This window comes from Ralstonia pickettii, assembly GCF_001699815.1.
Classification (GTDB): Bacteria; Pseudomonadota; Gammaproteobacteria; order Burkholderiales; family Burkholderiaceae; genus Ralstonia; species Ralstonia thomasii.
This window is the reverse complement of sequence record NZ_MCGB01000096.1, coordinates 1-56,431: the sequence shown is the minus strand read 5'-3', so window position 1 is coordinate 56,431 and position 56,431 is coordinate 1. Positions and strand designations below refer to the sequence as shown.

Genomic DNA, 56,431 nt, shown 5'->3' with positions numbered 1-56,431 from the left:
CGATGGAGCTATCCACCTGTGCAAACTCGCGCACGGTATCCAACGTCTCGGCCCAACTGGCCCCGTGCCCGCCATAGCGCTTGGGAATCGCCAAGGAGAGCAGGCCGCTGCGCCGCAACGCGTCGCGTTCGGCCAAGGGCGTGCCGCCCGCGGCATCGCGCTCCACTGCCGTCCGGGCAAACTCGGCAGCCAGTGCCTTGGCGGATTGCGGGGCCGGCACATCAAGGGTTTCGGTTTCAGGAAAGATTGCCGTTTCTGTTGTCATGAACAATCGGGAAAGACGAATGGATGCCGCTCACACCAAGGCTGGCACTTGGTGCGCAACATCGCGGCCGAAATAGAAATGCTGGATGTCCTCGCGCTGGCGCAACGCCTCGGCCGTGTCATTGAGCACGGTGACGCCTGCCTCCAGCACCGTGGCGCGATCGGCGTATTGCAGGGCCACCGTGGAGTTCTGTTCGGCCACAAGGATCGACAGCCCTTCTTCACGATTGAGCTGCCGCAGCTTCGCAAAGATGTCCTGCACGACCAGGGGCGCGAGGCCCATCGACGGCTCGTCCAGCACCAGCAGGCGCGGGCGTGACATCAGCGCGCGCCCAATCGCGGCCATCTGCTGCTCACCGCCCGACGTGAGGCCGGCGGCCACCCGGCGCCGTGCTTTCAGGCGCGGGAAGATCGCGTACACGCGTTCCAGGTCGGCGGCAGTCTCCGCGCGCGAGGCGCTGCGCCCGAGCGCACCGGTAACGAGGTTCGCCTCGATGGGCAGGTTCGGAAAGCAGCGCCGGCCCTCCAGCACCTGAACGAGCCCCAGGCGCACCAGCTGCGCAGGCGTGGTGCGGGCGACGTCATGCCCGTCAAAGCGGATCGTGCCGGCAGTGACCTGTCCGCGTTCGGGCACCAGCAGGTTCGAGATCGCCTTGAGCGTGCTGGACTTGCCCGCACCGTTCGCGCCGAGCAGTGCGTGCACCTCACCCCGTTGTACGGTGAGGTTCACGTTGTGCAAGGCGACGATGGCATTCTGGTACGTCGCTTCGACACCGTTGACGTGCAGCAGCACAGCAGAATCGTGCATCGCCATCGCCCTCAGGCCGCTTTGGCGATGGGCGGTGTCGCCGTGGTACCCGGCCCCGCACCGATCTGCCAGACATACGGAGGTTCAGTGCCGTTGATGTGCCATTCGCCGATGATACGCGCCTTGTAGATCAGCGGATTGTGCGAGGCCACCGTGCGCGCGTTGCGCCAGTGGCGGTCCAGCGCCTTGCCCGAGGCCGTGGCGGATGCGCTGAGCGCATTGAAGAACTGCGTGGACGCGCGCAACACGAGATCGGAAATCGCCACCTGCCCTTGCGCGGATTCGAGTTCAGCGTCGATGTTGGCCTGGCGCTCCTGCGCAGCGTCGCCGGCCCAGCGGGCGTCATAGGCACGCTGCGCGGCGAAGGTGGCGCGAATGGCCGTGGCCTCCGCCGCGTACGCCAGTGCCGACACCTCGCCAACCACCTGCTGCACCTGCACGTCTTGCGCCACCGCCGAAGCATTGCCGGTGCTGAAGATGCGTTTTCGCTCGCGCACCTGCTGCGCAACTTCGCGTGTGATGGCGCGCGCAATGCCGGCCAGCGTGGCGAGGTGGAACAACTGGTAGAACGCCGTCTGGTACTTGAAGCGGCTGCTGAACGGGAAGATGTTCTCGTTTTCCACGGCGGCGTTCTCATACACCGAGGTGCCGCTGCCGGTGGTGCGCTGGCCGAAGCCGTTCCAGTCGTCGTGGTGCGTCACGCCCGGCTGATGCGAGCTGACGGCGGCGATCACGTCGGTGCCGTCTTCCAGGCGCGCATACAGGTCGACCCAATCGGCAAAGATGCTTCCGGTGCTGTAGTACTTGCGCCCGTTGGCAACCCAGCGGCCGTCCCTTTTTGAGATGCGCGTGATGACATCGCCAATGGCCACGTCGCCGATTTCCGTCCAGGCGTTGCCGACCAGATCGCCGGCCACGAAGCGCCGCAGCCAGACTTCGTTGCCCGCGTCGCGCGGTGCGTTCAGGCGATCTTCCACGAAGGCGAAATGCCCGCGCAGCGCCTGCACGATGTTGGAGTCGGCGTCGGCCAGCTCAATCAGCAACTGGAACAGTTGGGGCAGCGTGGCGCCGTCGCCGCCATATTCCACCGGCACGCGCACCGCGCCGAAGCCCGCCTGCTTGAGCCATTGGATGGCGTCGACGCCGAGTTGGCGGTTGTGCTCGCGCTGCAGGGCGGTATCGCGGATGCGCTGGAAGACGGGGCGGTACTTCTGGGCAAGGGTTTCGTAGGGGGCGCCGAACAGGGTCTCGGCGTGCGGCTGCGTCATGGCGAACCTCCAGGTGGTCGAGCAGCGTGGAGAGACAGCGGAATTCAATCGTTGATGCTCGTGCGCACCTTGATGTTTTTCTCTTTGGCATACGCCAGCGACGATTTCTCGATAATCGGCCGCAGCAGTTTCCAGTCCGGCGCGATCCAGTCGGAGATCACGTTCCACTTCGTGCCATCCCACTGCTGGAAGGCGACGCGGCCGTCTCCTTCATGGTTGTCCCACGTGACGTTGATGGAGTGGAACAGGCCCTTGGCGCCCAGCGCAGCGGCGCGGGCTTCGTCAATCTTCAGGTTCTCCAGGCCCCAGCGGACCTCGTCGCCAGTCAGCGTGCGCTTGCCGAACTTGGCCTGCGCGATGCGGATGGCTTCCACGTTCAGGATGCCGTTGAGCACGCCCAGGTTGTGGTACACGCTGCCGATGCGCTTCTTGTCTTGCAGGTTGCCCTTGCCGTGGTCGTACAGCGTCTTGGTGATCTGCTGAACCACCGGGTATTGCGCACCCGCGGCCACCGTCGTGATGGCGACGTAGCCCTTGGCGGCATCGCCGGCCGGGATCACGTCTTCTTCGGAGTTGGACCACACGTTGCCGATGATGTGGTCGGCCGGGAAGCCCGTCTTCTGTGCCGTCTTGAGCGCCACCGGGTTCATCACGCCCCAGCCGCGCAGCACCACGTAATCGGGTTTGGCGCGGCGGATGGCCAGCCACTGCGACTGCTGCTCATTGCCCGGGTGCGGCACTTCGATCTGCTGCACCGTGAAGCCGTATTTCTTCGCCAGCAGTTCATAGATGGGGATCGTCTCTTTGCCGTACGGCGAGCCGTGATACAGCACGACGATCTTCTTGCCCTTGAGCTTGTCGACGCCGCCTTCCTTGGTGCCGATGTAGTTGACGATGCCCGAGGTCTCGCTGTACGGGTTGAGCAGCAGCGGGAAGATGTACTTGAACACGCGGCCGTCCGTCGTGTCGGTGCGGCCGTGGTTGATGGTGAGCAGCGGCACCTTGTCGGCCGTCACCCGGTCGAGCAGCGCATACGCAATGCCGACCGACAGTGGATTCCATGTGGCGATGCCGGGGTGCGTCTTCAGGCGTTCGTACACCTCCACGCCGCGTTCCACTTCGTACTGCGTTTCGCCTTCTTCCCAGGTCAGCTTGACGCCGCCCACGCCGCCGTCTCGCGTGTTGACGAGGTTCAGGTAGTCGATGAAACCGCCGAAGAACCCCGTGCCGCCGGCCGCATATGGGCCGACGCGGTAGCTTTGCAGCGGGAAGAACTGCTCATCCGCATGGGCGGCTTGTATGCCCAGACCGGTCAGGCTAGAGAGGGCCAGCGTGCCGGTCAGCAGCGCCATCTTGATGGTGCGGGGGAGGGACATGGTGCAGATGCTCCTGATATCGATACGACGTAGGTTGCGTGGAGAAAGGAAAGAGGACGGAATCAGCGCCGGGAAGCTGGACGCGCGACGTTGCTTATCCGGCGCAGCACCCGCTGCCACAGGGCGGCAAGGCCCTGCGGCTCGGCAATCAGAAAGGCCACGATGAGCGCACCGATCACGATGCGCTGGCTGAGGTCCAGCACGCCGGAGTCGAACCGGCCGCCGAACACGAACGCGCCAAAGCGGGACAGCAGCAGCGGAAACACCACCACCAGCGCCGCGCCCAGGAACGCGCCCCGGATGGTCGCCAGGCCGCCGATGATGACGATGAACAGGATCTGGAACGATCGATCGAGATTGAAGCCCGCAGGCTCCACCGTGCGCAGATAGACGAAGCCCCACAGCACCCCTGCCACGCCAATGACGAACGATGAGATGGCGAACGCAAGCAGCTTGGTCCGCAGTACCGGTACGCCTGTGACGCGTGCCGCCATTTCGTTGTCGCGCACAGCAATGAAATGGTGGCCAGTGGGCGTTTGCACGAGTCGCCAGACCAGTGCCGTGAGGATCGTCACCACCGTGAGTGCAAACACGTAGCGCAGCGCCGGCGTATCGAACGCGACGCCTGCCACCACGATGGGCGGCGCGTCGATCACGCCCGATGCGTTGTTGTTGCTGAACCAGCCGTACTTGGTCAGTGCCCACTGCACGAAAAACTGTGCAGCGAGGGTCGATACGGCCAGGTAGAAGCCTCGCAGGCGCAAGCTCGGCAACCCGAACGCCACGCCGATGGCGGTGGCGGCCAGCCCGGCGAGCACGATGCTCACCGGCAGCGGCAGGCTCTCAACGCGCAGGTTGAAGTTGTACGCGGCGAACGCGCCCACTGCCATGAAGGCGGCGGAGCCCACCGACAATTGCCCTGCGTAGCCGGTCAACAGGTTCAGGCCCACCGCCGCAAGCGACAGCGCGAGGAACGGAATGAGGATGGCATCGAGCCAATAGTCCGATGCCACCAGCGGCACGACGAAGTAGGCCAGCAGCAGCGTCACCGCGGGCGTTGCCCACGCTGGCCAGGACAGGTGCCTCCGCGCAGCGGAAGGGTGCGCGGTGTGCCCGGATGGGGATTCCAATGCAGTCGACATGGCTCAGGCTCTCTCGACAGGGCGCAGGCCGAACAGCCCGCCCGGTTTGACCAGCAGGAAGGCCAGCGCGGCCACATAGGCGATCCAGCTCTCGATGCCGCCACCGACGAATGGCCCCAGGTACACCTCCGCCAGCTTCTCCAGCGCGCCGATGATCAAGCCACCGACCACCGCGCCCAGGATCGAATCGAAGCCGCCCAGCACCAGTACTGGTAGTGCCTTGAGCACCACCAGTGACAGCGAGAACTGCACGCCCAGGCGTGCGCCCCAGAGCAGCCCCGCCACAAGGGCGATGACGCCGGCCGCGGCCCAGACCGTCGCCCAGATCCGCGGTAGCCGTAAGCCCACGGCAATCGCTGCGTACGTGTCGTCCGCCACGGCGCGAAACGCCAGACCAACGCGCGTGTAGCGGAAGAAGATCGACAGCGCCGTCACCATGACGGCCGCGGTGGCGGCGGCAAACAGATCAAAGCTGGAGACGAGGATGCCGCCGATCTGTAGCGGCGCATCGGAGATGCCCAGGTTCAGCTCGTGCACCTGCGTGCCCCACACCAGTTGCGCCACGCCCTCAATCACGTACGACAGGCCGAGCGTCGCCATGAACAGCGTGATGGGCGGCTGGTTGACCAGCGGCCGCAGCACCACGCGCTCGATCCCGAGCCCGAGCAGCACCATCAACATGAACGTGAGCAGCAATGCGAGCGGGAACGGCACACCGCGCTCAAGCAGACTGACAAACGTGAGCGCGGCAAACAGCAACTGCGCGCCCTGCGCGAAATTGAGCACGCCAGAAGTCTTGTAGATCAGCACAAAACCAATCGCCACCAGCGAATACATCACGCCGGACAGCAGGCCGCCCACCAGCACCTCGGCAAAGAACGCCACGTCGAAGTCGCCCATCATTGCGTCTCCGCCACGCTTGCCGCGTCGTGTGCGACGCCGAGGTAAGCATCGATGACGGCCGGATCGTCGCGTACATCGTGCGGCGTGCCGTCGGCGATCTTGCGGCCGTAGTCGAGGACCGCCACGCGATCTGACAGGCCCAGCACGATGCCGATGTCGTGTTCGATCAGCACGATGGTGGTGCCCCACTGGTCGCGCGCGGCGCGGATTAGTTCGGCCATCTGAACCTTCTCCGTCACCGTCATGCCGGCGAGCGGCTCATCGAGCAGCAATAGGCGTGGCCGCGCGACCAGCGCACGCGCCAGTTCAACGCGCTTTTGCAGCCCATAGGAAAGTGTGCCCGCGAGTTGGTCCTGCACGTCGTCCAGGCCGACAAAGTGGATCACCTGTTCCGCACGGTCGCGCGCATCGACCAGCTCGCGTCGCGCGCGGCCCAGCCCGATCAACTGCTCGACGAAGACAGAACGGGTGTGCTGTACGCGGCCGAGCGCAATGTTGTCGCGCACGCTCAGGCCCTTGAACAACGCCAGGTTCTGGAATGTGCGTGCAATGCCAAGACCGGCCAATCGCGCCGGCGACACCTTGCGCATGGCGCGCCCATTGAGCCAGATGCTGCCGCGGTCCGGCCGGTACAGGCCGCTGATGATGTTGACCAGCGAGCTTTTACCTGCGCCGTTGGGGCCGATGATGGCGCGGATCTCCCCCGGCGCCACCGTGAGGTCGATGCCGCTGAGCGCCTGAATGCCGCCGAACGACAGGTCGATGTCGGTCAACCACAGCACGGGTGCCGCAGCTTCTACGGCCTCGGCGCCAACGCTGCGCGCAAGCGTTGGTGCATCGGCGCTGCGCGAGTCGGCGTAGCGTGCAAGTGGTGGCGGCGGGGCAGCAAGTTCAGCGGACGTGTGAGACATGGCGGTCTTCGCAAAGCAACAGGCAACAGAACTCCCCCGCGCCCGTTCGATTGAGCGGGCGCGTATGGGAAACGCGGGTATCAGATCAGGCGGTCAGGCGACGGATGTAGCGGCCTCGGCCTCGCGCGTGTCGGCGTTGGCCGCTGCGCGTTGCGCTTCCAGCTCGCGCACCAGCGGCAGCACCTTGCGACCGAAGTATTCGACTTCCTCGATGAAATGCAGGAAGCCCGCCAGAACCAGGTCCACGCCGATCGACTTCAGATGCACGATGCGCTCCGCAATCTGCTGCGGCGTGCCGATCAGGTTGGTCCGGAAACCGTCGTTGTATTGCACGAGATCTTCAAATGTGGATTTCGCCCAGTTGCCTTCGCCCTCGGGCGACGCCTTGCCGGCTTGCTTCACCGCATCGCCAAAGGCGTGCACGGCTTCCACGTGCGCATGCTTGATGATGTCGTCCAACACCGCCTTGGCTTCCTCTTCGGTATCGCGCGCGATGATGAAGGCGTTCACGCCGATGCGGACCGTGTGGCCGTTTTCGCGGGCCTTCGCCTGGATATCGTCGATCTGCGCCTTGATCCCTTCGGGCGTGTTGCCGTTGGTGAAGTACCAGTCCGACACGCTGGCCGCGTTGTCGCGTGCGGCACGCGAGCTGCCGCCCTGGAAGATCTCCGGGTGCGGCTTCTGCAGCGGCTTGGGGCTCAGCGTGTAGTCGTTGATGCGGTAGAAGTCGCCCTTGAACGTGAACTTGTCCTGCGTCCAGATGCCTTTGAGCACGCGGATGAATTCGTTGGAGCGGCGATAGCGCTCGTCGTGCTCAAGCCAAGGTTCCCCCAGTGCCTGGAACTCGCCCTTGAACCAGCCGCTGACGACGTTGATGGCGATCCGGCCGTTGGAGATGTGGTCGATGGTTGCCAGCTGTTTGGCCACCACCGCCGGATGCCAGGGGCCGGGCAGGATGGCTGCGAGCACTTTCAGCTTGGTGGTGGCGTGCAGGATCGCCTGGCTGAACGATACCGATTCATGCTGGTGCTCGGCGCCGTAGCCGGCGGTAAAACGGATCTGGCTGAGCGCGTAGTCAAAGCCGGCCTTCTCAGCCGTCTGCGCCAGCTTCTGGTTGTATTCGAGGCTCCAGTCGGTGCGCTGCGGGATGGTGCTGACGACCAGGCCGCCGCTGACGTTCGGCACCCAGTAGGCAAACTTGATATTGGCGCTGGAAGAAGATTGGCTCATCGCGATGGTCCTTTGTCCTGTGCGGGATGGGAACGAACGAAGCGGGCGCTTCAGGCGGCTTGCGCCACAGGGGCGGCGCGAAGGTCTTCGGCCGACGCTGTGCCGAGCAGCGGTAACGCACGTGCGACGGCCAGGGCGATCCGGTCACGCAGTGCCTGACTGCTGATTTCATAGCCGCTGAAATCCTGCTCGGATGCATACACGCCCAGCGGCAATGTGCGCGCCTGGAAGAAGCTGAAAAGCGGCCGCAGCTGATGGTCAATCACCAGCGCGTGACGGTCGCTGCCGCCCGTGGCGGCCAGCAGCACAGGCACGTCGATGAGCGCTTCGTGGTGGACCAGATCAAAAAGATGCTTGAACAGACCGGTGTATGACCCGCGATACACGGGGCTCGCGACGACGAGCACATCCGCCGATTCAATGGCGGCAAGTTCAGCCTGCACCCGGCTCGGCAGCCGGTCTCGATACGATGCGCCGCCGATGGCCGGGGCCAGGTCCTCGAGTGTGATCAGGTGAACATCGATGGGAAGAACCTCGGCGAGGGCGGCCAGCAGTTGCTCGACCAATACGAGGGTCCGCGAGGGGCGCTGCACGCTGCCCGAGACGGCCACGACCTTGAACTTGCGACTCATTGTGAGTACCTCTGCGCTTGCGCGATCGACGGAACGATGTGAATGCATGAGCGCGGCCGGCCTTGAGCCATGTCCTGCGCTTGCAAATCATTCTGCGTCGCACCATGCGCAGCGGCATACGTAGAAATCGGAGCATCTATATTTCAATGCTCGCGTTTCACGCTAAGTCTCTGAGCTGTAAAGAGAATTGAATTCAGTCTTCGGCGTTGGCGCGGTGTTGCCAATCCGCAATCGCGCGATGTCATATCGAAAGACGAATTCCGGATGCTTTCGAGCGCGCAATTTGCTGGAGCGTTGCTTCCAAAGCATCACGATCGACGTGCAGGTCGAAGTGATGATCTGATGATCGACAGCGTCACCCGCGAGCAGTGCACCCGGCTGCGCGCTCGAGGAGCAGGGCGCTCGTATTCCACGCGAGCCGACTCCAAGCGGTTGAGGCGCGCAAGAAAATCGGCGCGCACGCTGGGCAACAAGTGGTAGCTGCGCAGTGCCGGTTCGGCCGGCAGCGTATCGACGATCTCCAGCCCCGCTTGCGGGCCATACGCCATGGCCACCGCCACGGCACGGTTCGGATCGACGACGGGCGAGGGCGTCGGGCTCCTTTTTGGAAGCCTTTGTGTGACTTCAAGTCGCCATTGCCTCGCCGCGCGCGCATTCCGGTGCTTCGGCCGGCTCGCGGGACATCTCGCTCGTGCGATACGACTCACCCCATTCGCGCAGGCTGATCAGCACCGGTGCGAGCGACTCGCCAAGCGGAGTGAGCGCATATTCGACCTTGGGCGGCACCTGAGGATACACGTGCCGCGCGATGACGCCGTCCGCCTCGAGTTCGCGCAATTGCAGCGTCAGCATGCGCTGCGTGGCATTCGGAATCAGGCGCGTCAGTTCCATGAAGCGCTTCTTTCCGGGCAACAGGTGGAACAGGATCACGGGCTTCCAGACGCCGCCGATCACGGAAAGCGTGACTTCGACGGCGCAACCGCTCTTGCCGTCCAGACGTTTCAGACGCATGGTTTTATACCTACAAAATTGATAGTGCCTGTAAAAATTGTACGTTTTTGCGAAACCGGAGGTACGCCGTGACAATGCCTGCAATGCGGTATCGCTGCAAGTTTTGCAGCGCTGCCCTTTCGCAACCTTCTCATTAAGGATGTCGTGCTCATGAAAGCCATTACCCTGCGCCAGCCTGCTGGCCTCGACAAACTTCATCTCGTCGACCTGCCCGACCCTGGCCAGCCGGGCGCCGGAGAAATCCGCGTGCGCGTGCATGCCAGCTCGCTGAACTTTCACGACCTGGGCGTTGTGACTGGCCGCATGCCGAGCGCCGACGGCCGTATCCCGATGTCCGACGGCGCCGGGGTGGTGGAGGCGATTGGCGAGGGCGTGGACGAGTTTTCCGTGGGGGATTCGGTTGTCTCGACGTTCTTCCCGACTTGGCTGGATGGCGGCCCGACACTCTCCGATTTTGCGACCGTACCCGGCGACGGCGTTGACGGCTATGCGCGCGAATACGTCGTTCGCCCGGCGCATTGGTTCACGCATGCGCCACGCGGCTACAGCCACGCCGAGGCGGCGACGCTGACAACGGCTGGGCTCACCGCATGGCGGGCGCTGGTGGTCGACGCGCGCCTGAAGGCGGGCGACACCGTGCTGGTGCTCGGGACGGGCGGCGTGTCGATCTTTGCGCTGCAGTTTGCCAAGAGCATGGGCGCAACCGTGATCGCAACCTCGTCCTCCGACGACAAACTCGCGCGGGCGCAAGCACTGGGCGCCGATTTCACGATCAACTACCGGCGTGATACCGACTGGGCGGCCAAGGTGCTCGAGTACACGAACGGCCGGGGCGTCGACAACGTGATCGAAGTGGGTGGGCCCGACACGCTGGGTCAATCCATCCAGGCATGCCGCACCGGCGGCCATATCGCCCTGATCGGTGTGCTCACCGGTATTGCCGGGCCGGTGCCGACCGTCGAACTGATGCGACGCCACCAGACCCTGCAGGGCTTGATCGTCGGCAGCCGGCGCCACCAGCGCGACATGGTCCGCGCGATCGATGCAACCGGCATCAAGCCGGTGATCGATCAGACGTTTGCGCTGGAGGACATTGCCGATGCGTTTGCGCATCAGGCGGCGGGCAAGCATTTCGGCAAGCTCTGCCTGTCGATTTGAGTTGCCTGGGCGGCGGGAAACACCATCGGGTGGGGCGCCGCCGCCCCGTATCTGCCGGCCGATGCACCGGCGTGGGCGCCGCGCTTAAACCGTGAAGTATTCGGGCCGCAGTCGGCGCGTGATTTCCAGCACCGGCAGTACGTGGTCCAGATGCTCGCGCATGGCGCGCACGGCCCGTTTCGGGTTGTTGGACGCGAGGGCGTCGATCACGGCGCGGTGCTCGGCCAGCACCTCGGTCATGCGGCCCTCCAGCGGGAGGGTCAGCAGCCGGTAGCGGTCGATCTGCGTTTTGACTTCCAGGATGATCTGCCAGACGCCGGGGTAGCCCGACAGCTCGGCCAGCGTGGCGTGAAACGCTTCGTCGGTGCGGAAGAAACCGCGCCGGTTGCTCTCCCGCACGCATTGCGCCTGCCGCTCTAGCACAACATTGAGTTTGTGGATGCCTTCGGGCGTCATGCGCTCTGCGGCCTTCTCGATGATGGCGACTTCCAGCGCGCCGCGCACGAGCATGGCTTCTTCCAGCGTATTGAGCGGGATGCGCGACACGAATGTCCCGACGCGCGCCTGCACGTCGATCAAGCCTTCTTCTGCCAACCGCTGGACGGCCTCGTGCACAGGCGTGCGGCTGGTACCGAATTCTTCTGCGAGATCCTTCTCGACGATGCGCGTTCCGGGCAGTAGTTCCATCTCGACAATCCGCTCGCGCAGGCTCAGATACACGCGTCGAGAGGCGGTCATGGTGGCCGCGCCCTCAGGGGGCGAGGGGAAAGGGCGCGAAGTCATACAGCTCGCAACGAGTTCGGATGGGAGTGGATGGAATTGCAACGGCGCGGCCTGAGATTGTCGATGCGGCCGCAGACCAAGGGCGGAGCGGTCACGATGATAGCGGCAAACTCAGCGCGCCTGAATTGCGATTCAATCCAGTCTGGACAGCTCGCAATTCAACAACGCCCACCGGACGGGATCTTCGTACTTCACCACCGATATGTCGTCGCCGCTGGCAGTGCAAAGGTTTGCTAGCGGTTACACCATCGAGGCGTTCCAGAAAATCGACTCCCCTGGGCCGCGGAGAACAACGCCTGGAGGGCGCTCCCGCCGTTGCAATGCGGGGAGCGCAGCCGGAACGCGTCGGTGTGCTGGGCCTGCAGTTCGCCCGGGTTTCAATATAGCGACTCAATTCCGACTCATGCGTAGTCAAAAAGCGCGTTTTGCGCTTCATTTCATTGACGATATCGGCGGCACAGCGTTTCATGGCAGCAAAGCAGCTCTTGCATGGAGACGCACGTGCCACACGAAGACAACGCGGCGCCGATGTACCGCAGCGGAACCGCCGCCCGCATGGCCAAGATGCCTGTATCCACCCTGCGTGTGTGGGAGCAGCGCTATGGCGTGATTTCGCCGGCCAAATCGGAGTCCGGCCAACGGTTGTATTCCAGCGATGATGTCCGGCGCCTCGCGCTGCTGCGTGCACTTGTCAATCAGGGGCACGCAATTGGTGCAATTGCGCATGCGGACAGCACCGAACTCCAGCAGTTGCTGGAAGCTTCCGTGGCCGTGGAGGCGCCCGCGCCGGCTCCATCCACCGCGGCCATTTCGATGGCCGTCTGCGGCGCGCTGCTGGCCGAGCGCGTCCGGCGCAGAAAGAGCACGCTTGCGTCGCTGGGTATCGAGCCCGTCATCGAGTTGCCCGCGCTTGACGGCGAGGCACTCCTCGACCCACCGCCGCGCAGCGACGCGTTGGTCGTGGAAGCTGCCTCCCTGCATCCGGAAACGGCGGAAGCCGTGTTGGCTGCGGCACGCCGTTGCGGCGCCAGTGCCGTGGGCGTGATCTACAGCTTTGGCACGGTGCGTGCCACCGACATGCTGCGCGCGGCCGGCGTGCGGCTGTATCGAGAGCCCAACGCGCAGGGCGAACTCGACCAGGTTCTGCAGGAGTTGGCGCAGCTTGTGCGCGTCGATGCCGTGTACGGAAAGCTCGAGCCGTTGCGGCGCAATGCGCGCAGGTTCACGGACCGTCAGCTGGAGATCTTCGCCAACGCATCGCAGACGCTTGCCTGCGAATGCCCACGGCATCTTGTCGGGCTGATCCGTCAGCTCGATGCATTCGAGCGGTTCAGCGATGGCTGTGCGGTGCGGTCGTCGCTCGATGAACAACTTCACCGCTATCTCGGCGATGTCGCCAACCGCGCGCGGTTGATGCTCGAAGACGCGATGGAATTCGCCATTCGGGCCGAGACGCTGCATCCACCTGCGGGTTAGCTGCGTATAGGTGGGTATGCGTCCCACCCGCCTCGCGCGGCAGCTTGCCTGAGGCGGCATGGGCGGTGAAAGCACCGCCGACTTTTCGGAGGCAACTTCAATGAAACTGACTTTGGATCCGCCCGGGTTTGCCGGTGCGGTTGGCAGCGTGCCGCTTTCTGTCCGGATTCGGGAGCGGCTGATGAGCGCCGGCCACCGCTTTCACGCCAACGACAACATCGCCGCCTACCTGCGCGACGGCGAACTGGATCTGCTCCAGGCAGAGGTTGAGGAGCGCCTGCAGGCGGTGCTGCGCGCGCTCGTCATCGACGTGGAGCAAGACCACAACAGCCAGGAAACGGCGCGCCGCGTGGCCAAGATGTTCGTACGCGAGGTGTTTGCCGGGCGCTACGTCGAAGCCCCCGAAGTGACGGCGTTTCCGAACGCGGAGCGGCTCAACGAGCTGATGGTGGTCGGGCCGTTGCGGGTGCGCAGCGCCTGCTCGCACCACCTGTGTCCGGTGATGGGACGTGCGTGGGTCGGTGTCATGCCGCGCCAGGACTCGCAGCTCATCGGGCTGTCCAAGTACGCCCGGCTGATCGACTGGGTCATGAGCCGTCCGCAGATCCAGGAAGAAGCCATCAAGCAGATTGCCGATTTGCTGGAAGACCGGATGGAGCCCGACGGCCTGGCTGTCGTGCTGGAGGCGGAACACTACTGCATGCACTGGCGCGGCACGAAAGACGACGAGTCGCGCATGGTGAGCAGCGTGATGCGCGGCGTGTTTCTGACCGACGCTAGCCTGCGGCGCGAATTTCTTGCGCTGCTGCCCGGCCGCAACGGCGGATGAGCGCCCAGCCACCCCAAGAGGCATTGCCTTGAACATTCTTCAGTTTCCTGCAAAGCGTATCGCCGTGGTCGGCTCCGGTATCTCGGGGCTGGCGGCGGCGCATTTTCTTGCGAAGCGGCACGCCGTGACGCTGTTCGAGGCCGCCCCACGGCTTGGCGGACATACCAATACAGTCGACATCGAAGAGGGCGGACAGGTCTTCGGCGTCGATACCGGCTTTCTCGTGTTCAATTCGCGCACGTATCCGAACCTGATCGCGCTGTTTGACGAGCTTGGCGTGGCGCATTGCGAGAGCGACATGTCGTTCAGCGTATCGGTCGACGGCGGAACGCTGGAGTGGGCCGGCACCAGCCTCGGCACGGTCTTTGCTCAGCCGCGCAATCTGGTGTCGGCGCGGTTCCTGTCCATGCTGCGCGACATCCTGCGCTTCAACCGCCAGGCGCACGCCAACCTGGCGGTGGCCAGAAACGAGCGCCACAGCCTCGGTGCGCTGCTGGCTGCCGGCCGCTATGGCGAGCCGTTCTGCGCGCACTATCTGCTGCCGATGGCGGCCGCAATCTGGTCGACGCCGAGCCGCGAGATCCTGGCATTTCCAGCCGAAACGTTCCTTCGATTCTGTCTAAACCACGGCTTGCTGCAGGTCTTCAACCGGCCGCGTTGGCGTACCGTCAAAGGCGGCGCGCGCAGCTATGTGCAGGCGATTGCCAGCCGGCTGGCCGATGTGCGTGTCGGCACGCCGGTGCGAGGCATCCGCCGGGCAGAGACCCATGTCGATGTGCGCATGGATTCGGGAAGCGAGCGATACGACGCTGTGGTGCTCGCCACACACGCTCCGCAGACGCTGCAGCTGCTCGACGATGCCACCGACGACGAGCGCGCCGTGCTGGGCGCTTTCCGGTACCAGCCCAACACCGCATTCCTGCATCGGGATACCCGCCTGTTGCCGCGCCGACGGCGCGTGTGGTCGGCGTGGAACTATCTGGATGCGCCCCACGCCGGCGCCTCGGGGGGCGCACCGTGCGTCAGCTATCTGCTGAACCAGCTGCAACCATTGCCGGTGTCGACGCCCGTAGTGGTCACACTCAATCCATCCGCGCCGCCCGCGCCCGAGCTTGAGTATCGGCGCTTCGAATACGAGCATCCGGTGTTCGACCAACCGGCCATCGACGCGCAGGCCCGCCTGCCGGCATTGCAGGGCCGCAGTCGCACCTGGTTTGCAGGCGCCTGGACCGGCTACGGATTCCACGAAGATGGGCTGAAGTCCGCCCTGCGCGTCGTGGCGGATTTCGGCTGCGCTCCAGCCTGGGCGCAGGTGGCGCCATGAACGGCGACGCGCAGCTTCTTGTCGGCCAGGTCATGCACCGCCGCCTGCGGCCGGTGGCCAATCGCTTTGTCTATCCGGTGTTTGCCGTGCGCGTGAAGCTTTCCGCGCTGGGGCGCCTGACCGGGACGTGGTTTGGCGTCAACTGCCTACGGCCGCTGTCTTTGCGCACGCGAGACTACGGCCCGCGAGACGGCACGGACCTGCTCACCTGGATACGTGGCGTGCTGAGCAGCACAGGTTTGCCTGCCGATGGCGAGGTCTGGCTGCAGACGTTTCCGCGTATTGCCGGCTGGATGTTCAACCCCGTCTCGTTCTGGTATTGCCACGACGCGGCCGGCACGCTGCGCGCCGTATTGGCCGAGGTCAACAACACCTTTGGGCAGCACCATCAATACCTGCTGTGCGCGCAGGGCGGTGGGGCCATCGACGCGCACACCGTGCTGACGTGCCGCAAGCAGCTGCATGTATCGCCCTTCTGCAGGGTCGAGGGCGGCTATCGGTTCCGCTTTGCCGAGGGCGCTGCAACGGCGCTGGTGCGCATCGATTATCACGACCGAGACGGCGCCTTGCTGCATACCGCCATCGGCGGCCGGTTGCAGCCTTTCGATGCCGCTCACCTGCGGCGCGCGCTGCTGCGCCAGCCCTTGCTTGCACTGCAGGTCATCGGCCGCATCCATTGGCAAGCCCTGCGCTTGTGGTTCAAGGGCGTGCCGTTCTTTGGCCGCGCCCCGCACGACAGATCTTCTCCGGAGAACTCCCGATGACAGTCTCGCGCTCCCTTGCCTGGGTGCCGCCCCATGTTCCTGCTGCCGGCCGGCTGTTTCTGGCGCTGGCCGGTCGGCTGCGGCACGGCTCCCTTCACCTTGTCACGCCTGATGGCGATGTGCAGATCGGCGATGCCGCTTCGCCGCTCGCGGCGGATCTGCGCATCACCGACTGGCGCGCCTGCGGGCGCATCCTGCGCAGCGGCGACGTGGGCTTTGCCGAGGCGTATCGCGACGGATGGATCGACTCCGGCAACCTCACCAACCTGCTGCGGCTGGCCATCGTCAACGCGGCCACGCTGGACCAGGCGATCTTCGGGAATGCGCTGGCGCGCTCCGTCCTGCGCCTGCGCCACCTGCTGCGCCGGAACAGCCGCCGCGGCAGCCGTCGCAATATCCATTTGCATTACGACCTGGGTAACGATTTTTATCGCCTCTGGCTGGACGAAGGCATGGCGTATTCGTCTGCCTGGTTCAACGGCAATCTGCGGCATGGGCTTGCTGAGGCGCAAGCCGCCAAGTTCCGGCGCGTGTGCGACCTGCTGAGGGTGGAGCCCGGCATGGACGTGCTGGAAATCGGCTGCGGATGGGGCGGTCTAATGGAGATGGCCTGTGCGCGCGGTGCGCATGTGCACGGCATCACGCTCTCGGAAGAACAGCGCCGCTACACGGCCGAGCGCCTGGCCGGCGAGCCCCGGGCCCGGGTTGAGCTGCGTGACTATCGGGATCTGGATGGGGCGTACGACGCCATCGCGTCCATCGAGATGTTCGAGGCAGTGGGCGAGGCTTACTGGCCAAGCTACTTCCGGACGCTGGTGCGCTGCCTGCGGCATGGGGGGCGCGCGCTGGTGCAGAGCATCACCATCGACGAAGCGCATTTCGAGCGCTATCGCGCCGGCACCGATTTCATCCAGCAGTTCATTTTCCCGGGCGGCATGTTGCCCAGCCGTGAGCGCTTCATCAAGCTGGCGGAGCAGCACGGCTTGCGTGTGGTGGACCGCCTCGACTTCGGCCGCGATTACGCAGAGACACTGCGCCGCTGGAGCCAGCGTTTCGAAGCCCGGCTCGATGCCGTGCGCGCACTCGGATTCGATGATGCCTTCATCCGCATCTGGCGCCTGTACTTCGCCTACTGCGAGGCCGGGTTTGACGAGGGCCGGATCGGTGTGTCGCAGTTTCTGTTGCAGCGGGGATGACCATGCCTGCGATTGGGGTCGCGCTCGTCTCGCTGGTATTCCTGGTGGCGGTGTTCAGTGCCGTGTGGGCGTGGCAGTTGCGCACCGAGAATGCCGGCATGGTCGATCCGGTCTGGGCATTCTCCCTGGGCGCGGTGGCATTGCTGTACGCCGGGTTGGGCACGGGTTCGTTGCCGGCACGCTTGCTGGTCGGTGCGGGTGGCGCGGTGTGGGGCGCGCGCCTGGGCTGGCACTTGTGGCAGCGCAATGCCGGCAAGCCGGAAGACGCGCGCTACCGCAAGTTGCGCCAGGAGTGGGGCGCAGCCGCACCCCGAAACATGTTCGGCTTCTTCCAGGTGCAGGCGGCGGTATCGATGTTTCTGTCGATCGCGTTTGCCGTGCCGAGCTACCGCCCCGATTCACCAGGCGCGGTTGCCATGGCGATTGCGATTGCGCTGTGGCTGATTGCCGTGGCCGGCGAGGCACTGGCGGACCGGCAACTGCGCAGCTTTGCGGCGGACCCGGCCAACCGCGGCAAGACCTGCCGGGCGGGGCTGTGGCGCTATTCGCGGCATCCCAATTATTTCTTTGAATGCGTGCACTGGCTGGCCTACGTGCCCCTGGCGCTCGGCACGCCGTGGGCATGGCTGACGCTGTTGCCGCCGGTGGCCATGGCGTGGCTGCTCATCAAGGTTTCGGGCGTTCCCATGCTTGAAGCCCACATGCGCGCAACGCGAGACGACTACGCCGAATACGCCCGCACAACGAGCGTGCTGATCCCATGGCCGCCGCGCCACTGACGTACACACGTACAGATTCCAAGGAGCTTTTCATGACTGCACTGTCCACGCCGACCCTACCGCCGCAGGCTGCGGCCGACGCCAGTGACGGCTGGCTCATCCAGTGCTGCGAGCGCGGATGGCTGCCGGATGGGCTCGTTCGTGCGGGCATGCGCGCCCTCATGCGCCAACGCCTGCGAGACGAGGGTCTGAACGACGGCGAACTGCGTTCGCGGCGCTTCAATGCGTTGCTGGACGAGCTGCATGGCAGCCCCATTGCCATTGAGACAGACGCGGCCAATACGCAGCACTACGAATTGCCGCCTGCGTTCTTCGAGGCGCATCTGGGGCCGCAGCTGAAATACTCCTGCGCCCTGTACCCGAACGGCAACGAAACGCTGGCCGAAGCCGAAGAGGCGATGTTTGCGTGCTACGCCGAGCGTGCCAGCCTGGCCGACGGTCAGTGCATTCTGGACCTGGGCTGCGGTTGGGGTTCGCTGTCGCTATGGATGGCCAAGCGCTATCCCAACGCGCGCATTGTGGCGTTGTCGAATTCGCGGGGCCAGCGCAGCTGGATCGAGGCCCGGGCAGCCGAGCGCGGCCTGACGAACCTGACCGTGCACACGGGAAACATCGTCGATTTCGACTTTGCAGAGATGCCCAAGGGCGGTCTCTTCGACCGGGTCGTGTCGATCGAGATGTTCGAGCACATGAAGAACTACGGCCTGTTGCTGGGCAAGATCGCGCGGTGGATGCGACCGGATGCGGTGCTGTTCGTGCACATCTTTGCGCATCGCACGCTGGCGTATCACTTCCAGGTGCAGGACGGCACCGACTGGATGTCGAAGTATTTCTTCACTGGCGGCACGATGCCATCGGAGGCGTTGCTGCTGGAGTTCCAGGACGACCTGCGCATGGCGCGGCACTGGTGGGTCAGCGGCATGCACTACGCGCGCACCGCCAACCATTGGCTAGCCAACCTCGACGCGGCCCGTGATCGTTTGATGCCGGTGTTCGTCCAGACCTATGGCAAGCCCCAGGCGGCCGTGTGGTTTCAGCGGTGGCGCATGTTCTACCTGGCGGTGTCGACGTTGTTCGGCTATGCAGACGGCAACGAATGGGGCGTGGCGCATTACCGATTCGTCAAGCGTTAGGGAGCGGAGCGGCAGTCAGGGCGGGATGCCGGTTCCGTCGCTGTGCTCGCCCATCCGGACCAGTAGCGGCATCCATATCGCCCAACCGATTGCCAGGGTGCCCAGCGTGGCAGCCATCGCCGAAATATGTGCCGCCCCAAGCGCTGCACCCGCACGAAACGAGAGCGGGCCGGCAACGGCCCCCAGCGCCAACGCCAGCCACCATCTGCCGCGCAGCCAACGAAAGAGGACATTCACTTGGATTGCAAAGAGCACCCACAGCGCCAGCAGCCAGGGCGGTGCGAATCCGGCCCACAACGTGCCGTGCGGATAGGCGATGAGCCCGGCGCGTATCAGGAGGGTTTCCCACGGCGCCGCCAGCACCACGACCCACACCACCAGCCGCAATTCCCGCTGCGGCTGGCGGGCTTGCTGCAAGTGAAGCGCGAGCAGTACGGCGACGAAGACGATGCCGATCCACGCGGCGTCGCGCGCGGCACTCAGCACGCAGACAAACCAGCCGGCCTGTCCGGCCACCGCATAGAGGAGAGCACGATGAGAACGCATCAAAGAGGCCTTCGTGGGGTCATCCTGTCAGGTTGGGCACGTTACCTGGCAGTGGTCGCGCTGGCGCTTGCCAGCGCTGCCTGCTCCAGCCCTCCGCCAAATCCGAACCTGCGGGCGGCCGTGCCGCTGCAGACGGTTTCGGTCGACCTGCCGCGCTACATGGGGCGCTGGTATGTCATCGCCAACATTCCGTACTTTGGAGAGCGAGGCAACGTCGGCAGCTATGCCGAATGGTCGCTGCGGCCCGATGGCCGTATCGACGATGCGTACGTCTATCGGCCCGGCAGTTTCGACGCCCCACTCAAACGCATGCAGTTCGTCGATTCGGTGGTGGACGGCAGTGGCGGCGGCGAATGGCGCGTGCGGTTGTTCTGGCCCATCTACGTGTCGCAGCTGACGCTCTATGTCGACCCAGAATACCGCGTGACCCTGCTCGGCTATCCGGACAAAAGCCTCGGCTGGGTGTTTTCGCGCGAGCCCAACATGAGTGATGCGGACTATCGCGCGGCATTGGGCCGTTTCGAAGCGATGGGTTATGACATTTCGCGCTTCCGGCGTGTACCGCAGTTCCCAAGCCAAATCGGGCAACCGGGCTTCCAGTCGCCGGGAGATCCCAACTAGCTGCCTGCGCATCAACGTGACTTGCCCAGAAGGTGACGACGCAGGGACGGAGCGCGCGTGCCGGGTGCCAGCCAGATATCGAAAAAGGCGCGCGCGAAGACGGGATCGCTCACCTCGGTCGTCAGTTGTCCATTTGCGTAGAAGCGTGCTCCGCGGCCGGGCAGGTACACGCCGCACAAAGTGTCGCCGGGTTTGACATCGGGGAAGGCGGGCGTCATTGCGCGCTGCCATTGCACGAGGGTGTCGTCGGACGGGACGGGGGTCTGGAGCCGCCGGATTTCGTCGATGGCGGTGTCGATGAGGCGGCTTCGCTCGATCGCTCGCCGGTACGTCACCTCCAGTGCAAAGGGCGCGTCATAGCTGGGCGGGAGTTCAGCGCTCCACAACTGCGCATCGTATAGACAGAACCCCAGCAGGCACAGCGCTCCCTTGCCTGACAGCTGCGGCGCGGGCACGGTGTCGCGGCAGTCCGCCCAGGCGCCGACGCTCATGATGGAGGACAGAACAAGGACCAGGGCTCGGGCGGCGTGAACGCGTTTGGCAGGCATATTGCGAGGGCGTGCGTGTGGTCAAGCGTTGAACAAACTGCTTGACAAGTCTACTGACAGAGCCTCTGACGCGGAAACGCTGATACGAAATTTTCTCGATGCAAATCGTGCTCACGGCTCACACCGGTCGATAGCAGGATTGATCTGGTGTAGACGAATTTGCCAACGCAAAGCCTGTTCATTGGCGGGAATGCGCCGGTAGTTCTGTTGCAATCCGTTGACGCGCTGCGTCGTGCAGCGTTTCATGTCGGCATGGGCGGCATTCAGGTTGGGAGAAATTGAATGGCAGATGCGTTGACATACACGTTTCAACTCGCGAAGCATGGGTTGCGTGCAGTGCGTGCGTGCCTGCAATGGCTGGTGCCGCTACTCGCGGGCGCGACGCTTCTGGCAGGCTGTGTGCCGACGAGCCCGCCCGAAGGCATCACTGCTGTTACGCCGTTTGATCTTCAACGGTATCAGGGGCGCTGGTACGAGCAGGCACGGCTCGATCACTCGTTCGAGCGCGGCTTGACCGACGTGTCGGCCACGTACCAGCTCCAACCTGACGGCAGTGTGCGTGTGGTCAATCGTGGCTTCGATCCTGCGAAGAGCGAGTGGCGCGAGGCGGTCGGCAAAGCGCTGTTCGTTGGCAGCCACGATACCGGCTCGTTGAAGGTGTCCTTCTTCGGTCCGTTCTACGGCGGCTATCACGTGGCGGCGCTCGATCCGGGCTATCGCTGGGCGCTGGTTGTCGGGCCGGACCGCAGCTACTGCTGGGTGTTGACGCGGGACAAGCAACTCGAACCCGCGCAGCGCGAGGCGATCCTCGCGCGTGCACGTGCGCTGGGCATTGATACAAACGCGCTCATCTCGGTATCCCATGGGCGGCAGGATCCGTCTCAGTAGCGGCGAGGGCGTATGCACACGACCGAAAGCGAGCACGCGGCGCAAAGCCGTGGCGCCATGTGCCACCGAACAATGACATGAACCAGAGCGCCAAGATTCTTCGGCTGGTGCTGGGCGATCAGCTCAACCCGCAGCATTCATGGTTTGCGGACGCGGACGCGGACGTGGTCTACGTGCTGATGGAGGTGCGGCAAGAAACCGATTACGTGCTGCACCACGCGCAAAAGATCCTCGCCATCTTTGCAGCCATGCGCGACTTTGCACGCGGTCTTCGGGCGGCGGGTCACCGCGTGCGGTATGTGGCGATCGACGATGAAAGCAACCGCCAGTCCGTGACCGAGAATCTCGCGGCGCTCGCCAGGCACTACGGCGCCGAGCGGGTCGAATGGCAATCTCCGGACGAGTGGCGCCTGGATGAACAGTTGCGTCGTTGGGGCGAAGCGCAGTCGCTGTCGACGAGCGAAGTCGATACCGAACACTTCCTGACGGGCAGGCATGAGCTGGCTGCCATGTTTGAAGGCCGCAAGCAGTGGCTGATGGAGCGGTTTTATCGCGAGATGCGACGTCGTTTTGGCGTGCTGCTCGACGGCACGGGGGCGCCGGAAAGTGGGCAGTGGAATTTCGATCATGACAACCGCAAGCCTTGGCGCGGCTCGCCCCCCGAGCCTGCCGACGCGCGTCCTGTGCATGACCACCGGGCGTTGTGGGAAACCGTTGAGCGCAGCGGTGTGAAGTCGTTCGGCAACCCGCAGGCCGGGGCATTCCGGTGGCCTCTGAACCGCACCGAGGCGCTGGCCTGCCTGGACGCATTTGTCGAGCAGGTGCTGCCGCACTTTGGCGATTTTGAAGACGCCATGAGCAGCAGCCACCAGCGGTTGTTCCACTCGTTGCTGTCCTTTTCCCTCAACGTGAAGATGCTGAATCCGCGCGAGGTGATCGATCGCGCCGAGGCAGCGTATCGGCATGGCAGGGCGCCATTGCCTGCCGTGGAGGGGTTTATCCGCCAGATTCTGGGCTGGCGCGAATATGTACGCGGCATCTACTGGGCGCAGATGCCCGGATACGCTTCGTGCAACGTGCTGAATCACAATGCGCCGCTGCCATCCTGGTTCTGGAGCGGAAAGACGCAGATGCGCTGCCTGCAACTCGCCATCGGCCAATCGTTGCAAACGGCCCATGCCCATCACATTCAACGCCTCATGGTGATCGGCAACTTCGCCTTGCTGGCGGGAATCGCACCCGACGAGGTGCACCGCTGGTACCTCGGCGTGTACATCGACGCATTCGAATGGGTGGAGCTGCCGAATACGGTGGGCATGAGCCAATGGGCAGACGGCGGCCGCATTGCCACCAAGCCGTATGTCAGCAGTGCCGCTTATCTTTCCCGCATGAGCGATTACTGCAAGGGCTGCCACTACGACAGCAAGCAGCGTGTCGGTGAGCGCGCATGCCCATACAACGCGTTGTACTGGGATTTCTTTGCGCGCCACAGTGAAGTGTTCGGCCGTAACCCGCGGCTGTCGATGGTGTATCGACAACTCGCCAAGATGGAACCCGAAGAGCGCGACGCCCTGCGCAAGCGCGCCGAAGAAGTGCGCGCAAGTCTCGAGGCGTTATGACTGCGTTGAACCGCAATAAGGAGGTCGTTCCATCGTGCGCATCCTGCTGACTGGAGGCACCGGATTGATCGGGCGGGCACTGTGCCGCCACTGGCAGGCGCAGGGGCACGATCTGGTTGTCTGGAGCCGTACGCCTGAACGCGTCGCGCGGCTGTGTGCCGGTGCGCGCGGCATTGCAACGCTGCGAGAGCTGGACGGTGCTGCGCCATTGGATGCGGTCATCAATCTGGCGGGCGCGCCGATTGCCGATCGCCCGTGGAGTGCGCCGCGACGAAGAATTCTGTGGCGCAGCCGGGTCGATCTGACCCGTGAACTCGTGGACTGGCTCGGCCGTTGCAAGCAGCCCCCTCGCGTGCTTGTTTCCGGATCTGCCACCGGCTGGTATGGCGATCGGGGGCAGGAGCCCCTGGATGAAGACAGCCGCGCTGGCAAGGACGACTTTGGCAGTCAACTCTGCGTCGCGTGGGAGGAGGAAGCGCGCCGTGCCGAGGCGCTCGGCATGCGTGTCGTGTTACTGCGCACCGCGCCCGTGTTTGCAAGCGACGGCGGCATGTTGCCCAGGCTGCGTCTGCCATTCAGCATGGGGCTTGGCGGTCGGCTCGGCAATGGGCGTCAATGGATGCCGTGGATTCATCTTGACGACGTGGTCGGTCTGATCGATTTCCTTTTGCACCACGCCGATTGCTGGGGCGCCTTCAATGCGTGCGCACCGGACCTCGTCAGAAACGCAGACTTTGCCAGCACGCTGGCGGCGACCCTGCGCAGGCCGATGTTCCTGTCGGTTCCTGCCTGGGTATTGCGAATGGCGCTGGGCGAAATGTCAGTGTTGCTGCTGGGCAGTCAGCGTCTGCAACCGCGGCGGGCCTTGGAGGCCGGCTATCGCTTCCGCTTTCCGAACCTGGAGGAGGCGCTGGCGGGTCTGCTGGTGCAGGATAAGCATCCCGTTACCCGGTAACCCGCAGATTGATATTGAGCGGCGGGGGGAACTACACCCGCCGCGTGGCCGGGAGCGACCGGTGCCCGAAGGCCCCGGCAGTGCTCGTCAGCCTTGCCGCTGGCTGCGTGACGTGACCGCCACCGTGGTGGGGGATTCCGCAAGCGGCACAAAGCGGCGCGTCGATCCATCCAGCGCGTCGATGCTGCCTCTCTCGATGTCATACACCCAGCCATGCAGGTTCATGCGGCCTTGCTCGAGGGCGAGCGCAACCGACGGGTGCGTGCGCAGGTTGGCAAGCTGTGCGATCACGTTTTCACGAACGAGGCCGTCCAGCTTGGCTCGGGGCGAGTCGAACGTATGCGCTGCGTTGATGACCTTGGCGGCGTCTGAGTGGCGCAGCCAGTTGGCCACGGCCGGCAGGTGGTCAAGACAGGTGCAGCGCGAGATGGCGCCCATCGCACCGCAGTCGGAGTGGCCGCAGATCACGATGTCCTGCACGCCCAGCACCGCAACGGCATATTCGACTGTGGCCGAAACGCCGCCCGGCTCCGGGCCATACGATGGCACGATGTTGCCCGCGTTGCGGATGACAAACAGCTCACCGGGTTCGCGTTGTGTCAGCAGTTCTGGAACGACGCGGCTGTCCGAGCAGGTCACGAACAGCGCCTTGGGGTTCTGTGATGTCGCAAGTTGTTTGAAAAGCTCTACCCGTTGCGGATAGATGTCGCGCTGAAAGCGCAGGAAACCGTCAATGATGTCGCGCATGGCGTTTTTCCCGTTCAATGGTTGGATGCCGGCGCGGTCATCGGGACCAACGCACCGGCACAGCCGCTATTGTCGTCGATATCGAGCGGAAGAAAAACGGGTCCATACGGATTGCAGGGCCATGAAGGTGATACGCCGATGGAGGCGGCGAGGTCGATGTATGACGTGTTCTTCTTACCTGGTCGTGCGATACGCCGGCACGGGCCGTCTCGGTCAGGGCGGTCTACCGTGTGGCACCGCCACATGCCGATGGATCATGCCGTTGGCCGATCCATTCAGGACAGCGCATCCAACCCCCGAAAACGCGCGTATACGGTCGAACGTCTTGCCTTGACCTGAAACTGTATGCGCTTCCACTTGATCCGTATCCCATCGAGCATGGGCGGCACTGACCGCCATCTGCGCGTTCGCCCGGCTTTGGTGCCGCATGGAGGATGCCGATGCGTGGCGTGACCCGTCGAGCATGGATGGGAACCGCGTTGGCGAGCCTGGCAGGGTGTTCGGCCCTGGATGTTCTCAACGCTGTGTCTACGTCCGACGCAAGTGTGCCGGCGCTTGGCCTGCCCTACGGCGCACATCCGCGGCAAAGGCTGGACGTCTACCGGCCGGTTCGCCCGATGGAAGGGCCGCCCCGGGCGGTTGTTTTCTTCTACGGCGGATCGTGGCGAGAGGGCGACCGCAAGGATTACGCGTTCGTTGGCGAAGCGTTGGCCGCGGCTGGGTCGATCGCAATGGTTGCTGACTACAGGCTGTATCCCGAGGTGCGCTACCCGGACTTCCTGCTTGACTGTGCCGCCGCCACGGCCTTTGCCCGACGGTGGCTGGATCGGCAGGGCTATGCCGACGCGCGCTTGTTCGTTGCCGGGCACAGCGCAGGCGCCTACAACGCCGCGATGCTGGCAACCGACAGCCGCTGGTTGGCGATGCAGGGTTTGCGCATTGAAACGCTGTCGGGCTGGATCGGCATGGCCGGTCCTTACAACTTCCTGCCGATTCAAGCGGCCGACGTGCGGCCCGTGTTCAACCATCCGAATGAAACAGCGGATAGCCAGCCGTTGTTCCACGTGCGCCAGGATTGGTTGCCCCCGGCGTTGCTGCTCACCGGCGAGCACGATGCATATGTGGATGTCCGGCGAAATACGCTTTCACTCGCCGAACGCCTGACCGAGTATCGGCACCCCGTGGAACTCAAGGTCTACCCGCGCCTGGACCATAAAACACTCGTGGCCGCACTGGCCTCGCCGCTGCAGTTTCTCGGGCCTGTGCTTTCAGATGTGGCGCGCTTTGTGGCCAACGCCTGAGCGTAATTTGGAGCTTCGCCTCGCCAGATCACGAAACGTTTTTCAACGACGTGGCGGGGCGATTTGAATTGGTAATGCGTTGGAAATTCGTGCTCGGCCAGCGCGGTGGGTCGTTCATTGCGGGACCCGGCGTCCTTATACTCAGGCGACGCGATCAAGCCGCGCTGCAAGCCGCTGAAGATCAATGAGCTACACCATCGTCTGGTTCAAGCGCGACCTGCGGGTGCACGACCACGCCCCGCTGGTCCACGCCGCGCGCCGGGGAAAAGTCTTGTGTTTGTACGTCATCGAGCCAAGCCTGTGGGCGCAGCCGGACGCCGCATCCCAGCACTATCTCTTTATCCAGGAATGCCTGCACGATCTTGCGCAGCAACTGCGTGCATGCGGCGCACGGTTGCAAGTCGCCGTGGGCGAAGTGACGGAGGTATTCGGGCGGCTGCATGCGGCCGCGGCCTTCAGTCACCTGGTGTCTCACGAGGAAACCGGCAACGGTCATACGTTCGCGCGCGACAAGGCCGTCGCACGCTGGTGCCTAGATCACGGCGTAACCTGGCGCGAGTGGCCCCAGCACGGCGTGGTGCGGCGCTTGCCGATGCGAGACGTCTGGCACGACCGCTGGGCGGAACATATGTACGCGCCCTGCGTGCCTGCGCCCGGGGTGGGCGCCCTTAGCGATGTCATGCTGCCATGGCCGGCGATGGACTGGCCTGGGTGCGAGGCCCTCGGCTTGGATACACATGCCCCACCTCGCCGCCAGCGCGGTGGACGCGCGCGCGGCAGCGAAGTGCTGCGCGATTTCCTGTTCGAGCGAAGCCGGAACTATCGGGGCGGCATCTCTTCGCCTTTGACGGCGCCGAGCGCCTGCTCACGTCTGTCTCCTTACCTGGCATACGGATGCCTCGGCATGCGCGAAGTGGTACAGGCCACCGAGCAACGCGTGCTCCAGCTCAGGGCCAGCACAGACGAGGATGCGGTGTGGCAGCGTAAGGGGCTGGCTGCGTTTGTCAGCCGCCTGCATTGGCATTGCCACTTCATCCAGAAGCTGGAATCCGAACCCGCCATCGAGTTCCGCAATCTGCACCGCGGCTACGACGGCCTGCGCGAAGACGCATGGAACGCAACCCACTTTGCCGCCCTGGTCGCCGGGCGCACCGGCTGGCCGATGGTGGACGCCTGTGTTGCCATGCTGAGAGAGACCGGATGGATCAACTTTCGCATGCGGGCCATGCTTGTCTCCGTGGCTTCCTACCCGCTATGGCTGCATTGGCGGCCGGTGGGCGTTTGGCTGGCCCGGCAGTTCATCGATTACGAGCCGGGAATTCACTGGAGCCAGATGCAGATGCAAGCCGGCACCACCGGCATTAACACCACGCGCGTCTACAACCCGATCAAGCAGGCGCAGGACCAGGACCCGCATGGCCGGTTTGTCAGGCGCTGGCTGCCGGCCCTGCGCCGCGTGCCCGATGCTTGGCTCTTGCAGCCTTGGCGCATGCCGCCCGATGTGCAGGCGCGCTGCGGTGTGCGGGTGGGCGAAGACATCCCCGTTCCGCTGGTCGACCTTGTGGCAGCAACGCGGCAGGCCAAGATGCGCGTCCATGCGTTGCGTGCGCGGCCGGAAGTTCACGTCGCCAACGAGGCCATCGTAAAGAGGCACGCTTCGCGCTTGCGCCGTGACCGTGTCAGCAACCCACGTGAGAATGCGTCCGCGCATTCGCAACTCAGTCTCGACTTTTGAATGCGCCGATGCACAAGAAGCTGAACCTGCCGGACAAGCGCTGCATGCACTGCGGCTTGTCATTCACCTGGCGCAAAAAGTGGGCGCGGGACTGGGATGCGGTGAAGTACTGCTCGGAACGTTGTCGCAGACAAGGCAAGCAGGGCAGGGCACAGCATGGAGAGGCGCGTTGAGCACCGTGTTGTTCTGGTTCCGCAGCGATCTGCGACTGCACGACCAGCCGGCACTGCGTGCCGCGTGCGAGAGCGGGGCCACGCACCTCGTCCCGGTCTACTGCCATGCCGACTACGAAGCGCAAACGCTGTGGGGCTTCGCACGTGTGGGTGTTCACCGCCGGGCCGTACTTGCGGCGGCGCTCCGCGATCTGAGCCGCCAGTTGGTCGATCTTGGCAACCGGTTGGTCGAGTGCTACGGGCCGCCTGGGAAGGTTCTGCCCGCATTGGCGCATGCCGTGGGCGCCAGCGCTGTGTTTTGCGAAGACATCGCCGCGCCGTACGAGCAGGCAGACGTGGCCGAAGTGCGAAGCGCGGGTTTGCACGTGCAGACCGTCTGGCAGAGTAGCCTGATCGATCCGCTTGCGCTGCCGTGGCCGGTTCAATCGCTGCCGGCTGTTTTCACAACATTCAGGCAAGCGCTCGAACAAGCGCGGATTGCACCTTCGACGCCTCTGCCACCGCCAACCCACCTTCCGCCATGGCCCTCAGGCGTCATCATTCCACCCGGGCTGCTGCGCGCGCCGGCCCACGTTGCAAACGAAACGCTGTCGGCGGATTCGCGCACGTCGTTTCCGTACGGCACGCCGGAGTTTGATGGAGGGGAGACGGCGGGGCTTCGGCACCTGGCCAGATACCTGCAGCGCAAGTTGCCTCACACGTACAAGCGCACGCGCAACGCCTTGGCTGGTCTGGACTTCTCGAGCAAATGGTCGCCGTGGCTGGCCACCGGTGCGTTGTCGCCCCGACGTGTGATGGCAGAGCTGCAGCAGTTCGAGCAGTCGCATGGGCAGAGCGACGGGAGCTACTGGCTATGGTTCGAGCTGCTGTGGCGAGACTATTTCCGCTTTCTGCATCTCAAGCATGGGTCTCGGCTGTACCGCGCGCGCGGTCTCGCTGATGTGCGGCAGCACGCCGAGCGCCGAGATGCGCAGGGCTTCGAGCGCTGGCGTCATGCATCGACCGGCGAGCCGCTAGTCGATGCCGCGATGCGCGAGCTGGATACCACCGGCTACCTCAGCAACAGGCTCAGACAGGTGGTCGCCAGCTACCTCGTGCATGAGCTGGGAGGCGACTGGCGTGCCGGTGCCGCGTGGTTCGAATCCCAACTCGTCGACTACGACGTGTACAGCAATCAGGGCAATTGGCTGTATATCGCGGGGCGCGGCACAGACCCACGTGGTGGCAGGCGGTTCAACGTCCGCAAGCAGGCCTCCGAATACGACCCCGATGGGTCTTATCTCCATCTATGGGCGGCGCGATAGTGCGCGGCGTCCAACGCCCCGGAACGCAAGCGCCGGCCGGGAACGACGGGTCCGGACATGAGCTGGAGATCACCCAGGCAGCGCACGGGCTAAAGACTGCGCATGTCGCGTCGATTATTCACATCGACACCCCGAGTTAGCACGACATGACTGAAGCAGTACAACTGGAAAGTGGTCGGCCTTCGCGAACCGAGATTCTCACAGCCGCGCTGATCATCGCCATGATTGTTGCCGTGGCTGTAATCGTCTTCAGTAATGCGCGAGGCGCGTTGCCGGAGGTCAGGCCGTTTCTTCCCATGTTCCTGACGGTGGTCGTCCTCAGTGAAGGGCTGACCGGCTACTTGCTGTTTCAGCGTGCCCGCCTTGCCCAGACGCCTTTTTATGGGGCGCTCGCCGGGGCCTACTTTTTTGCGGCATTTCTGGCGGCTGCACAATTGCCCACGTTCCCGGGCATATTCAGTGCCGACGGTCTGCTCGGAGCCGGCCCTCAATCCGCGGTGTGGCTATGGACCTTCTGGCATTCCGGATATCCCCTGTTGCTGCTGCTCGCGGCGCTGAGCCGGTATTGCCATGAACGCGGACGCTCGAGCCCTCTGCTCACGCTGGCGTTGCGAACATTGCCGTGGGTGGGACCGATTTCAGCAGCGGCCGTGGTGCCGATTTGTATCTGGGGCACCGACTATTTACCGCCGCTCATCCAGGGCGGGACATACGTCAACCTCGTTCGCATCCTGGGTGTTCCCGTGATCGGATCGAACATCATTGCGCTTGCAGGCTATTTGGCGCTGACCAGACTCCGGCGCTCGGTGGATGTCTGGGTCACTGTGGCGCTTGCTGTCGGCTTGGCCGACTCGTTGTTGACCCTGCATGGTGGCGCTCGTTATACGCTGGGATGGTACGCGGCACGGCTGCTCAGTGTGGTGTCCTCGGCGGTTGTACTGTCGATGCTGATTGCGGATTTCACACGGCTATATCGGGCGCTGATGGCTGCGAATCACAGGCTTGAGCGGCAGTCGTTGCTGGACGGTCTGACGCAGGTCGGCAATCGTCAAGCATTCGACAGATGCTGGGCGGCCGAATCGAAACGCGCGCGGCGTACGGGGCAACCGCTGTCGGTGCTCATGATCGACATCGACCATTTCAAGCAGATCAACGACACATACGGGCATGGCAGGGGCGACGCATGTCTTGTCGAGGTTGCCAACATCCTCTCGCGCGTTGCGGGAAAGCGCCCGACCGACTTGGTGGCGCGCTATGGCGGCGAAGAGTTTGTCGTTTTGTTGGCAGACACTGAGCGTTCACGCGCCAAGGTCATCGCCGAGCAGGTGCGTCGCGCGGTCGAACAGGCCGCCCTGCCTGCGCCCTCCGTTCGCGGTGTCGTGACCGTCAGCATTGGCGTGGCTGCCTACGCCCCGTCCGCAGATCACGCGCCGGTCGCAGACGCGACATCTGAAGCACTGATGCAAGCCGATATGGCCCTCTACGACGCAAAACGCGCGGGCAGGAATGCGGTGATGGTGCGCTAGCGCGGTCTCGCGGCAGGGCCACCCATTCGGGACTTTCCCCACAACATGCTTGGCGCGCCCTGACGCGAATCGGTCCTGCGTGGAATGCGATGCATAACCGACGTCTCGGCTCGCGGCATCAGCGATTGCACGGCGCGTGATCCGTAAAAATAAAGTCTGTCGGGAAGGGGCGTTCTAACTCATTGGTTTATGAAGAATCGGGGTGCCTAAGACGAGGGCGGCAAGTCTGTCGAGGCCAGGCGGGGCAAGCCTTTATCAGCCCGCATAGGCCCCTCGTCGCAGTCGGCGAGCGGAGAGCGGCCTTCATCTCATCCACCTTCTGGCCATACACTCCTCGGGAAGCAGTCACCTCTTTTTTGGCTTCGTATGTCATAATTGACATTAGTATCAGATATGACTAAATTACGCATGCTCGCGATGGAACCGGGGTCGAGAACGCCGGCTGCTATGGAGTTGAGCGCGTTCAATAGCGCATGGGTTTTAGCTGCCGCGTCAACGTGCGCCGTATCTGCGAGCCTTGTTCGAGGTGCATATGGATCATTTCGAGAGCTTGCGGCTCTTTCGTACGATCGTTGAGGTCAGAAACTTCAGACGGGCGGGGCAGATGCTTGGGGTATCGCCGGCCGTCGTTTCAAGAGCGATCACTTCCCTGGAACAGCGGCTTGGGGCGCGCCTGTTCCACCGCTCGACAAAGCAGTTCTCGCTGACGGACGCAGCGCACAGGTTTTATGACGGATGCTGCCGTGTGCTCGACGATCTGGACTGCCTTGAATCTGATGCCCGCAGCCAAGGCCATTTACCTGTTGGCGTACTGCGGCTGGTCGCCCATACGTCGGCAACGTCTGCGTGGCTGGCCCCACTGGTCTCGTCCTTCAAGCGGATGCATCCAAACCTCATGGTGGATGTGACGTTGGCGGAGGGCGTTGTCGACCTTGCGACCGAGGGCTATGACATCGGCTTGGTATTGCCCTTCATGCTGGCAACCGATTTGGCCGTGACTCGCATGCTGCAGCGCTTGCCTTTGGCAATCGTCGCTGCACCCAACTACTTGGAATCGCATGTGCGCCCGTCTCACCCGGTCGATCTGTCTGATCACGTCTTCGTCACCGTACCGCCTTCCGTGCATAAGCCCATCGTGACGTTCCGCGCGGACGGCGCGCCGCTCGTGGTTCCACTACGGTACGAAATCACCTCGAACAACGCGGCATTCAACCGTGAAGTCGTACTCGCCGGACTCGGCATGGGGCTGTTGCCATTGGCGCTGCTTGAAGACGATCTGCGAGAAGGGCGCCTCGTCCGATTGCTTGGCGATCATGAAATCCTGGATACCGCAGCGGAGGTGCGCCTCGCTTACATGAGCCGAACGATGGTTCCCGCCAGAGTCAGGGCATTTATTGACCACGCTGTCGCGTACTTTGAGGAGAAATGAGTTGCGGGTTCCGTCTTCTCGGGTGAGCGCCGCTTCCCATTGCGAACGGTGCAACGTCCATCCCCAGGGTAGCGCGCGTCTATCGAGAACACTGGTGTCCGCTCTGATACGCCGCCAGGCCTGGCTGTGGGGCCTTGTCGCGCTTGCAATCGGTGTCCTCATGTGGGCACTGCGGCCGGTGTTGACCCCGTTCCTGCTGGGCGCGCTGATCGCCTACATGTTGCAGCCGGGGGTGGAGTGGCTGGCGCGTCGGGGATTGCCCCGCTGGATCGCCGCGTTGGCGATGATCCTGTGCTTTGCCGCGATGGCGGCGCTGCTCGTTACGCTGATGTTCGCCGTCGTCCAGACCGAAGGTCCGCAACTCCAGGCGAAAATTCCTGCGCTGCTTGCCACGCTGAATGCCTGGTTGCAGCCGAAGCTGGCCGTTTTTGGGCTTGGCGTCGACCTGGATCTGCCACATTTGCGCGATCTGCTGACCAGACCGCGCTATGGTGGTGAAGGCAACTCCGCCATTGCCATCTGGCAATACCTGCGCACAAGCGGCAACGCGATGTTGACCGTCGTGGGCAACGTGGTGCTGGTTCCGCTGGTGCTGTTCTATCTGCTTTACGACCGCCACCAGATGTTTCGGCGTATGGAAAGCCTTGTCCCCCGTCGGTGGCTTGCCAAGACGCAGGCGTTCGTCATCGACATTGATCGGATGCTGTCGCAATACCTGCGCGGGCAGCTTTTGGTGATGGTCGTGTTGGCCGCGTTTTACCCCATCGCCTTGACGCTGGCCGGCTTCGAGATTGCCTTGCCGCTGGGGTTGTTTACTGGCTTGGCGGTGTTCATTCCCTATGTCGGATTTGCCGCGGGCCTTGCGCTTGCCGTGTTGGCCGCCGTGCTTCAGTTTGGCGATCTTTACGGCATCGGCGCCGTTGCTGTGGTGTATGGCCTGGGCCAGATCCTAGAAAACGTCTTCCTCACGCCGCGCTTGATTGGCGAGCGCATTGGCTTGCACCCGTTGGCCGTGATCTTTGCGTTGCTGGCGTTCGGTCACCTGTTCGGATTCTTTGGCGTGCTGCTGGCTTTGCCTGCCAGCGCCGTTCTTGCAGCCGCGCTACGGGAACTGCGCCACCGCTATCTGGCGAGCGAGCTCTATCACGCCTGATCGATGCGCGCCCTCGCCAGACAGCGCGAGGGCTCACATGGCGGCTGCCGCGTTACCGTCCCTGACTTCCGGTAGCGGCAGTTGCGCGATTCTTTCCGCTTCAGCACGCTTGACGCCCAGTGCCTGGAGTACGAAGACGGCCGCACGTTCGGCCAAATGCTCGACGCGAACCGCAGCCGCCTGACGGCTGCGCCCGGGAACCGCCGGTGCCGCCGTAAAGTGCAGCTCGGCCGCAACACCGGCGAGCACTGTCCCAATCACAGAAAGCACGCTGGTCAGCGGATCGGCCACCACAAAGCGCTTGGCGGCAAGCCCGCGCTTGCTGTCGCGTAGCAGGCGCAAGCCCAGGCCGCGCGTCAGGGCGCGTGTAGACACGCCTTCGCGCATCAGCAGCCGGCCCCAGGCCGGTTCGCGCTGCGCCCGCAGCAACGTGTGACGGACCGCGATAGCGATGACCTCGGCCGGATCGGTCAGGCCATGCGCAATGGCATCCAGCTTGTCAGCAAAGTCCTCAAACGCCCAGTCGATCACGGCGGCAAAGAGCCCTTCCTTCGATTCGAAGTGGTTATAGAACGAACCGAAGCCCACATCGGCGGCTTCGGTGATCTCGTTGATGGCGACGCGCTCAATGTTCCGCTCAGACAGCAGCAACAGCGCCGCGTGAAGCAGACGTGCCCGTGTTTCCTGTTTGCGCCGGGTGCCGCGCCGCTCGCGGCAGCCTTCTGCCACGCGATTCGTGAGGTTCCGCATAGGGGTCTGGAATGGTGTTCTCCTCGAGGATGATAGTGTCTTGCGTCATAGTTGACAATAATATCAGTTATGAGTTTAATGTCGAAATGTAGGGTCGATCAGGGTGATGCGCCCTGAGTTAGGACGCGGTGATGGGGCAAGCCCCCGGCGAAAAAGGCCAGAGAGCCGTCCGCCGTTGCTTGCCGGCTGAGTGCAGCCATTCGCCGAGAAGTGGTTCCTGAACGCCGTGGAGACAGGCGACTCGCGTACCCGACATCCGAGTTCCGTGACGCGTAGCCCGAGAGCCGACCGCGCAGAAGAAGCGCGGCTGCGGGATGTGCGTTACCCATTGTTCGTTAGGCCATCACTTGCTTGGAAACATCGTGAAACATCCTGGTCGTCATGCGCAAACGACAGCGCGCCCCCACTTGTCCGTCGTCGGGCGTTCCAAACGAGCGCCTCTTGTCATTGCCGCCTGCTGCGCTGTGCTGCTCGCGGGCTGCCACCACAGCGAAACCCTGGTCAGCGCGCCCAAACCGGTCGTTGCGCTGACGCTGCACCCGGACGGCAACGCCGTCGCCAACACACTGCCGGGGCAAGTGCAGGCGCGGTACTCCACGCCGCTGTCGTTCCGTGTTGCCGGCAAAGTGGTCGAGCGCCGCGTGCGCATCGGCGATACCGTCAAGCAAGGTCAGGTGCTGGCGATGCTCGACCAGGCTGATCTGCGCAACGACCTCGCCAACGCACGGGCGCAACTGGAAGCCGCTGAACACCGGCTGGTCTACGCCAAGCAACAGCTTGACCGCGACCGTGCGCAGTCGCAGGCGAACCTGATTGCGCCGGCGCAGATGGAGCAGACGCAGGACGCCTACGCATCCGCGCTTGCGCAACGCGATTCCGCGCGGGCACAGGCCGCACTCGTTGGCGATCGCCTGCGCTACGCAACGCTGGTGGCCGACCACGATGGCGTCATCACCTCGGAAGATGCGGACACCGGCCAGAATGTCCAGGCGGGTCAATCGATCTATCACCTCGATTGGACGGGTGACGTCGACATCGTTTGCGATGCACCGGAGAGCGCGCTGTCCTCGCTGACCGTCGGAAGCAAGGCTCGCGTGAGCCTCCCCGCCGCGCCTTCGCAAAGCTTCGAGGCGCGCGTGCGCGAGGTATCGCCGACGGCCGATCCGCAAAGCCGTACGTGGCGCGTCAAGCTGTCGCTCGTGGCGCCAAACGCAGCGGTGCGCATGGGCATGACCGCCAATATCGCCTTCGATGCCACGGGCGAGGCGGGAGCCTCGCGCCCGTTCAAGCTGCCCGTCACCGCACTCTTTCACCGTGGCGAAGAGCCTGCGGTCTGGGTGGTGCGCGCGAACACAGATACCTTGGAATTGCGCCCCGTCACCATCGCGCGTTACGACGAGCGCAGCGTGCTGGTCGCTTCCGGCTTGCACGACGGTGATCGCGTAGTGATGCAGGGCGTGCATGCCGTCAATGCCGGTCAACACGTACAAGTGGTTGCCCCGCTGCACCCTGAGGACTTTGCATCATGAGCGCCGATGATCGCGAAACCGTGCGAGGCACGGCCCCGGTTACGGCGTCTGCATCTCAGGCGGACGAGGGCGGCTTCAACCTGTCGGCCTGGGCACTACGCCACCAGCAGCTGGTGATCTTCCTGATCGGCCTGGCGACGCTTTTTGGCGTCATTGGCTACACACATCTTGCACAGTCTGAAGATCCGCCGTTCACCTTCCGGACAATGGTGATCCAGACATACTGGCCGGGTGCAACTGCGCGCGAAGTCCAGGAGCAAATTACCGACCGCATCGGGCGCCAGCTTCAGGCTGCACCGTATGTCGACAACATCAAGAGCTACTCGCGTCCCGGCGAGTCGATGATCTTCTTCGCCATGAAAGACGCCGCCCCCGTGAAGGACGTGCCGGAGACCTGGTATCAGGTGCGAAAGAAAGTGGGCGACATCCGCGCGACGTTGCCCAAGGGCACGGTCGGACCGTTCTTCAACGATGAGTTCGGTGATGTCTACACCAACATCTACGCGCTCGAAGGCGACGGCTTCTCGCCGGCACAACTGCACGACTATGCAGACAAGCTGCGCACCGTCCTGCTGCGCGTGCCGGGCGTCGCCAAGGTGGACTACTTCGGTGATCCGGCGGAGCACGTCTTCATCGAAATCTCCAATGCGCAACTGACCCGGCTCGCCATCACGCCGCAGCAGATCGCACAGGCCATCGACGCACAGAACACCGTGGCACCGGTCGGCACGATCACGACCGCCGATGACCGCGTATTCGTACGACCGACCGGCGCGTTCAAGGATGTGCAGGCGCTGTCCGACATGTTGATCACCGTGAACAAGCGGACCTTCCGGCTGGGCGATATCGCCAAGATCACCCGCGGCTATGACGACCCGCCCGTGACGCAGATGCGCACCAACGGCCGTGCAGTGCTTGGCATTGGCGTGACGATGCAGAAGGGCGGCGATGTGATCGACCTCGGCAAAGCGCTCGACGCCACGGCGGGCGAACTGCAGGCGACGCTGCCGGCAGGGCTGAAGCTGTCTGCGGTTTCCAGCATGCCGCATGCCGTCAAGCACTCGGTGGACGAGTTCGTGAGGTCGGTTGGTGAAGCCGTGGCGATTGTTCTGGTGGTCAGCCTTGTGTCGTTGGGCCTGCGCACCGGCATGGTGGTAGTGATCTCCATCCCGATCGTGCTGGCCATCACGGCGCTGTGCATGCACATGTTCGGTATTGGTTTGGACAAGGTTTCGCTGGGCACACTCGTGCTTGCACTCGGCTTGCTTGTTGATGACGCGATTATTGCCGTCGAGATGATGGCCGTGAAGCTGGAGCAGGGATGGAGCCGCTTGCGCGCCGCTGCTTTCGCCTACTCGAGCACGGCATTCCCGATGTTGACTGGCACGCTGGTGACGGTGTCCGGCTTCCTCCCGATCGCGCTGGCCAAGTCGAGCACGGGCGAGTACACGCGCTCGATCTTCGAGGTGTCGGCCATCTCGCTGATCGTTTCGTGGTTTGCTGCCGTGGTCCTGGTACCGCTGCTGGGCTATCACATGCTGCTCGAGCACAAGAACGGCGCTTCTGAACATGGCCATGACCACGATATCTACAACACCGGCTTTTATCAGCGCCTGTCGGGGTGGATCTCGTTCTGCATCGGGCGCCGATGGGCGGTCCTGGGTGTGACTGCCTTGCTGTTTGCGCTGGCCATGGCAGCTTTCACCCTTGTGCCCCAGCAGTTCTTCCCGAACTCGGAACGGCCCGAACTGCTGGTGGACCTTCGCTTGCCGGAAGGGGCGTCGTTTGACGCCACGCTGCGCGAGGCAAAACGTCTGGAGAAAGCCCTGGATGGCCGAAAAGAGATCGAACACTTTGTCGATTACGTCGGCACCGGCGCCCCGCGCTTCTATCTGCCGCTGGACCAGCAGCTTCAGCAGCCGAACTTCGCCCAGTTCGTGATCACGGCCAAGAACGTTGAAGAACGCGATGCGCTCTCGCGCTGGCTCAGCGCCACGCTTGAGAAGGATTTCTCCGGCGTTCGCACCCGTGTGGCCCAACTCGAGAACGGCCCGCCCGTGGGCTTCCCGATCAAGTTCCGTGTGAGCGGCGACAACATTGCCACCGTGCGCAACATCGCTGACAAGGTGGCCGAGAAGGTCCGTGCCGACGCGCGCACCCAAAACGTGCAGTTCGACTGGGATGAACCGGCAGAACGTTCGATGTCGTTCGAGATCGACCAGATCAAGGCGCGCCAGCTTGGGGTGACGTCGGAAGATGTCTCCAACTTCCTCGCCATGACGCTGTCCGGCTACACGGTCACGCAGTATCGCGAACGTGACAAGCTGATCAACGTCGATCTGCGTGCACCGAAGACGGAACGTGTCGACCCCGCCAAGCTCGCCGGCCTGGCCATGCCGACGCCCAACGGCCCGGTTCCGCTCGGTGCGATTGGGCATGTGCAGAACAAGCTCGAGTACGGCGTGATCTGGGAACGCGATCGCCAGCCGACCATCACGGTGCAGGCAGACGTGCGCGGCAACGCGCAGGGCATCGGCGTGACGCATGACATCGATCAGGCCCTGGCCGCAGAACGCGCCAAGCTGCCCGTGGGGTATCGCATCCAGATTGGCGGCGCGGTGGAAGAGAGTGTGAAGGGCCAGACGTCGATCAATGCCGAGATGCCCCTGATGATCATTGCCGTGCTGACGCTGCTGATGATCCAGCTCAAGAGCTTCTCGCGCACGTTCATTGTCGTGTTGACCGCTCCGCTGGGGCTGATTGGCGTGGTGACGGCGCTGCTGCTGTTCGGCAAGCCATTCGGGTTCGTGGCGCTGCTCGGGGTGATCGCCATGTTCGGGATCATCATGCGCAACTCCGTGATCCTGGTGGACCAGATCGACCAGGACATCGCGGCGGGCCAAAAGCGCTTCGACGCCATCATCGGCGCAACGGTGCGGCGCTTCCGGCCCATCATGTTGACGGCCGCTGCCGCCGTGCTGGCGCTGATCCCGCTGCTGCGCTCGGGCTTCTTCGGGCCGATGGCCACCGCGCTGATGGGCGGCATCACCATCGCCACGGTACTGACCATCTTTTTCCTGCCGGCGCTGTATGCCGCGTGTTTCAAGGTGCGCCCGGACGAACGGGACCTGCCTTCGGCCGGCACTGCCGCCCTGGAGAATTGATCATGAAACGCTCTCGTATGACGTGCGCGCTTGTCGCAACGTCGGTGCTCGCTCTCACGGCGTGCTCCGTGGCGCCTACTGCCGTGCCGCCTGCCACGCCTTCGCCGGACCATTACGGTTTAACCACGCAGCCTGCCAAGACGGTGGAAGCGGCCGGCGTTGCCCAGCAGTTTGATGTGGGCGCCGCGCCGGTGCCGCAATGGTGGAAGCTCTATCGCTCCGATGCGCTGAACGCGTTGGTGGAAGAAGGACTGCGCAATAACCCCACGCTGGCTGCAACGCAGAAGACCTTGTCCGCCGCCCAGGAGGAACTGCGTGCGCAGGTGGGTGCATCAACATTGCCGTCCCTGGACGCCGGGGCGCAGGTGGCACGCCAGCGCACGCCGAACCTCACGGGCGTGGGCCCCGAAGCGCTGCGCTACAACGTGTTTGTTGGCCAGTTACAGGCGCATTACACCTTCGACCTGTTCGGTGCCACGCGCTATGCCAATGCCGCGAGCGCGGCGCGGGTGGATGTGCGTGGCTGCGAACTGGAGGCAGCACGGCGTGCCCTCGCGGCGAATATTGTCGGCGCCGTGATCAACGCGGCCGCGCTGGACCAGCAGATCGCCTTGACCGAACGTCTTGTTGTGGTGGCAGACGCGACGGCGCGAGACAGCCTGCGGCGGTACGAGCTGGGGGCGCTCTCGCATGCGCAGGCGCTGGCATCGACGCAGAGCGCCGCATCGCTGGCGGCGACGCTGCCGCAGTTGCGTCAACAGCGTGCGGTGTCGATCCACGCGTTGGCCGTGTTGCTGGGCCGCACACCGGATGCAGCGCCGGCGGTACCCGAGTTCAGCAGCCTTTCGCTGCCGAACCAGGTGCCTGTAGCCGTACCCTCGGATCTGCTCCGTGCCCGGCCGGATATCCGCGCCGCCGCTGCTGCGGTCAGGGCAGCGTCTGCAGACGCAGGCGAGGCCACCGCACAGCTTTTCCCGAGCCTGTCACTCACAGCCTCGCTTGGTCGGGGTGGGTTGAGCTGGCCTGCGCTGCTGTCGGGGGCGGGCGGCTTATGGGCCGTGGGCGCCGGGCTGAGTCAGCCGATCTTCCACGGCGGCGCCTTGATGGCGCACCGCCGCGCCACGCTCGAGCTGTATGACGCAACGGTCCTGCAGTACAAGTCGGCGGTCTTGTCGGCATTTGAAAACGTTGCCGACACGCTCGCCGCGCTGGAGAACGATGCACAGACGCTCGCCTCAGCAGAAGTGGCTTCGACGGCTGCGCGTACGGCCTTCAACGAGACCGCTTCGCGCCGCCGCTTGGGGGCGCTGCCCGCATCTGCGGAGCAGTCGAGCGAGGTGCAGTACCTGAATGCGCAACTCGACACCGTGCGTGCGACCAGCCGGCGCATGAGCGACACGGCTGCCTTGCTGCAGGCCATGGGTGAACTGCCCGCAAACACTGTCCAGACGATCGCCAAGGACTGACATTGCCTTTGGATGGGCTCGGCCTCCACGCGACTCGCGTGGAGTGCCGTGCTTCGCCCGCAATGCCGATTGGCTCCGTCCACGCCCATGGAATCCACCCACCTGATTGCCTGCCATGAGTGCGACCGCGTGTTTCGGCGGCCGCCGCCGTTGGAAGGCTTGAACGTCCGATGCTCGCGTTGTGCGAGCGACCTGAGCAGCGCCCATCTCGCCCGGCCGACACTCGACAACGCAGCTGCGATGGCGGTGGCTGCGCTCATTACGCTGGTGATCGCGCAATGCTTCCCGATCATTGCCCTCAAGGCCCAGGGGATGACGTCGCAAGCCACGTTGCTTGACGCAGTGTCCTCACTTTGGGCGGGACACATGGGCGTCGTGGCTGCGGTCGTGTTTTTCACCACCACGCTTTTTCCCTCGATGGAATTGCTCGCGTTGCTTTACGTGTTGCTTCCGTTGCGCGCGGGCAGTGTGCCGCCCGGATTTCGCCTCGTCATCCGCTTTCTCCAATGGCTTCGCCCTTGGGGAATGATCGAAGTGTTCATGCTCGGCGTGCTGGTCACGACGGTCAAGATGATCAGCCTCGCGCGCGTGATTCCCGGTGCAGGCCTGTTTGCATTCGGCGCGTTGACGGTGCTGCTGGCGCTGGTTTCGCGCTTCGATCCGCACAGGCTCTGGCATGCGTGCGACGAGATTGAGGGTGGGGATGGCGCAGCGCCGTCTGGCGAACTGCGAACTGGCTGGTCGTTGAAAGAACCGGTCGTGGCGGACTCGCTGCAGGCCCTCTCCGCAAAGCAGGCGGGGCTGGTGGTCTGCCACACGTGCGGCAGCGTGCAACAGCTGGATGGCGTCGGGTCGCATCCGCAGTGCCGTCGTTGCCATACGGCCTTGCACGAACGCCGCCCGGCCAGCGTTTCGCGCACTGCCGCATTGCTCCTGGCTGCCGCGCTGCTGTACATCCCGGCCAACCTGCTACCGGTGATGCACAGCACCTCACTCGGGCGCTCGGAAGACGACACGATCCTGAGCGGGGTGGCGTACTTCTGGACCTCCGGCGACTGGGGCCTCGCTGCGGTCGTCTTTATTGCAAGCGTGGTGGTGCCGATGCTCAAGCTCGCCATTCTTGCGCTGCTGGTATTCGCGGCACATCGGCGCTCCACGTGGCGTCCGCACGAAAGGACACGGCTCTATCGCCTTGTCGAACGCATCGGCAGGTGGTCGATGCTCGATGTGTTCGTGGTGGCGCTCACGGTTGCACTGGTGCACTTCGGCTCCTTCGCTGTCATCACCGCGGGCCCGGGGGCACTGGCTTTTGGCGCTGTGGTGATCCTGACGATGATCGCCTCCATGCAATTCGACCCCCGGCTTATCTGGGACCCGATCCCCGACGAAGCACCCGCGCACGACGATTCCTGAGCGGGTCTCGCGCACTCCGTCCGTCCGTCCGTCTTCTCTTCCTTGTAAGCAATGCGTTCTATCGATCTACCTCTTCCCGAGATCACGCCTCCACGGCGTTGGCTCCCTTCCATTGTGTGGCTCGTGCCGCTGATCGCGGCGTTGATCGGGCTTGCGCTGGTTGCCAAGACCATCGCCGAGAAAGGCCCTGTCGTGACCGTCACCTTTTCCAATGCCGAGGGCCTTGAGGCAGGCAAGACCAAGGTGAAGTACAAGGACGTCGAGATCGGCACGATACAAGCCATCTCGCTCACACCGGATCTGAAACGCGTGATGGTGAAGATTCAGCTGGCGCGCGAAGCCGAGCGCTTTGCGGCCAAGGACACCCGGTTTTGGGTGGTCCGACCGCGTGTGGGCGCGAGCGGCATATCCGGGCTGGGCACGTTGCTTTCCGGCGCGTATATCGGCGTGGATATTGGGCATTCCAAAGACAGCCAGACCCAGTTCGTGGGGCTGGAGAGTCCGCCTTCCGTCACCACGGATCAGCAGGGACGCCAGTTCTCGCTGCACGGCGATTCGCTCGGTTCCGTCGATATCGGCGCGCCGGTCTTCTATCGCCATCTGCAAGTGGGGCAAGTGGTGGGCTTTGCGTTGGACAAGCAGGGCGGGGGCGTGCAGGTGAAAGTCTTCGTCAACGCACCCTACGACAAATACGTCGGGACCAACACGCGCTGGTGGCATGCCAGCGGGGTCGACCTCCGGCTCGATTCCAGCGGCCTGAAGCTGAATACGCAATCGCTGGCCACCGTCATCGTTGGCGGGCTGGCGTTTCAGTCGCCGCAGGGCCAGGCGGATGGGCCACCGCCGCCGGACAGCACTGTGTTTCAGTTGGCGTCCGATGAAGCGGATGCGATGCGCGAGCCCGACGGTGCGCCGCTTACTGTGGTCATGCGATTCAACCAGTCGCTGCGCGGTCTGTCTGTCGGCGCACCTGTGGATTTGCGCGGCATTGCATTGGGCAACGTCACCGACATCGGCATCGAGTACGACGAGGCGGCGAAAACGTTCAGCATGCGTGTTGTGATGGCGCTGTATCCGTCGCGGCTCAGCCGGCGCAGCAACACCTCGCTTCCTGCGCCCGACACGCCGGGCGGTCATGAAATGCTGCAGCACTTGGTCATGCAGGGGCTGCGTGGGCAGCTTCGCATGGGCAACCTGCTGACGGGTCAGTTGTACGTTGCGCTCGACATGTTCCCCAAGGCACCGCGTGCGACGGTCGATGTCCATCGGTCGCCGGTGGAGTTGCCGACGGTTCCGAACTCGCTTGATGAATTGCAGGTGCAGCTTGCCGACATCGCGAAGAAGCTCAACCAGGTGCCGTTCGACAAGATCGGCAGCAACCTGAACGGCGCGCTCGAAAATGCAAACCGCCTATTCGGTCATCTGGATACCGAAGTGGTGCCTCAGGCGCGGGACACACTGGCGTCTGCACAGCAGACCTTCAACGCAGCGCAGGCAACCTTGCGGCAGGATTCCCCGCTCCAGTCGGATGTGCACGAGGCGATGCAGGAACTGACGCGCACGCTTCAATCGCTCAATGCGCTGACGGACTATCTGGAACGCCATCCGGAATCGCTGCTGTTTGGCAAGAAAGGAGATGCGCGGTGATGGTGTCGTGGCTCCCAATTTGCCGCACCCTTGCTGGCGTGGTTGCCTGCGCAGCGCTCGCAGCATGCAGCTCGCCGCCGGCGCGCTTTCATAGCTTGCTCGGTGCCGATGCCGATGGCGTTGCGGCGTCCGCACCGGCACAGGCACCTGTGCGAACGTATCTCGTCGATGTGGTGGCGGTACGTGTTCCGCCGTCGGTGGCGGGCAGGCGGCTGGTCGTCCAGGCCGGTTCAGGCCAGGTCGATATCCTGGAAATGGACCGCTGGGCTTCGCCCGTGGCTGATGAGATTCGTGCGGCGCTGTCGTCCGGGCTGGCGTTGCAGATCCGCGCGATGGACCTGCACGGCCTTCCATACGATGGGAGACGGCCCGTCTACCGCGTGGCCGTGGATGTACAGCGGTTTGATGCTTGGCGCGGCTCGCACGTCCTGATCGATGCGGTCTGGACGATGCGCACCGCGGAAGATCGTCAACTGCTGACGTGCCGCAGCGTCGTCCAGGAGGTCGTATCCGCCGGTATTGACGGCGTGGTAGAGGGCCATCGGCGCGCGCTGAAGGCGCTGGCTTCGCAGATGGCCGAGGCGCTGCTGGCATACCCCGCCGCACCGGCAGACGTGGCGCGACCGATGCCAGGTTGCCTGGATTCGGCGGCCAGTACCGTCGGCAAGTAAGGGGGGTCGCCTAGACGCCCGCGCTGCAACGCGGGCGCTCAGGTCAGCTTGCGCTGTCGGCTGTCTCTACAACGGGCAGCGGTCGGGCGGCCACTTTTTCGGCTTCAGCGCGCTTGAGCCCCAGCGTCTGGAGCAGCGCCGCTGCCGTGCGTTCGGGGAAATGCTCCCCCGAGAAACCCAGCTCTTTGACGATATTCGCGGCCGGCGCGTCGGGCGCCAGAAAGTTGAGTTCGGCCGAGACGGCGGTCAGCACGGTGCCGCCGACCGACAGGAATCCGATAAACGGATCCGCCACGACAAACCGCTTTGCCGCGATGCCGCGCTCAATATCGCGCAGCAGGCGCTGGCCGAGGCCGTGCGTCAGCACGCGCGCCGAGAAGCCCTCCCGAATGAGGAAGCGTCCCCACACAGGCTCGCGCCTCGCCCGGACCAACGTATGCCGCACCGATACCGAAATGATCTCGGCCGCGTCGGATAACCCTTCCGTCAGCTTGTCGAGCGAATCGGCGAACTCCTCGAACACGGCGCTCACCAGCGCGGCGTAGATGGCTTCTTTCGATTCGAAGTGGTTGTAGAACGACCCGAAACCCACATCCGCGGCCTCGGTAATTTCGTTGATGGCAACGCCCTCCATGCCCCGGTCAGCCATGAGCCGAAGCGCGGCATCCAGCAAGCGCGCGCGCGTTTCCCGCTTGCGCCGTGCGCCACGGGGCTCCCGCTCGTCGGCGGCCGGCGCCGCAGGGGTAGGCGTCTTCGCAACGGAGCGCTTCGGAGTTCGGCGAGTCTCGGTGGTGGCCATGATGGTCTGGTGGTCCTTGTCGTGGCCGGAATTATAGATTCGAATGTCGATATTGACAAAATCATCAGGCATGACTTTAATGTCAAAAAAAGGCGGAAGAAGCCTGACTGAGGCGTAGACAAAGAAACGGAGTAGCGGTGGAGACAAAAGCACATGCGCGTGCCAGTTCACGCGTCGCGGATGGCGCATGCCCTCAGGGGGCAGGTGAGTTGCCATCTCAGATAGACATCCTTGTCGTGGGGCTTGGCCCCGTCGGGGCCATGGTGGCCAATCTGCTGGCGCGTCATGGCGTGAGCGTGTTGGCGATCGACAAGGCCCCCGACATCTATATGGCCCCGCGTGCCATTGCGCTGGATAACGAAGCCTTGCGGATCCTGCAACAGGCAGGCATCAGCGAAGGTGATTTCGAAACGGTGGCCATTCCCCACGTCCGGATGCATTCGCCCTGGCTGGGCGAATTCGGGCGTGTCAACACGCTGGGCAGCCTGGATGGCCATCCGAAGCTCGTCACGTTCTATCAGCCCGATCTGGAGCGCTGTCTGCGCGCACGCCTGGCAGCGCACGGTGATGTGCATGTCGCGCTCGGCACCACGCTGCTCAGCATCACGAATCAGCCGGATGGCGTACTGGCTTCGCTGGATATCGGGTGCGGGCAGGTACACCGGGTCCGCGCTCGCTACCTGGTGGGTGCAGACGGGGCGAGTTCGCTCGTGCGCCACCTGATCGGGCAGGAATTCCGGGGCACGACGTACGCGGAGGATTGGCTCATTGTCGATGCGCGTCATGTCCCCAAGCCGATCGACCATGTTGAATTTCTCTGCGACCACCGGCGCCCCACGCCGCACATGGTCGCCCCAGGCGCGCGCGAGCGTTGGGAGTTCATGCTCCAGCCAGGCGAGAGCCGCGACGACATGGAATCGGACAGCCGTATTCGCGAGCTGCTGGCGCCGTGGACGGACGTTGACAGCATCACGATCGAACGCAAGGCGGTCTATCGCTTTCATGCCAGAACCGTCGACCGGTTCAGCGTTGGCCGGGTGTTCCTCGTTGGTGATGCGGCGCACATCACCCCGCCGTTTGTTGGCCAAGGGCTGGTCGCAGGACTCCGGGACGCCGCCAACCTGAGCTGGAAGCTGGCCTGGGTGCTCCAAGGGCGGGCGGATGCGCAGATTCTCGACACCTACGACGAGGAGCGCCGCCCGCACGCGAAAGCCATGATCAATCTCGCGCGGTTCATGGGCAAGCTGGTGATGCCGCGCAGTGCGCCCATCGCGCTGTTGACGCACGGCTTGATGCGCTTGACCCGGCTGGTGCCGGGCCTGCGTTCGCAATTCGAGGAGTTGCGCATCAAGCCGAAGAACGCGTTCAAGACCGGACTGTTCGTCAAAGGATGCTCGTCCACCAAGCTGATGCGTGGTGGAGTGATCCCGCAGGGCTGGGTCAGGAACGCGGAGGGCCACATGTGCCTGAGCGACGACGTGCTCGGCCACGGATACACGCTCGTCAGTTTCGGCTGCGACGCCCGCGCCGCGCTGGAGCCCGCAACGGCAGCGGCATTCGAACGCCTGGGCGGTACGTTCGTTCGGATCGCGCATCGGGGGCAGCCTCTGCACCGTGGGGTACCCGGCGTTTGGGAGGACCTCAACGGCACGTTCCTTCCCGACGCGGTGCCCGTGGGCTGGGCGGCCGTTGTGCGCCCGGATCGCACGGTCGTCCATGACGGGCCAGCCGCCGAGGTAGACCGCCTCGTTCACGAGAGCCTGGCGCTGCTCGGCGGCCGAGCTGAGCCCGTGCCCGCCACTGCCGCCGCCGTTCAATCCGCCTGAGTGTCTTGCCATGAAACTCACCACAGCACAGCCTGCACGCCATCCGCAGCCGACGACCAAGGCGTTGGCGCTCGCCTACCTGATGTTCGATCGGCCCGATCTCGAACGCGCCGAGCGGTTTCTCAATGACTTTGGTCTCGTGACGGTGCAGCGCGACGAATCGACATTGCTCTTGCGCGGCACCGGCCCGGCGCCGTTCTGCTATGTCGTGCGCAAGGCGCCAAAGGCCGCGTTTGCCGGCTTCGGGTTGCAGGTCGCCGGACGCGCAGCCTTGGATGCCCTGTCAAAGCTGCCCGGAGCCTCGACCGTGGAGCCGTTGGATTGGCCGGGTGGTGGCTATCGCGTGCGACTCGTCGACCCGTCCGGCTTCCGCGTCGATGCCATTGCGGATCAGGCACCGACAACCGAGTTGCCGCACCGTTCAGCGTTGTCGCTCAACTCGGTGGACGCCCCTTTGCGCATCAACGAAACGCAGCGGCCGCCCGTGGGTACACCCGAGGTGATTCGCCTGGGGCATGTCGTTCTGGAGCTTGCCGACTTTCAGGCCACCTGCGCCTGGTACACGCAGCACTTCGGTTTCATACCGAGCGACGTGCAGGTGTTGCCGGACGGCTCGCCTGCGGTCGCATTCATGCGGCTCGATTTGGGCGACATGCCGGCCGACCACCACACGCTCGCGCTGGCTCAGGGTTTTGTGTCGAAGTACAGCCACAGCGCCTTCGAACTGATCGATGCCGATGCCGTCGGCATGGGGCATCGCATGCTGCGCGAGCAGGGGTGGAAGCACGCCTGGGGGTTGGGGCGGCACATTCTCGGAAGCCAGATTTTCGACTACTGGCAAGACCTGTGGGGCGACAAGCACGAGCACTACTGCGACGGTGACCTGTTCACCGCAGATCAGCCGACCGGCATTCACCCGGTCAGCCGCGAGGCCATGTCGCAGTGGGGGCAGTCGATGCCTGCCAGCTTCACCAAGCCGAAGCTGACGCCGGCGGCCATTGCGGCCCTCATCCGTAACCTGCGGCGCAGCCCCGACCTGACGCTGCGCAAGCTGGTCACGCTCGCCCGGATCTTTGCCTGAGGCAGCGCAAGCGCCCTCCGCCGTCACCCATCCAACGCATCTTTTGTTATGTCCATCAATATCGTTCGCTTTGAATACCAGGATCAGACCCAATGGGGCGTGATCCGCGATACACGCATTACGCCCGTGCCTGGCACCTATGCCACGACCGGTGACTTCGTTCGCAATACAACCTTGGCCCAGCTTGCCTCGCTGGATGGTGAAGCGATCGCGGTGTCTGCCGTGAAGCTCCTGTCTCCGGTCACGCGCAATCAGCAGTTCATCTGCCAGGGCGCGAACTACCGCCAGCACATGATCGAGTCCGGCATGGACCCCGACGTGAAGACGTACAACATGATCTTCACCAAGGCTTCGAGCTGTATCGTTGCGGCCGACAGCGACGTGATCAAACCGAAGCGCGTGCAGTTTCTCGATTACGAGATCGAGCTTGGCCTCGTGATGCGCCAAGCGATTTACGGGCCAGTCGACGTGACAGACGACAACCTGCACGAATACGTGGCGGGCGCCGTGATCGTGAACGACTATTCCGCGCGCGACGTCCAGATCCCCCAGATGCAGTTCTACAAGGGCAAGTCGTTCCGTACGTTCGGGCCGGTGGGCCCGTGGCTCACGCTGCTGGAACCGCGCGAGATCTCTGCGCTCAGGAGCCTGCAGCTCAAGCTGACCGTCAACGACAAGCTGCGGCAGAACGACACGACAGCCAACCTCGTCTACGGCCCGGCCGAGACGCTGACCGAGCTGTCCCGCGTGCACGACCTGGAAGCGGGCGATTTGCTGGCCACCGGCACACCCGCAGGCTGCGCGCTGTCCGTGCCGTCACCAACCAAGCAGAAGATGGCCGCGATGCTGCCCGAGAAGGCGAAGTGGGAGATGTTCCTGAAAGTGCAGGCGGCGCGCCCTCAATACCTGAAGCCTGGCGACGTGGTGGAAGCACGCATCCACTCGTCGGACGGACGGATCGATCTGGGCATGCAGCGCAATCACATCGTTGCCGAGGAGTGAGCGCCATGTCCGGTTTTTCCAGCCTGCAAGACGTGGAAGCCGTGGAAGGGCAGGGTCTTCCGCCCGATCTTCCGCAGAGCACATACGAAATGATCCGTCGCGGCGCCAGCGTGAATCCGGAGGCGCCGGCATTGAGCTTCTTTCTGAGCGTCAATGACCACCGCACTCCGCAGACGTGGAGCTACGCGGCGCTTCTTGAACGCATCACGCAGACGGCAAATTTCTTCGACAGCATCGGCGTCAAGAAAGACAGCGTGATTGCGTTTGTGCTGCCCAACCTGCCGGAAACGCATTTCGTGATCTGGGGCGGCCAGGCGGCCGGTATCGTCGCGGCGTTCAATCCGCTGCTTGAAGGGCCCGCGCTGGCCGAACTGCTCAACGCCGCCGGTGCGTCGGTGCTGGTCACGTTGGCACCGTTTCCCGGCACCGATACCTGGGTCAAGCTGCAGCCGCACTTGCCCGCCATCAAGAGCCTGCGGCACCTGGTGCTGGTCAACCTGGCCGACCGTGTGCATGCCGCGGCGCAATGTGCCGTGCAGATACAAAAGAACGAGGCGCTGCGATTGCTTGGTCCGCAAGGCGTGCATGGCGCAGTCCCGGTGTCGGTGCGCATCCACGATTTCAACAGCGCCATCCAGGCGCAGCGTGGTGATGGCCTGAACAGCCGGCGGCACATTGCTGCGCAAGATGCGTCTTCGTACTTCTGTACCGGCGGCACCACGGGCTTGCCGAAAATCGCGATGCGTACCCATGGCAATGAAGTCGCAAACGCGTGGAGCACGGCGCAGGTGCTGGGCGAGGGCATCGGCCCCGGCAAGGTGGTGTTTTGCGGCTTGCCGTTGTTCCACGTCAATGGCGTTCTGGTGACCGGGCTGCTGCCGTTTTCCAGGGGCGCGCATGTCGTGCTCGGCACGCCGCAGGGCTATCGCGGCGACGGCGTGATCCAGCGCTTCTGGGAGATCGTCGAGCACTATCGCGTGAACTTCTTCAGCGGCGTGCCGACGCTCTACGCTTCGCTGCTGCAGGTGCCCGTCGGGGAGCGGGATGTGCGATCGCTCGAATACGGCCTCTGCGGCGCCGCGCCCATGCCGGTCGAAGTCTTTCGCCGCTTCCAGGAGCAGACGGGCATCAAGATTCTCGAAGGCTATGGGCTGACGGAAGCGACCTGCGTGAGCAGCGTCAACCCGCCGATGGGCGAGCGCCGCCTTGGCTCCATCGGCCTGCGCGTGCCCATGCAGCAGATGAAGACCGTCGTGCTGGACGAGGGCGGGGCATATCTGCGTGATTGCGTTGTAGACGAGGTGGGCGTGTTGGTGGTGTCTGGCCCCAACGTCTTTTCGGGCTACCGCCAGGCCGGGCAGAACGAGGGGCTCTGGGTCGATACGGGCGATGGATGGCGGTGGCTCAATACCGGCGACCTGGCGCGGCAGGATGAACAGGGCTACTTCTGGCTCACGGGCCGCAAGAAGGAACTGATTATCCGCGGCGGTCACAACATCGATCCGCTCACCATCGAAGCGCCGCTGCATCGCCACCCTGCGGTGCAGATTGCCGCCGCCGTCGGGCGCCCCGATGTGCATGCGGGCGAGCTGCCGGTTGCCTACGTGCAACTGCGTGCCGGTGCGTCCGCCACGGAAGCCGATCTGCTGGCCTTCCTGAAGGCGGAAATTGCCGAACGTGCGGCGTTGCCCCGGCAGGTCAACATCATTGAAACGATGCCTTTGACCGCCGTGGGCAAGATCTTCAAGCCCGCACTCAGGCACCGTGAAACGCGTGAAGCCCTGTCCGCAGCACTCAAGGATGCGGGTATCGCCTTTGAGGCTCTGGAAGTGGCGGAAGACAAATCCAGAGGGCTTGTGGCGTCGGTCAGGCTCGACGCCAGCGCATCGATTGCCGCCGCGCGTGAAGTGCTTGGCCGCTTTCCATTTCCCTTTTCCGTCAATTGATTGAAGTGCCGGTGAAGCAGCGTCCTGGCTGATCCGGCTGAAGGAGGAATTCCTCGCCTGCGCACTGTCGCGTGAGCAGGCGAAGTGCCCCGCGCCGCATGGTGGCGCATTCCTGCAGTTGCAGTACCTACATTAGAAAAATCGGAGACAACATGAAGCACACACGCGCGGCAATGCTCTTGTCGCTCGCGGCGACCTCGCTCGCCCATGCGCAATCGGCAGGGCAGTGGGTCGTCAATGCAGGCTGGATGCATCTCGCCCCTCAAGATTCCAGCCAACCGCTGACGGTGCATGCACTCGGGCAATCGGCCGAGGTGCCCGGCAGCGGGTCGACGCTGGCCAACGCCAATACCTTCGCGCTCACCACACGGTATTTCGTCACGGATCATGTGGCCCTGGAAACGGTGCTGGGCGTCCCGCCCAAGCTGCACCTGAGCGGAACCGGATCACTCGCACCGGTTGGTGAGTTGGGCACCGCCCGGGCATGGAGCCCGGCTGCGCAAGTGCAATACCACTTTGGTGAACCGAATGCGCGCGTGAGGCCGTACCTCGGCGTGGGGCTTGGCTATGTCTGGTATCGGGATATCGAGTTGAGCCGGCCGTTGGCAACCGGGCAGATTCTCGCCTCGCCAACCACGGGCTCCATGTTGGTCGGCCCGACTACGGCATCGCTCAGCAAATCGTTCGCCCCCATCGTCAATGCCGGCTTGACGTACAACCTCGACGCCCATTGGTCGATCGGCGCATCGGTGTCGTATATGTGGCTATCCACCAAGGCAACGCTGACGACGCAGGCGCCAGTGGGCACCGTGACAACGACGACCAAGGTGCGGATCAACCCGTTGGCGAGTTTTCTGTCGGTGGGGTACCGGTTCTAGCGGCCGCGTGCTTGCTCAGACGCCAATCGCGCCGTCGTCCAACTTGAAGATGGAGACGGCGCGGCGCGGTGCACCGGCCTGCTCGGCCACGGCGTTTGCCGCCGCAGAGGCCTCTTCCGCCATCGCCGCGTTCTGCTGCGTGACTCCTTCGATCTGGCCCACTGCGATGTCGACCTGCTCGATGCCGGTGCTCTGCTCGGTGGAGGCTGACGAAATCTCAGTCGGCAGTTTTCGCGGAGACCGCTGCGCTCTCCCTGGCGATTTACCGCGCTGCTTCGTCTAGCAGACGCGCAGGCTCGCGATCCACGCCCGCGACCACCTTGTTGCCTACGGTGGGGTCGAAGGAAGCGGCCACGAACATATCGTGGCCCTTGCAGTACCCCACGCCCATGGCGAGGTGAGCCGTTCAAAATTCCGCGATGAGGTCTCGGCTCTTACCCGGCGGGAGTGATGCCTGGTGCGTCTTTGCCTGGTCAGCAACTGCTAGCTCGTCCTTGAGGAAGGCGGCCCAGTGGTTGCCGAGCTTTATGGGGTCTTCGCCGCGCAGCAGCGTGTCTTTCCACATCACGCGCAGCAAGCCTTCCAGGATTTCGCTACACTATTAATTGACGAATCAATCGTTGATGCAGCATTTATATTGCCGCTCCCCGTCATGGCCGTCCACACCGCGCTCCCACATTCCCATACCCAGGTCTTGCCGTTCAAGGAATCGCTTTTGGCGATGATCGGCATTTGCTTTGTCGTCGTTCTGGTGGCGTTCGACCAGACCGTGGTCGGTACCGCCTTGCCGACGGTGGTGGCCGAACTCAAAGGCTTTGAGCTGTATGCCTGGGTGGCGACGTCGTATCTGCTGACCTCCGTGGTGACGGTGCCGATCTTTGGCCGCCTGGGCGACTTTTACGGGCGCAAGCCGTTCGTGATTGCGTCCATCGTGGTCTTCACGCTGGCGTCGGTCATGTGCGGCATGGCAGGCAGCATGACGTTCCTGGTGTGGTCGCGGGCGCTGCAGGGTGTCGGCGGCGGCATGCTGGTCGGCACGGCATACGCATGCATTCCCGATCTCTTTCCCGATGCGCGTGTGCGCTTGCGCTGGCAGGTGATGCTGAGCGCCTCTTTCGGTATCGCCAACGCAATCGGCCCGACGCTGGGCGGGTGGATGACGCAGGCGTTCGGGTGGCGGTCGGTGTTCTACGTGAACATCCCGTTCGGCGTGCTGGGGCTGTGGTTTGCCTGGCGCTTCCTGCCGCATCTGCGTCAAAACGTGCACACCGGACGTATCCGGCTGGACTGGCAGGGCGCAGTTCTGATCACGGTGGCGCTGGGCGCGTTGCAGTTGTTCGTCGAATGGCTGCCGCGGCACGGCCTGTCGCTGCCGCTGTTCGGCTCGCTGGCGCTGTCGGCTGCGGCGTTTGTGGCGCTGTGGTGGTGGGAGCAGCGTGCGGAGCAGCCGCTGCTGCCGTTCGACATGCTACGCAACCCCGCACTGGCTGCGCTGTTCATGCTGGCGTTGCTGTCGGGTTTTTCGATGTTTGCGGTGTTGTTCTACGCACCGTTGCTGTTCCAGGGTGGGTTTGGCATGTCGCCGCAGGAAGCCGGCTTGGTGATTACGCCGCTGGTGGTTTGCATCACGCTGGGCAGCATCATCAACGGGCGTCTCGTCACGCGCATTCCCAACCCCAACGCCATGCTGTATGCCGGTTTTGCGCTGCTGACGGTGGCGGTGGCGGGCATGTCGGTGTCGTCCAACAACATGCCGCATGCGGTGCTGACGTTGCTGATGCTGCTGGCCGGCCTGGGCCTCGGTTTCGTGCTGCCCAATCTGACCGTGTTTGCGCAGCAGACGGCCGGCCGTACGCATCTGGGCATTGCCACGGCGCTGCTGCAATCGCTGCGCATGGTGGGCGGCATGGTGGGCACGGCGCTGGTCGGCACGCTGGTGAGCGAGCGCTATGCCTCGGGCGTTGCCAATGCACTGAGCGCCGACAGCGCGACGCAGTGGCTGCATCAGCTTGCCGATCCCGAAATTCTCATCGATCATGACGCGCAAGCCGCCTTGCTCTCGCAGTTGCATGCTGCCGGCCACGACGGTGCGGCGCTGCTCGAAGCTGCGCGCCATGTCCTGGTGAGTGCCCTCCATATCGGCCTCATCGTGGCGACGGTGGCGGCGCTGATGGGCCTCTGGCATGTGCGCCGGGTGCCGCCCGTGGTGCTGCACCATGTCGAGCCTGTGCAACATACGGAATAGGCGAGACACGCCGGAGCGGTTAGCATGCGCGGTTTCCCAGCAATCTCAGCCCTGATCGATGACCTCTGAACGCGAACGCTTCGCCGTCATGCACCAGTTTGGCCGCACCTATCGTGCGTTCATGGCCGCCTTCGAGGCCCATGTCGGCCAGCCAATGCCGCGCTGGCGCATCCTGCTGGCGCTGCACGACAACACCGGCGGCGGCATGGCCCAGAAGCAGCTCGCCGAGCGTCTGCAGATGGACCCGGGCGCGCTCACCCGCCAACTCAAGGTGCTCGAGCAACTCGGCTGGATTGAACGTACAACCGACGCGCGCGACAACCGTCTGACCAACGTGTCGCTGTCAGACGCCGGCCTGGCCGTCGTGCTCGAATGCATGCCGCGCCGCATCGCCTTCATCAACGCCACGCTCGATGGGCTGCCGGACGATCTCGTCCACGCGCTGTCCGAAGCGCTCTTGCAAATCGAAACGCGCCTGGCAGAAGTGCCTGCGCTGGCCGCAGCGGCCTCTACCGCATCCGATAGCAAATCCGCAGATCAGCCCGCAGACCGCTAATGCGCGCTGAATGCGTTCCGGAGACAACCATGTCCATGGTGATCAACAGCGCGCTGTACCGCAATGGCAAGCGCGAGCGCGACCTGTCCGTCGAGGCCATCAGCGACGTGCTGCACACGCCGGGCTCGTTTGTCTGGCTCGGTTTGCATGAGCCCGACAACGCGATGCTCGACCGCGTGCAGGAGGAATTCGGCCTGCACGATCTCGCCATTGAAGACGCGCGCAACGCGCACCAGCGGCCCAAGCTCGAGGTGTACGGCGATGTGCTCTTCATCGTGCTGAACACCGCGCAGATGGAAGATGGCAACGTCGTCTTTGGCGAGACGCACCTGTTTGTCGGCCGGGACTTTCTTGTCTCGGTGCGGCACGGGCCGTCGGCGTCGTATTCGCCGGTGCGCGAGCGCTGCGAGCGCACGCCGCAACTGCTGGCCAAGGGCGCACCGTTTGCGCTGTACGCGGTGATGGACTTTGTGGTCGACAACTATCAGCCAGTGCTCGAACGCCTGCAGGAAGAGTTCGAGCAGATCGAAAGCCAGATCTTTGGCGACACGTTCGATCGGGCGGCCATCGAGCGGCTCTATACGCTCAAGCGCCAGCTTCTGCGCTTGCGCAACGCCGCGCTGCCCGTGGAAGACATCGCCGGTCAGCTTGTGCGCCTGCATGAAGACGTGGTCCCCAAAGAACTGCGCGCGTATTTTCGGGATATTGCCGACCATGCGCATCGCGCGGTGGGCGCACTCGATGTGATTCGCGAAATGCTGACCACGGCCATCTCCGTAAACGTGGCGCTGGTGTCGGTCACGCAGAACGACATCGTGAAGCGCCTGGCGGGGTGGGGCGCTATTCTGGCAATTCCGACCGTGGTGTTCAGCAACTACGGCATGAACTTCAAGGGCATGCCGGAGCTGGAGCATCCGGCGGGGTATCCCATCGTGCTGGCGTGCACGGCCACCGCTTGCGTGTGGCTGTATCGCAAGCTGCGCAAATCGGGCTGGATCTAGGAGACAAGAGATGGCGCGCTGCTGCTGGGCGGGGGAAGACCCGCTGATGATCGCGTACCACGACACCGAGTGGGGCGTGCCCTCGCACGATGATCGTCACCTCTACGAGATGCTGATCCTGGAAGGGGCGCAGGCCGGGCTGTCATGGCAAACCATCCTGCGCAAGCGGGCGCGCTATCAGGAAGTATTCGAGGGGTTTGATGCGGCACGCGTGGCGGGCTTTACGCCGGCACGCATCGAAAAGCTGCTGGCCGATCCGGGCATCGTGCGCAATCGGGCCAAGGTCGAGGGCGCTGTCATCAACGCGCGCAAGGTGTTGGAGCTTCAGGAAGAAATGGGTTCGCTTGACGCATTCCTGTGGGCGTTTGTCGGTGGCAAGACCATCGTCAACCGCTGGGACAGCTACCGCGATGCACCCGCTGCGACCGATGCGTCCAAGGCGATGAGCAAGGCGCTGGTCAAGCGCGGCTTCAAGTTTGTCGGCCCGACCATCTGCTACGCCTTCATGCAGGCCACCGGCATGGTCGACGACCATGAAGCGGGGTGCTTTCGCGCTGGCAAGGCCTAGTCCTCGAGGCCTCTTCTTGATCCGGCCAATGTCCGTTATTCTCGCCAGTCCCAACACTGACGGAGTCGTTCTTCATGTCGCTGAATTTCCTTGGCATTGCCGGTAGCCTGCGCCGCAAGTCCACCAACCAGGGCCTGCTGCGTGCGGCATCCACCCGCCTGCCCGCTGGCGTTGAAATGGACCTGGCCGACCTGACGGATATTCCGTTCTACAACGCCGACATCACGGACAAGCCAGCCTCGGTGGTGCGCGTGCTCGAACAGATCGGGCGCGCCGATGCGCTGGTGCTGGCCTGCCCCGAATACAACTACTCGCTGGCGCCGGCGCTGAAGAACATTCTGGACTGGGCCTCGCGCG

Annotated in this window: 54 protein-coding genes (1 of these 54 cut by a window edge); 35 read left to right on the top strand and 19 right to left on the bottom strand. The window is 64.0% G+C overall.

All coding sequences use genetic code 11. The features are described 5' to 3' along the window. The 11 genes from BEK68_RS20415 to BEK68_RS20365 all read right to left on the bottom strand — a co-directional run. Positions 1-265: the 5' portion of an acyl-CoA dehydrogenase family protein gene (locus BEK68_RS20415; protein WP_024541842.1), read on the bottom strand. The gene continues 938 nt to the left of window position 1, outside the view; the window shows 265 of its 1,203 coding nt (coding positions 1-265); it begins with the start codon at positions 263-265; the stop codon falls past the left edge of the window. 30 nt (positions 266-295) lie between these two features. Beyond that, positions 296-1,072: an ABC transporter ATP-binding protein gene (locus BEK68_RS20410; RefSeq protein ID WP_024541843.1), complete on the bottom strand. Its 777-nt coding sequence runs from the start codon at positions 1,070-1,072 to the stop codon at positions 296-298. A gap of 11 nt (positions 1,073-1,083) precedes the next feature. After that, a complete protein-coding gene (locus tag BEK68_RS20405; protein ID WP_024541844.1) occupies positions 1,084-2,340 on the bottom strand; it encodes an acyl-CoA dehydrogenase family protein in 1,257 nt (418 codons plus the stop codon). 44 nt (positions 2,341-2,384) lie between these two features. After that, complete coding sequence (locus BEK68_RS20400) at positions 2,385-3,716, bottom strand: ABC transporter substrate-binding protein (RefSeq protein WP_024541845.1); 1,332 nt, start codon at positions 3,714-3,716, stop codon at positions 2,385-2,387. Between the two features lie 62 nt (positions 3,717-3,778). Further along, positions 3,779-4,858 (bottom strand): branched-chain amino acid ABC transporter permease, encoded by a 1,080-nt coding sequence (locus tag BEK68_RS20395; protein WP_024541846.1) that lies wholly within the window; start codon positions 4,856-4,858, stop codon positions 3,779-3,781. Positions 4,859-4,861: 3 nt separating this feature from the next. Further along, positions 4,862-5,743: a branched-chain amino acid ABC transporter permease gene (locus BEK68_RS20390; RefSeq protein WP_200868570.1), complete on the bottom strand. Its 882-nt coding sequence runs from the start codon at positions 5,741-5,743 to the stop codon at positions 4,862-4,864. A gap of 14 nt (positions 5,744-5,757) precedes the next feature. Then, on the bottom strand, positions 5,758-6,672 hold the full coding sequence (locus tag BEK68_RS20385) for an ABC transporter ATP-binding protein (RefSeq protein ID WP_024541848.1): 915 nt from the start codon (positions 6,670-6,672) through the stop codon (positions 5,758-5,760). A 93-nt stretch (positions 6,673-6,765) separates the two neighbouring features. Next, the gene (gene sfnG, locus BEK68_RS20380) at positions 6,766-7,902 is read right to left on the bottom strand and encodes a dimethylsulfone monooxygenase SfnG (RefSeq protein WP_024541849.1); all 1,137 of its coding nucleotides are present in this window, start codon (positions 7,900-7,902) and stop codon (positions 6,766-6,768) included. 50 nt (positions 7,903-7,952) lie between these two features. Next, the gene (gene msuE, locus BEK68_RS20375) at positions 7,953-8,534 is read right to left on the bottom strand and encodes an FMN reductase (RefSeq protein WP_024541850.1); all 582 of its coding nucleotides are present in this window, start codon (positions 8,532-8,534) and stop codon (positions 7,953-7,955) included. Positions 8,535-8,842: 308 nt separating this feature from the next. Beyond that, a complete protein-coding gene (locus tag BEK68_RS20370) occupies positions 8,843-9,082 on the bottom strand; it encodes a hypothetical protein (RefSeq protein ID WP_371316227.1) in 240 nt (79 codons plus the stop codon). Positions 9,083-9,158: 76 nt separating this feature from the next. Next, entirely contained in the window at positions 9,159-9,545 is a 387-nt protein-coding gene (locus BEK68_RS20365) for a winged helix-turn-helix transcriptional regulator (RefSeq protein ID WP_024541851.1), read from the bottom strand. A 150-nt stretch (positions 9,546-9,695) separates the two neighbouring features. Between BEK68_RS20365 and BEK68_RS20360 the strand changes: the two genes are divergently transcribed. Further along, positions 9,696-10,703 (top strand): zinc-dependent alcohol dehydrogenase family protein, encoded by a 1,008-nt coding sequence (locus BEK68_RS20360; protein ID WP_024541852.1) that lies wholly within the window; start codon positions 9,696-9,698, stop codon positions 10,701-10,703. 84 nt (positions 10,704-10,787) lie between these two features. On the opposite strand, the gene BEK68_RS20355 is transcribed toward BEK68_RS20360, so the two are convergent. Then, entirely contained in the window at positions 10,788-11,441 is a 654-nt protein-coding gene (locus tag BEK68_RS20355) for a GntR family transcriptional regulator (RefSeq protein WP_024541853.1), read from the bottom strand. Positions 11,442-11,987: 546 nt separating this feature from the next. On the opposite strand from BEK68_RS20355, the gene BEK68_RS20350 reads away from it, so the two are divergent. From BEK68_RS20350 to BEK68_RS20320, 7 genes are all read left to right on the top strand, one after another. Continuing rightward, positions 11,988-12,962 carry a MerR family transcriptional regulator gene (locus BEK68_RS20350; RefSeq protein WP_235202077.1) on the top strand — a complete coding sequence of 325 codons (975 nt, stop codon included), beginning with the start codon at positions 11,988-11,990 and terminating at the stop codon, positions 12,960-12,962. Positions 12,963-13,062: 100 nt separating this feature from the next. Continuing rightward, positions 13,063-13,791 (top strand): GTP cyclohydrolase I, encoded by a 729-nt coding sequence (folE, locus tag BEK68_RS20345; RefSeq protein ID WP_004634975.1) that lies wholly within the window; start codon positions 13,063-13,065, stop codon positions 13,789-13,791. Positions 13,792-13,819: 28 nt separating this feature from the next. Beyond that, positions 13,820-15,115 (top strand): NAD(P)/FAD-dependent oxidoreductase, encoded by a 1,296-nt coding sequence (locus tag BEK68_RS20340; RefSeq protein ID WP_024541854.1) that lies wholly within the window; start codon positions 13,820-13,822, stop codon positions 15,113-15,115. After that, positions 15,112-15,879: a DUF1365 domain-containing protein gene (locus BEK68_RS20335; protein ID WP_024541855.1), complete on the top strand. Its 768-nt coding sequence runs from the start codon at positions 15,112-15,114 to the stop codon at positions 15,877-15,879. The genes BEK68_RS20340 and BEK68_RS20335 overlap by 4 nt, the downstream gene beginning before the upstream one ends. Continuing rightward, the gene (locus BEK68_RS20330; RefSeq protein WP_024541856.1) at positions 15,876-17,075 is read left to right on the top strand and encodes an SAM-dependent methyltransferase; all 1,200 of its coding nucleotides are present in this window, start codon (positions 15,876-15,878) and stop codon (positions 17,073-17,075) included. The genes BEK68_RS20335 and BEK68_RS20330 overlap by 4 nt, the downstream gene beginning before the upstream one ends. A gap of 2 nt (positions 17,076-17,077) precedes the next feature. Further along, positions 17,078-17,854, top strand: a complete 777-nt coding sequence (locus tag BEK68_RS20325; protein ID WP_024541857.1) for a DUF1295 domain-containing protein — start codon at positions 17,078-17,080, stop codon at positions 17,852-17,854. Between the two features lie 32 nt (positions 17,855-17,886). Next, positions 17,887-18,987, top strand: coding sequence for an SAM-dependent methyltransferase (locus BEK68_RS20320; protein ID WP_024541858.1), 1,101 nt, complete (start codon positions 17,887-17,889; stop codon positions 18,985-18,987). 15 nt (positions 18,988-19,002) lie between these two features. On the opposite strand, the gene BEK68_RS20315 is transcribed toward BEK68_RS20320, so the two are convergent. Beyond that, on the bottom strand, positions 19,003-19,533 hold the full coding sequence (locus BEK68_RS20315) for a DUF2878 domain-containing protein (protein WP_004634963.1): 531 nt from the start codon (positions 19,531-19,533) through the stop codon (positions 19,003-19,005). Between BEK68_RS20315 and BEK68_RS20310 the strand changes: the two genes are divergently transcribed. After that, positions 19,522-20,154 carry a lipocalin family protein gene (locus BEK68_RS20310; RefSeq protein ID WP_024541859.1) on the top strand — a complete coding sequence of 211 codons (633 nt, stop codon included), beginning with the start codon at positions 19,522-19,524 and terminating at the stop codon, positions 20,152-20,154. The two genes, BEK68_RS20315 and BEK68_RS20310, sit on opposite strands and share 12 nt — an antisense overlap. Before the next feature lie 11 nt (positions 20,155-20,165). Here the strand turns inward: BEK68_RS20310 and BEK68_RS20305 are convergent, their stop codons facing one another. Next, positions 20,166-20,645, bottom strand: coding sequence for a chalcone isomerase family protein (locus BEK68_RS20305; RefSeq protein ID WP_037021805.1), 480 nt, complete (start codon positions 20,643-20,645; stop codon positions 20,166-20,168). Between the two features lie 339 nt (positions 20,646-20,984). Here BEK68_RS20305 and BEK68_RS20300 point away from each other — a divergent pair, with 339 nt between their 5' ends. The 3 genes from BEK68_RS20300 (at position 20,985) to BEK68_RS20290 (ending at position 24,164) form a co-directional block, all read left to right on the top strand. After that, positions 20,985-21,590, top strand: a complete 606-nt coding sequence (locus tag BEK68_RS20300) for a lipocalin family protein (protein ID WP_024541861.1) — start codon at positions 20,985-20,987, stop codon at positions 21,588-21,590. A 77-nt stretch (positions 21,591-21,667) separates the two neighbouring features. After that, positions 21,668-23,209, top strand: coding sequence for a cryptochrome/photolyase family protein (locus tag BEK68_RS20295; protein WP_024541862.1), 1,542 nt, complete (start codon positions 21,668-21,670; stop codon positions 23,207-23,209). Positions 23,210-23,243: 34 nt separating this feature from the next. Then, entirely contained in the window at positions 23,244-24,164 is a 921-nt protein-coding gene (locus BEK68_RS20290; RefSeq protein WP_024541863.1) for a TIGR01777 family oxidoreductase, read from the top strand. Positions 24,165-24,251: 87 nt separating this feature from the next. Here the strand turns inward: BEK68_RS20290 and BEK68_RS20285 are convergent, their stop codons facing one another. Beyond that, positions 24,252-24,911, bottom strand: coding sequence for a carbonic anhydrase (locus tag BEK68_RS20285; RefSeq protein ID WP_004634952.1), 660 nt, complete (start codon positions 24,909-24,911; stop codon positions 24,252-24,254). A 440-nt stretch (positions 24,912-25,351) separates the two neighbouring features. On the opposite strand from BEK68_RS20285, the gene BEK68_RS20280 reads away from it, so the two are divergent. The 7 genes from BEK68_RS20280 to BEK68_RS20255 all read left to right on the top strand — a co-directional run bounded on the left by BEK68_RS20280 (position 25,352) and on the right by BEK68_RS20255 (position 33,532). Beyond that, entirely contained in the window at positions 25,352-26,212 is an 861-nt protein-coding gene (locus BEK68_RS20280) for an alpha/beta hydrolase (RefSeq protein WP_024541865.1), read from the top strand. Between the two features lie 184 nt (positions 26,213-26,396). Continuing rightward, entirely contained in the window at positions 26,397-27,947 is a 1,551-nt protein-coding gene (locus BEK68_RS20275; protein ID WP_024541866.1) for a cryptochrome/deoxyribodipyrimidine photo-lyase family protein, read from the top strand. 8 nt (positions 27,948-27,955) lie between these two features. After that, positions 27,956-28,120 carry a DUF2256 domain-containing protein gene (locus BEK68_RS25845; RefSeq protein ID WP_170816401.1) on the top strand — a complete coding sequence of 55 codons (165 nt, stop codon included), beginning with the start codon at positions 27,956-27,958 and terminating at the stop codon, positions 28,118-28,120. Beyond that, positions 28,117-29,424 (top strand): DASH family cryptochrome, encoded by a 1,308-nt coding sequence (locus BEK68_RS20270; protein WP_024541867.1) that lies wholly within the window; start codon positions 28,117-28,119, stop codon positions 29,422-29,424. Before BEK68_RS25845 ends, BEK68_RS20270 begins: the two co-directional genes overlap by 4 nt. A gap of 146 nt (positions 29,425-29,570) precedes the next feature. Then, on the top strand, positions 29,571-30,950 hold the full coding sequence (locus tag BEK68_RS20265) for a sensor domain-containing diguanylate cyclase (RefSeq protein ID WP_024974137.1): 1,380 nt from the start codon (positions 29,571-29,573) through the stop codon (positions 30,948-30,950). Between the two features lie 532 nt (positions 30,951-31,482). After that, on the top strand, positions 31,483-32,379 hold the full coding sequence (locus BEK68_RS20260) for a LysR family transcriptional regulator (RefSeq protein WP_024541869.1): 897 nt from the start codon (positions 31,483-31,485) through the stop codon (positions 32,377-32,379). Positions 32,380-32,539: 160 nt separating this feature from the next. After that, complete coding sequence (locus BEK68_RS20255) at positions 32,540-33,532, top strand: AI-2E family transporter (RefSeq protein WP_024541870.1); 993 nt, start codon at positions 32,540-32,542, stop codon at positions 33,530-33,532. A gap of 33 nt (positions 33,533-33,565) precedes the next feature. Here the strand turns inward: BEK68_RS20255 and BEK68_RS20250 are convergent, their stop codons facing one another. After that, positions 33,566-34,282: a TetR/AcrR family transcriptional regulator gene (locus tag BEK68_RS20250; RefSeq protein WP_024541871.1), complete on the bottom strand. Its 717-nt coding sequence runs from the start codon at positions 34,280-34,282 to the stop codon at positions 33,566-33,568. 362 nt (positions 34,283-34,644) lie between these two features. Between BEK68_RS20250 and BEK68_RS20245 the strand changes: the two genes are divergently transcribed. The 6 genes from BEK68_RS20245 to BEK68_RS20220 all read left to right on the top strand — a co-directional run bounded on the left by BEK68_RS20245 (position 34,645) and on the right by BEK68_RS20220 (position 44,172). Next, entirely contained in the window at positions 34,645-35,811 is a 1,167-nt protein-coding gene (locus tag BEK68_RS20245; protein ID WP_024541872.1) for an efflux RND transporter periplasmic adaptor subunit, read from the top strand. Further along, entirely contained in the window at positions 35,808-38,975 is a 3,168-nt protein-coding gene (locus BEK68_RS20240; protein WP_024541873.1) for an efflux RND transporter permease subunit, read from the top strand. Before BEK68_RS20245 ends, BEK68_RS20240 begins: the two co-directional genes overlap by 4 nt. A 2-nt stretch (positions 38,976-38,977) precedes the next feature. Further along, positions 38,978-40,441 (top strand): efflux transporter outer membrane subunit, encoded by a 1,464-nt coding sequence (locus BEK68_RS20235; protein WP_024541874.1) that lies wholly within the window; start codon positions 38,978-38,980, stop codon positions 40,439-40,441. An 87-nt stretch (positions 40,442-40,528) separates the two neighbouring features. Then, complete coding sequence (locus tag BEK68_RS20230; protein WP_024541875.1) at positions 40,529-41,854, top strand: paraquat-inducible protein A; 1,326 nt, start codon at positions 40,529-40,531, stop codon at positions 41,852-41,854. A 51-nt stretch (positions 41,855-41,905) separates the two neighbouring features. Next, complete coding sequence (locus tag BEK68_RS20225; RefSeq protein WP_024541876.1) at positions 41,906-43,501, top strand: intermembrane transport protein PqiB; 1,596 nt, start codon at positions 41,906-41,908, stop codon at positions 43,499-43,501. Further along, positions 43,501-44,172, top strand: coding sequence for a PqiC family protein (locus BEK68_RS20220; RefSeq protein ID WP_024541877.1), 672 nt, complete (start codon positions 43,501-43,503; stop codon positions 44,170-44,172). The genes BEK68_RS20225 and BEK68_RS20220 overlap by 1 nt, the downstream gene beginning before the upstream one ends. A 43-nt stretch (positions 44,173-44,215) precedes the next feature. Here BEK68_RS20220 and BEK68_RS20215 read toward each other — a convergent pair whose 3' ends face one another. Continuing rightward, positions 44,216-44,971: a TetR/AcrR family transcriptional regulator gene (locus BEK68_RS20215; protein ID WP_024541878.1), complete on the bottom strand. Its 756-nt coding sequence runs from the start codon at positions 44,969-44,971 to the stop codon at positions 44,216-44,218. A gap of 137 nt (positions 44,972-45,108) precedes the next feature. Here BEK68_RS20215 and BEK68_RS20210 point away from each other — a divergent pair, with 137 nt between their 5' ends. From BEK68_RS20210 to BEK68_RS20190, 5 genes are all read left to right on the top strand, one after another. Continuing rightward, a complete protein-coding gene (locus tag BEK68_RS20210; RefSeq protein ID WP_024541879.1) occupies positions 45,109-46,797 on the top strand; it encodes a bifunctional 3-(3-hydroxy-phenyl)propionate/3-hydroxycinnamic acid hydroxylase in 1,689 nt (562 codons plus the stop codon). A gap of 10 nt (positions 46,798-46,807) precedes the next feature. Then, positions 46,808-47,878: a VOC family protein gene (locus BEK68_RS20205; protein WP_024541880.1), complete on the top strand. Its 1,071-nt coding sequence runs from the start codon at positions 46,808-46,810 to the stop codon at positions 47,876-47,878. A 48-nt stretch (positions 47,879-47,926) separates the two neighbouring features. Then, the gene (locus tag BEK68_RS20200; RefSeq protein WP_024541881.1) at positions 47,927-48,880 is read left to right on the top strand and encodes a fumarylacetoacetate hydrolase family protein; all 954 of its coding nucleotides are present in this window, start codon (positions 47,927-47,929) and stop codon (positions 48,878-48,880) included. A 5-nt stretch (positions 48,881-48,885) separates the two neighbouring features. Further along, positions 48,886-50,826, top strand: coding sequence for an acyl-CoA synthetase (locus BEK68_RS20195; protein ID WP_024541882.1), 1,941 nt, complete (start codon positions 48,886-48,888; stop codon positions 50,824-50,826). Between the two features lie 152 nt (positions 50,827-50,978). After that, positions 50,979-51,704, top strand: coding sequence for an OmpW/AlkL family protein (locus BEK68_RS20190; protein WP_009239796.1), 726 nt, complete (start codon positions 50,979-50,981; stop codon positions 51,702-51,704). A gap of 15 nt (positions 51,705-51,719) precedes the next feature. Here BEK68_RS20190 and BEK68_RS26600 read toward each other — a convergent pair whose 3' ends face one another. Further along, the gene (locus tag BEK68_RS26600; protein WP_200868562.1) at positions 51,720-51,866 is read right to left on the bottom strand and encodes a hypothetical protein; all 147 of its coding nucleotides are present in this window, start codon (positions 51,864-51,866) and stop codon (positions 51,720-51,722) included. Between the two features lie 244 nt (positions 51,867-52,110). Further along, on the bottom strand, positions 52,111-52,272 hold the full coding sequence (locus BEK68_RS26595) for a hypothetical protein (protein WP_238563842.1): 162 nt from the start codon (positions 52,270-52,272) through the stop codon (positions 52,111-52,113). A gap of 84 nt (positions 52,273-52,356) precedes the next feature. On the opposite strand from BEK68_RS26595, the gene BEK68_RS20185 reads away from it, so the two are divergent. From BEK68_RS20185 to BEK68_RS20165, 5 genes are all read left to right on the top strand, one after another. Next, positions 52,357-53,949 carry an MFS transporter gene (locus tag BEK68_RS20185; RefSeq protein WP_024541883.1) on the top strand — a complete coding sequence of 531 codons (1,593 nt, stop codon included), beginning with the start codon at positions 52,357-52,359 and terminating at the stop codon, positions 53,947-53,949. A gap of 58 nt (positions 53,950-54,007) precedes the next feature. Further along, positions 54,008-54,505, top strand: a complete 498-nt coding sequence (locus BEK68_RS20180) for a MarR family winged helix-turn-helix transcriptional regulator (protein ID WP_024541884.1) — start codon at positions 54,008-54,010, stop codon at positions 54,503-54,505. 29 nt (positions 54,506-54,534) lie between these two features. After that, positions 54,535-55,506 carry a magnesium and cobalt transport protein CorA gene (locus tag BEK68_RS20175; RefSeq protein WP_009239793.1) on the top strand — a complete coding sequence of 324 codons (972 nt, stop codon included), beginning with the start codon at positions 54,535-54,537 and terminating at the stop codon, positions 55,504-55,506. 10 nt (positions 55,507-55,516) lie between these two features. Next, entirely contained in the window at positions 55,517-56,074 is a 558-nt protein-coding gene (locus BEK68_RS20170) for a DNA-3-methyladenine glycosylase I (protein WP_024541885.1), read from the top strand. A 74-nt stretch (positions 56,075-56,148) separates the two neighbouring features. Continuing rightward, positions 56,149-56,431 (top strand): NADPH-dependent FMN reductase (locus tag BEK68_RS20165; protein ID WP_139111369.1); only part of this gene is annotated, 283 nt, incomplete at its 3' end.

What these genes read in the sequence shown, in the direction of transcription:
- BEK68_RS20410 (WP_024541843.1), bottom strand. Translation starts at nt 1,072, where the DNA reads ATGCACGATTCTGCTGTGCTGCTGCACGTCAACGGTGTCGAAGCGACG.
- BEK68_RS20255 (WP_024541870.1), top strand. Translation starts at nt 32,540, where the DNA reads ATGTGGGCACTGCGGCCGGTGTTGACCCCGTTCCTGCTGGGCGCGCTG.
- BEK68_RS20260 (WP_024541869.1), top strand. Translation starts at nt 31,483, where the DNA reads ATGGATCATTTCGAGAGCTTGCGGCTCTTTCGTACGATCGTTGAGGTC.
- BEK68_RS20235 (WP_024541874.1), top strand. Translation starts at nt 38,978, where the DNA reads ATGAAACGCTCTCGTATGACGTGCGCGCTTGTCGCAACGTCGGTGCTC.
- BEK68_RS20205 (WP_024541880.1), top strand. Translation starts at nt 46,808, where the DNA reads ATGAAACTCACCACAGCACAGCCTGCACGCCATCCGCAGCCGACGACC.
- BEK68_RS20405 (WP_024541844.1), bottom strand. Translation starts at nt 2,340, where the DNA reads ATGACGCAGCCGCACGCCGAGACCCTGTTCGGCGCCCCCTACGAAACC.
- BEK68_RS20175 (WP_009239793.1), top strand. Translation starts at nt 54,535, where the DNA reads ATGTCCATGGTGATCAACAGCGCGCTGTACCGCAATGGCAAGCGCGAG.
- BEK68_RS20240 (WP_024541873.1), top strand. Translation starts at nt 35,808, where the DNA reads ATGAGCGCCGATGATCGCGAAACCGTGCGAGGCACGGCCCCGGTTACG.
- BEK68_RS20325 (WP_024541857.1), top strand. Translation starts at nt 17,078, where the DNA reads ATGCCTGCGATTGGGGTCGCGCTCGTCTCGCTGGTATTCCTGGTGGCG.
- BEK68_RS20225 (WP_024541876.1), top strand. Translation starts at nt 41,906, where the DNA reads ATGCGTTCTATCGATCTACCTCTTCCCGAGATCACGCCTCCACGGCGT.
- BEK68_RS20305 (WP_037021805.1), bottom strand. Translation starts at nt 20,645, where the DNA reads ATGAGCGTCGGCGCCTGGGCGGACTGCCGCGACACCGTGCCCGCGCCG.
- BEK68_RS20280 (WP_024541865.1), top strand. Translation starts at nt 25,352, where the DNA reads ATGCGTGGCGTGACCCGTCGAGCATGGATGGGAACCGCGTTGGCGAGC.
- BEK68_RS20220 (WP_024541877.1), top strand. Translation starts at nt 43,501, where the DNA reads ATGGTGTCGTGGCTCCCAATTTGCCGCACCCTTGCTGGCGTGGTTGCC.
- BEK68_RS20310 (WP_024541859.1), top strand. Translation starts at nt 19,522, where the DNA reads ATGAGAACGCATCAAAGAGGCCTTCGTGGGGTCATCCTGTCAGGTTGG.
- BEK68_RS20230 (WP_024541875.1), top strand. Translation starts at nt 40,529, where the DNA reads ATGGAATCCACCCACCTGATTGCCTGCCATGAGTGCGACCGCGTGTTT.
- BEK68_RS20355 (WP_024541853.1), bottom strand. Translation starts at nt 11,441, where the DNA reads ATGACCGCCTCTCGACGCGTGTATCTGAGCCTGCGCGAGCGGATTGTC.
- folE (WP_004634975.1), top strand. Translation starts at nt 13,063, where the DNA reads ATGAAACTGACTTTGGATCCGCCCGGGTTTGCCGGTGCGGTTGGCAGC.
- BEK68_RS20335 (WP_024541855.1), top strand. Translation starts at nt 15,112, where the DNA reads ATGAACGGCGACGCGCAGCTTCTTGTCGGCCAGGTCATGCACCGCCGC.
- BEK68_RS20370 (WP_371316227.1), bottom strand. Translation starts at nt 9,082, where the DNA reads ATGGCGTATGGCCCGCAAGCGGGGCTGGAGATCGTCGATACGCTGCCG.
- sfnG (WP_024541849.1), bottom strand. Translation starts at nt 7,902, where the DNA reads ATGAGCCAATCTTCTTCCAGCGCCAATATCAAGTTTGCCTACTGGGTG.
- msuE (WP_024541850.1), bottom strand. Translation starts at nt 8,534, where the DNA reads ATGAGTCGCAAGTTCAAGGTCGTGGCCGTCTCGGGCAGCGTGCAGCGC.
- BEK68_RS20320 (WP_024541858.1), top strand. Translation starts at nt 17,887, where the DNA reads ATGACTGCACTGTCCACGCCGACCCTACCGCCGCAGGCTGCGGCCGAC.
- BEK68_RS20275 (WP_024541866.1), top strand. Translation starts at nt 26,397, where the DNA reads ATGAGCTACACCATCGTCTGGTTCAAGCGCGACCTGCGGGTGCACGAC.
- BEK68_RS20295 (WP_024541862.1), top strand. Translation starts at nt 21,668, where the DNA reads ATGAACCAGAGCGCCAAGATTCTTCGGCTGGTGCTGGGCGATCAGCTC.
- BEK68_RS20285 (WP_004634952.1), bottom strand. Translation starts at nt 24,911, where the DNA reads ATGCGCGACATCATTGACGGTTTCCTGCGCTTTCAGCGCGACATCTAT.
- BEK68_RS25845 (WP_170816401.1), top strand. Translation starts at nt 27,956, where the DNA reads ATGCACAAGAAGCTGAACCTGCCGGACAAGCGCTGCATGCACTGCGGC.
- BEK68_RS20365 (WP_024541851.1), bottom strand. Translation starts at nt 9,545, where the DNA reads ATGCGTCTGAAACGTCTGGACGGCAAGAGCGGTTGCGCCGTCGAAGTC.
- BEK68_RS20360 (WP_024541852.1), top strand. Translation starts at nt 9,696, where the DNA reads ATGAAAGCCATTACCCTGCGCCAGCCTGCTGGCCTCGACAAACTTCAT.
- BEK68_RS20385 (WP_024541848.1), bottom strand. Translation starts at nt 6,672, where the DNA reads ATGTCTCACACGTCCGCTGAACTTGCTGCCCCGCCGCCACCACTTGCA.
- BEK68_RS20400 (WP_024541845.1), bottom strand. Translation starts at nt 3,716, where the DNA reads ATGTCCCTCCCCCGCACCATCAAGATGGCGCTGCTGACCGGCACGCTG.
- BEK68_RS20190 (WP_009239796.1), top strand. Translation starts at nt 50,979, where the DNA reads ATGAAGCACACACGCGCGGCAATGCTCTTGTCGCTCGCGGCGACCTCG.
- BEK68_RS20315 (WP_004634963.1), bottom strand. Translation starts at nt 19,533, where the DNA reads ATGCGTTCTCATCGTGCTCTCCTCTATGCGGTGGCCGGACAGGCCGGC.
- BEK68_RS20200 (WP_024541881.1), top strand. Translation starts at nt 47,927, where the DNA reads ATGTCCATCAATATCGTTCGCTTTGAATACCAGGATCAGACCCAATGG.
- BEK68_RS20250 (WP_024541871.1), bottom strand. Translation starts at nt 34,282, where the DNA reads ATGCGGAACCTCACGAATCGCGTGGCAGAAGGCTGCCGCGAGCGGCGC.
- BEK68_RS20330 (WP_024541856.1), top strand. Translation starts at nt 15,876, where the DNA reads ATGACAGTCTCGCGCTCCCTTGCCTGGGTGCCGCCCCATGTTCCTGCT.
- BEK68_RS20300 (WP_024541861.1), top strand. Translation starts at nt 20,985, where the DNA reads ATGGCAGATGCGTTGACATACACGTTTCAACTCGCGAAGCATGGGTTG.
- BEK68_RS20215 (WP_024541878.1), bottom strand. Translation starts at nt 44,971, where the DNA reads ATGGCCACCACCGAGACTCGCCGAACTCCGAAGCGCTCCGTTGCGAAG.
- BEK68_RS20265 (WP_024974137.1), top strand. Translation starts at nt 29,571, where the DNA reads ATGACTGAAGCAGTACAACTGGAAAGTGGTCGGCCTTCGCGAACCGAG.
- BEK68_RS20395 (WP_024541846.1), bottom strand. Translation starts at nt 4,858, where the DNA reads ATGTCGACTGCATTGGAATCCCCATCCGGGCACACCGCGCACCCTTCC.
- BEK68_RS20180 (WP_024541884.1), top strand. Translation starts at nt 54,008, where the DNA reads ATGACCTCTGAACGCGAACGCTTCGCCGTCATGCACCAGTTTGGCCGC.
- BEK68_RS20195 (WP_024541882.1), top strand. Translation starts at nt 48,886, where the DNA reads ATGTCCGGTTTTTCCAGCCTGCAAGACGTGGAAGCCGTGGAAGGGCAG.
- BEK68_RS20185 (WP_024541883.1), top strand. Translation starts at nt 52,357, where the DNA reads ATGGCCGTCCACACCGCGCTCCCACATTCCCATACCCAGGTCTTGCCG.
- BEK68_RS20170 (WP_024541885.1), top strand. Translation starts at nt 55,517, where the DNA reads ATGGCGCGCTGCTGCTGGGCGGGGGAAGACCCGCTGATGATCGCGTAC.